Below are 57671 nucleotides of genomic sequence, written 5' to 3'. Positions count from 1 at the left end.
CGGACAGCTGGTTGGGGTAGCGGGCCTGAAACCCGCTCAGCCCCACCACTTCCAGCAGGTTGTCGACTTTGGCTTTGATCTCGGCCTTGGGCCGTTTGCGGACCTTGAGGCCGTAGGCCACGTTGTCGCGGACGGTCAGGTGCTTGAACGCCGCGTAGTGCTGGAACACGAACCCGATGCCGCGGCGCTGCGGCGGCACCCGGGTCACGTCACGCCCGTAGATCGTGACGGTTCCGGTGTCGGGCTGGTCGAGGCCGGCGATGGTGCGCAGCAGGGTCGATTTGCCCGAACCGCTGGGACCCAGCAGGGCCGTCAGCGAGCCGGTGGGCACGACGAAGTCCACATGGTCGAGGGCGACGAAATCGCCATAACGCTTGTTGGCGTCACGCACGATGATGGCGAGGTCGTCGCGGTTGGTACCGGCGTCAGTCACGATCATTCCCCTCGTCAGGCCTGTTTGGCCGCTCGTGCGCGGCGGGCGTCAAGCACCACCTGGAAAACCAACACCAGCACGGCAACTCCCATCAACAGCGTGGACAGTGCGTAGGCGCCGTACTCCGCGCCGCGGTTGTAGCGGTCGGAGACAAGCAATGTCAGTGTCTGCGACTTCCCCGGCAGGTTCGACGACACCATGAGCACGGCACCGTATTCCCCCAGGGTACGTGCGATGGTCAACACGATTCCGTATGTCAGACCCCACCGGATGGACGGCAGGGTGATCCGCCAGAAGGTCTGCCACCAGCCCGAACCCAGGGTGGCCGCCGCCTCCTCCTGGTCGGTACCCAGCTCGTGCAGCACCGGCTCCACTTCGCGCACGACGAACGGCAGCGTGACGAAGATGCTGGCGAGCACGATTCCGGGCAGGCCGAAGATGATCTTGAATCCGAGATCCTGCTCCACGAACCCGAGCGCACCGGCCGACCCCCACAGCACGATCAACGCGACGCCCACGATGACGGGCGAGACCGCGAACGGCAGATCGATGACGGCCTGCAGTACGCCCTTGCCGCGAAACCTGTTGCGCGCGAGCACCAATGCCGTGGGGATTCCGAAGACTACGTTGAGGGGCACCACGATGGCCACCACCAGCAGCGTCAGGTTCAGCGCCGATATCGCGGCGGGGGTGCTCACCCAGGCGTAGAACTGGCCGAGTCCGGGCTGAAAAGTCCGCCACAGGATCAACGCCACCGGAACGACCAGCAGCACGAAGATGTATCCGAGCGCGATGAACCGCAACCAATAGCGCACTCCCGCAGACGATGTCATGCGGACAGCTCCTCTCGCTTGGCCGCGTGCCCGCCCACGATCCGCAGGATGAGCAGCACGACAAACGAAATGGCCAACAGCACAATCGAAATTGCGGCGGCCCCGGTGCGGTCGTCGTTCTCGATCAGTGTGCGTATCCACTGCGACGACACTTCGGTCTTGCCCGGTACGGCACCGCCGATGAGTACCACGGAGCCGAACTCGCCGATCGCCCGTGAGAACGCCAGGCCCGCACCGGATAACAACGCCGGCAGCAGTGATGGCAACACCACGGAGGTGAAGATCTTCGGGCCACTGGCACCCAGCGACGCCGCCGCCTCCTCGGTTTCGCGATCCAATTCCAGCAGCACCGGCTGGACGGCGCGCACCACGAACGGCAGCGTGACGAAGGCCAACGCCACCGTCACACCCCATGACGTGTGCTGCAGGTGCAGGCCGACGGGGCTGTTGTTGCCGTACAGCGCCAGCATCACCAGGCTGGCGACGATGGTGGGCAGCGCGAACGGCAGGTCGATGATCGCGTCGACAAGCCGCTTGCCCGGAAAGGCGTCGCGCACCAGCACCCACGCGATCACCAGGCCGAAGACCAGGTTGAGCACGGTGACGCCGGCTGAGATCGTCAGGGTCACCCGGAACGACTCGAGCGCGGCATTCGAGGAGACCGCCAGCCAGAAGGCGTTCCAGCCACCGCTCGCGGATTGCCAGGCGATCGCCGCCAGCGGCAGCAGCACGATTACCGACAGCCACACCGTGGCTGCCCCGACCCGCAGGGCGGTGGTCCCGCGGCCTCGCCCGGGAAGCGGTGCCGGTGGCGTGTCACCGCTGAGCTCGGGCCGGATCGCCAGCGGGTCCGGCGTGATGGCCGTCATCCGGTGGCCTTCGTGTAGATCCTGGTGATGCTGCCGGTGTTCTTGTCGAACAGCTGCGGATCCGCGGTGGCCCAGCCGCCCAGGTCGGCGATGGTCCACAGCTTCGCCGGCACCGGGTACTGGCTTCGGAAGTCGGCGGCGACGGCGGGATCGACCGGGCGGAAACCGGCCTGCGCCCAGACCTTTTGAGCCGCGGCCGTGTATTGGAAGTTCTTGAAGGCGACGGCGGCATCCAGGTGCGGACTGGTGTTGACCACGGCCACCGGATTGTCGATCCTGAAGGTCTGCGGCGGGTTGATGTGCTCGACCGGCTTTCCCGCCCGCTCGGTGGCGATGGCCTCGTTCTCGTAGCTGATCAATACGTCACCGCTGCCCTGCACGAAGACGTCGGTGGCTTCCCGCCCCGATCCGGGACGCAGCTTGACGTGCTCGGTCACCAACTTCTTGATGAAATCCACCCCGGCGTCGCTGTGTGCGCCGCCTGCACTCTTGACGGCGTACGGCGCGAGCAGATTCCACTTGGCCGATCCGGAACTCAGCGGGCTGGGCGTGATGACCTCGACGCCCGGCCGCAACAGGTCATCCCAATCCTTGATGTGCTTCGGATTACCCTTCCGCACCACCAGCGTCACCACCGAGCCGAACGGAATTCCCTTGGTGGCGTCGGTATTCCAGTCCTTGGAAACCTTGCCGGCCTTGACCAGTCGAGCAATGTCCGGTTCGACCGAGAAGTTCACCACGTCGGCCGGTTTGCCGTCGACGACGCCGCGGGACTGGTCACCGGAGGCCCCGTAGGAGGTGACCACCTGCACACCCTTGCCCTCGTCGGAGGCATTGAACGCCGGAATTATCTTGCTCCACCCCGGTTCTGGGACCGAATAGGCGACCAGCGTGATGCTGGTGCGCGCGTCGGACAGCCCCCCGCCGCCGACGGCATCGCTGGCCCCGCCGTGGCATCCGGCGATGAGGCCAGCAATCAGGGCAAGGGTGAGGACGGGCCGCCAGTGCGATGCGGTCCTGATGTCCATTGAGGGCCTTCCGATGCGAAACGTATGGGATTTCGGTCCCGTTTCTGCGGATAGGCACCTAGAACTTCAGGAGAATTCGAAAACTCCAGACCAGACCGCGTACGGGTTTGGGAGTCAGCGACAACAGTGCACGAAGGCATAGCACCCCGGAATGCCGAATGCCACGCGCATGGCGGGAAGCCTAACAGGAATTGCGATTGCCGCCACCGCGGCGGTGGCTGAGCAAACGGGGGCACCGGCTAGTGGTGCATCAAGTGCGTCACCAACCACGTCACGACCACCAGCGCCACCAAGATGGCGAGAATCAGCGTCACATGTGACCGAGGCATGGGCGTTACTCGGGCGTCCCGTCGGCGTGGCGAGCACGGCGCATCAGCTCGATACCCCTGCCGAGCACGCCATCCAGCACGGCCGCCGCGGCGTAGGCCACCACCAGCACGACCGGCATCACCACCATGGCCTGCAGGACGAAAGGAAGTCCCGAAAGCCACAGCTCGTTGCCGTCCCACCAGTTGAGGAACGCGTTCACGGAGCTCACCCTATTCGGCCCGGCTGTCGAAGACCAATGTGTGAAAATCGGCGGTTGGGCGCGCGCCACGCCACCTCACCGAAACGTTGGACGCGAGACCGCTGAGCAGCGATGATGTCCAGATGGTTCTGCATGCCCAACCCGAAGACCAGCCGGCCGACGCCGTGCCCGAGGACGCATATCAAGCCGCCTCCGCCGCGTCGATGTCGTCGTCCATCGATTTGCGCACGGCCGGGCCCCTCGCTCCCAGCGCCGCTTTACGGAACCCTTTCCCGCCGATCGCCGACTACGCGTTCCTGTCGGACTGGGAAACCACCTGCCTGATCTCCCCGGCCGGGTCGGTGGAATGGCTGTGCGTGCCCCGGCCGGACTCCCCCAGTGTGTTCGGCGCGATCTTGGACCGCAGCGCCGGTCATTTCCGGCTCGGGCCATACGGCGTCTCGGTGCCGTCGGCCCGCCGGTACCTTCCCGGCAGCCTCATCATGGAGACCACCTGGCAGACCCACACCGGGTGGCTGATCGTGCGTGACGCGCTGGTCATGGGCCCCTGGCACGACCTGGAGCGGCGGTCGCGGACGCATCGGCGCACCCCGATGGACTGGGATGCCGAGCACATCCTGCTGCGCACCGTGCGCTGCGTCAGCGGCACCGTCGAATTGATGATGAGCTGCGAGCCCGCGTTCGACTACCACCGCGTCGGCGCCGCCTGGGAGTACTCCGCCAACGCGTACGGCGAGGCCGTCGCACGCGCCACCAGGGAACCCGACGCCCACCCGACGCTGCGGCTCACCAGCAATCTGCGGATCGGGCTGGAGGGGCGCGAGGCACGCGCGCGCACCCGGATGAAGGAGGGCGACGACGTGTTCGTCGCCCTGAGCTGGACCAAGCACCCGGCGCCGCAGACGTACCAAGAGGCCGCCGACAAGATGTGGCAGACCACCGAGTGCTGGCGGCAGTGGATCAACATCGGCAACTTCCCGGACCACCCGTGGCGGGCGTACCTGCAGCGCAGCGCTCTCACGTTGAAGGGCCTGACCTACTCGCCCACCGGCGCCTTGCTGGCCGCCAGCACCACCTCGCTGCCGGAAACGCCTCAGGGTGAACGTAATTGGGATTACCGCTACGCCTGGGTGCGCGACTCGACGTTCGCGTTGTGGGGTCTGTACACCCTGGGGCTGGACCGCGAGGCGGACGACTTCTTCGCGTTCATCGCCGACGTCTCCGGCGCCAACCACAACGAACGGCACCCGCTGCAGGTCATGTACGGCGTGGGCGGCGAGCGCAGCCTGGTCGAAGAAGAGCTGCACCACCTGTCCGGCTATGACCATGCCCGCCCGGTGCGGATCGGCAACGGCGCCTACGACCAGATCCAGCACGACATCTGGGGCTCCATCCTCGATTCCTTCTACCTGCACGCCAAGTCACGCGAGCAGGTTCCGGAGACGTTGTGGCCGGTGCTGAAGAAGCAGGTCGAAGAGGCGATCAAGCACTGGCGCGAGCCGGACCGCGGCATCTGGGAGGTGCGCGGGGAACCGCAGCACTTCACGTCGTCGAAGGTGATGTGCTGGGTGGCGCTCGACCGCGGGGCCAAGCTGGCCGAGCGGCAGGGCGAGAAGAGCTACGCCCAGCAGTGGCGGGCGATCGCCGAGGAGATCAAGGACGACATCCTGACGCACGGCGTTGACTCACGCGGGGTGTTCACCCAGCGCTACGGCAGCGACGCGCTGGACGCCTCGCTGCTGTTGGTGGTGCTGACGCGGTTCCTGCCGCCCGACGACCCGCGGGTGCGAAACACCGTCCTGGCGATCGCCGACGAACTCACCCAGGAGGGCCTGGTGCTGCGGTACCGGGTCGAGGAGACCGACGACGGGCTGTCCGGCGAGGAGGGCACCTTCACGATCTGCTCGTTCTGGCTGGTTTCGGCGCTCGTCGAGATCGGAGAGGTGCGCCGCGCCAAGCGACTGTGTGAGCGGTTGCTGTCCTACGCCAGCCCGCTGCACCTCTACGCCGAGGAGATCGAACCGCGCACCGGTCGGCAGCTGGGCAACTTCCCGCAGGCGTTCACCCACCTGGCGCTGATCAACGCCGTGGTGCACGTCATCCGCGCCGAGGAGGAAGCCGACGGCTCCGGGATGTTCCAGCCCGCGAACGCGCCGATGTAGAAGGCCGCGTCAGCCGCGGGCGCTGAGCTTGTCCATGAGCCCGTGGGTGAGGGCGACGGCGGTGGTGTTGATGTCGCCGTTCCCCGCATCTCCCGGACTGGAATTGGGAATGAAGTCGACCGTGACCTCGACCAAGTAGGGTCCCTTGACGCCGAGGGCCCGGGCCGTGGGGATAGCGTTCAATGCTGAGTGTGTGCCGGATCCCATCGAAACCGTTGCCGCGACAACCGAATCCAGGACGCGTACGCCGGAGATGGCGTCCGAACCCCATACATCGACGGGCTCCACGGTCAGCGTGGTCCCGTCGCACCTCTGCCATTGCGCGGTGAACCTGGCGAACAACGCGGTGGCATCCGCGTCCGTCCGCAACGCGACGATGCCTTCCTGGACGCTGTCGACCTTCACGGAATCACCTTTGTGCACCCACATTTCGGCGGCCGTGTGTTGTATCGGCGCAGAGCCATATGGGCCCCGCTGCATCAGGTGAACGACTCCGATGCAGTCGGCGGGCTGCCCGTTATCCCAACTGGTTCCCAATTTGTCGATGCCCCCGAACTCCGAGTAGTGCGGGTAGGCCTGGAACGGCTGGTTGAGCAGCCCTGCCAGCGCGGTACCGTCGAACAGGGCCCGTTTGATGGCTGGCACCCGCTCGACGTTTTGCGCCAGACCTGCTGTGCCAGCGGTAGTTTCGGTGCAGCCACTCGCCAGCAGCGCCGCAATCAATGCGGCCGGTGGGCGCCAGCTACTTTTCACTCGACTCCTTGCCCTTCCCGACGCCCGGCGTGACGTCAGCCCAGGGCGCTGACTCTGTCCATCAGGGCGTGCGCGACGTCGATGGCACTGGAATCGATGTCGGCCGATCCCGGGTCGGAGGACCGTCGCCCGCCGAAGAACACCACCTGAACCTCGACGAGGCAGTTCGACCGGATGCCGATCGCGCGTGCCTGCGGGGTGGGCCGCAGGGGCGGCATGTTGGGCAGGACCGACGTCGCGGTTTTGGTGGCCGCGATGGTGGAATCCGTGGTGCGGACATCGCTGATGACGTTCGTGGTGCTGATCGGGCCGCTCTGTTCCGACGTCGTCATGCCGTTGCACTGCTGCCACTGCTGGGAGAACTGCGCGAACAGCGCCTGGGCCTGTGCGGGCGACGGAAGCGTGACCACGCCCTCCTCGACCACGATCACCTGCGCCGGCTCGCCGTTGTTCCACCACGATTCCGACGCGACGTCTTTCACGTCGGCGGATTGGTAGACACCTTGCTGCAGCATCGCCGTCACGCCCAGGCAACCGGCCTGCGACATCGATCGCTTGACCTGATAAAGCTTTTCGGGCCCGCCGAATTCGGCCGGGTCCCGCGCCACGAACGTCTGATTGAGCATCCGCGACAGCGTGGGGCCGTCGAGGAGCACCTGTTTGACCGTCGCGCCGCTGAGCGGTTGCGGCTTCAGATTCGGTGCCGGCTTCGCCGTGCCCGCCACCACCCCACCGCAGCCCGTCGCCAACGCGGCGACCGCCATCAGCATCGTCGCCATCCCCCGTATCCGCATGGCTACTTCTTGCCCTTGTCCCCCACGGCGTCGGCGGACAGCGCCGCGACGAACGCCTCCTGCGGCACGTCGACGCGGCCGATGGTCTTCATCCGTTTCTTGCCTTCCTTCTGCTTTTCCAGAAGCTTGCGTTTACGGGTGATGTCACCGCCGTAGCACTTGGACAACACGTCCTTGCGGATCGCGCGAATGTTTTCGCGCGCAATGATTTTCGATCCGATGGCGGCCTGGACGGGGACCTCGAACTGCTGGCGCGGGATCAGCTCTTTGAGCTTGGCGGTCATCTTGTTGCCGTACGCAGACGCTCCATCCTTATGGACAATCGCGCTGAACGCGTCGACGGCCTCGCCTTGCAGCAGGATGTCGACCTTGACCAGTTGCGCCTCCTGCTCGCCGGCCTCCTCGTAGTCGAGGCTCGCGTAGCCGCGGGTGCGCGACTTCAGCGAGTCGAAGAAGTCGAAGATGATCTCGCCCAGCGGCATGGTGTAGCGCAGCTCGACCCGTTCGGGTGACAGGTAATCCATGCCGCCCAGCTCGCCGCGGCGCGACTGGCACAGCTCCATGATGGTGCCGATGAATTCGCTGGGCGCGATGATCGTGGTCTTGACCACCGGCTCGTAAACGGTGCGGACCTTGCCTTCCGGCCAGTCCGACGGGTTGGTCACCACGATCTCGGTGTTGTCCTCCTTGACCACGCGATAGACGACGTTGGGCGACGTCGAGATCAGGTCCAGGTTGAACTCTCGCTCCAGGCGCTCCCGGGTGATCTCCATGTGCAGCAGACCCAAGAAGCCACAACGGAATCCGAAGCCCAGTGCCACCGACGTCTCCGGCTCGTAGGTCAGCGCCGCGTCGTTGAGTTGCAGCCTGTCCAGAGCATCGCGCAGAACCGGATAATCGGAGCCGTCCACCGGATACAGGCCCGAGTAGACCATCGGCCTGGGTTCGCGGTATCCGGTCAACGCCTCGGTGGCGCCGTGCCGGGCCGCCGTCACCGTGTCACCCACCTTGGACTGGCGCACGTCCTTGACGCCGGTGATCAGGTAGCCCACCTCTCCCACGCCCAGGCCGTCGCTGGCCTTCGGCTCGGGCGAGACGATGCCGACCTCGAGCAGTTCGTGCGTGGCGCCGGTGGACATCATCGCGATGCGTTCGCGCGGCGTGATCTTGCCGTCCACCACCCGGACGTAGGTCACCACACCGCGGTAGATGTCGTAGACCGAGTCGAAGATCATGGCGCGCAGCGGCGCGTCGGCGACGCCTTGCGGGGGCGGCACCTCGCGCACCACGTGATCGAGCAGGTCGGCGACGCCGTCCCCGGTCTTGCCCGAGACGCGCAGCACGTCGCCCGGCTCGCAGCCGATGATGTGGGCGATCTCGGCGGCGTAGCGGTCCGGGTCGGCGGCGGGCAGGTCGATCTTGTTCAGCACCGGGATGATGTGCAGGTCGCGGTCCAGCGCCAGGTAGAGGTTGGCCAGGGTCTGCGCCTCGATGCCCTGCGCGGCGTCGACCAGCAGCACCGCGCCCTCGCAGGCCTCCAGGGCGCGGGACACCTCGTAGGTGAAGTCGACGTGGCCCGGGGTGTCGATCAGGTGCAGCACGTAATCGGTGTCGCCGACCCGCCACGGCAGGCGCACGTTCTGGGCCTTGATGGTGATCCCGCGCTCGCGCTCGATGTCCATCCGGTCCAGGTACTGGGCGCGCATGGACCGCTCGTCGACGACGCCGGTGAGCTGGAGCATCCGGTCGGCCAGCGTGGACTTGCCGTGGTCGATGTGAGCGATGATGCAGAAATTCCGAATCTGCGCCGGCGCAGTGAAGGTCTTGTCGGCGAAACTGCTGATGGGAATCTCCTGGTGCGTGCAAGCTTGACGGGGTGCGTCGCGGCCGTTTCCGGGCCGGTTCGCGGGTATGTCCAGCGTATCCAGATAGGGCCGCCGCGACCTACTTGGACACAGTCGCAGCCCGCCGCTCGCGTCTATGCTGCGAATATGGCGTCTCCCCGGAAATCCCAGTGGAAGACGTTCCAGCGATTCGCGGAGAATCTGGTGTTCAACGGGGCTCCGCGCCTGGTCCGGCAGGTACAGAATTCCCAGAGCGTGCTGCGCGAATTGCAGCAGGCCGTGCGGATCACCGCAAACGTCATCGCCGCGGTCGCGCCGCCCCCTGCCGAGGCGCCCGTCACCGGCCGGCCGGTGACCAGCGGCAGCCTCCCGACCGCGCATCGCGCCCGCAAGCTGGTGTACGCGCCGAGCCTGGACGGCCGGGCCGATCCCGGCGAGATCGTCTGGACATGGGTGGTCTACGAGGACGACCCGACCCGCGGCAAGGACCGCCCCGTCCTGGTGGTGGGACGGGACCGCAGCGTCCTGCTGGGGCTGATGGTGTCCAGCCAGGACCGTCACGCCACGGATCACGACTGGATCGGAATCGGTTCCGGCCCTTGGGATTACGAGGGAAGGCCAAGCTGGGTCCGACTCGACCGGGTGCTCGACGTGCCCGAAGAGGGCATTCGCCGCGAGGGTGCCATCCTGGACCGCGAGATCTTCGATGCGGTGGCCGCCCGGCTGCGGGCCGACTACTCCTGGCGCTGATGCGCCGAGCGCGCACTCCGGGCGGGAAAACGCGAAAACTTTCGCCGTGAGTGCACGTTCGGCGAGGGAAGCTGGTCCGCGTCCGGGCAATCAGCCCTGGGTGATGTAGGACTGCAGCTGCTGCTGTTCGGCCTCGAGCTCTTCCATCCGGGTCTTGACCACGTCACCGATGCTGACGATGCCGATCAGCTTCTTGCCGTCCAGCACCGGCACGTGCCGCACCCGGTTCTTGGTCATCAACACGCTGATGGCGTCGACCTCGTCAGTCTTGCTGCACGTGGCCAGCATCGACGTCATGATCTTGGACACCGGGCGGGACAGCACGCTGGCGCCGTGCGTGTGCAGCTGGCGAACGACGTCGCGCTCCGACACGATGCCGACCACACCCTCGTCGCCGACCACGACCATGGCGCCGATGTTTTGCTCGCTCAGCCCCGCAAGCAGCTCGCGAACCGTCGCGTCCGGGTTGATGGTCACCACCGCCGCGCCCTTGTTCCGCAAGACGTCCGCTATCCGCATCAAGGCCTCCAGCCGGGTTGTGATCCGCTTCACATCAGGCTACGGCGAACTCGCGCGGCGGAAAAGCCACTAAGAGAAGCTGCAAACAGATCGTGTCCAAACGGTGAAACCCGCCGATCGGGCCACTACGGCCGCCGCGGGCTTGCAAGATGGGCCCATGATCGAGGTCACCCTGCTGGGAACCGGAAGTCCGATCCCCGATCCGAACCGAGCCGGACCGTCCACGCTGGTGCGGGCCGGCGGCCAGACGTTCCTGGTCGACTGCGGGCGTGGCGTGCTGCAGCGCGCGGCCGCGGTCGGCGTGGGCGCGGCCGGGTTGACTGCCCTGTTGCTGACCCACCTGCACAGCGACCACATCGGCGACCTCGGCGACGTCCTCATCACTCGGTGGATCAGCACCTTCGCCCCCGATCCCGCGCCGCTGCCGATCATCGGACCGCCCGGCACCGCCGAGGCGGTCGCGGCGACGCTGAACGCGTTCCGGCACGACATCGGCTACCGGATCGCCCATCACAGCGACATCAATGAGCCGCCGGCGGTGGACGTCCACGAATACACCGAGGGCGCCGCCTGGGACCGCGACGGGATAACCATCCGGGTGGCGCCCACCGATCACCGGCCGGTCGCCCCGACCATCGGCTTTCGGATCGATTACCGGGGCGCCTCGGTGGTACTCGCCGGCGACACCGTCCCGTGCGCCGGCCTGGACGAGCTGGCGGCGGGCGCCGGCGCGCTGGTGCATACCGTCATCCGCAAGGACATCGTCGCCAACATTCCCCAGCAGCGGCTGCAGGACATCTGTGACTACCACTCGTCGGTTGAGGAAGCGGCGACCACCGCGGCCCGCGCGGGGGTGGGCACCCTGGTCATGACGCACTACGTGCCGGCGCTGGTGCCCGGCCAGGAAGAACAGTGGCGGGCCCTGGCGGCCGCGCAGTTCGGTGGGCGCATCGAACTCGGTGACGACCTGCACCGGGTTCAGGTCGACCCGCCTTCGTGACGCCGCGGCTCACCGGGTCGCCCAAGTTCGTTGCGCCGCAAGGATAGTGCGACCCCTGCCACCATCAGCCACGTCAGCGCCAGTACCCGCGCGATCGGCAGGATGACGCCAAGCGCCGGCCAGACCAGCACCGCCGTCGTCGCTTCGGCGAGACCGGCCGTCGCCACACCGATCCGGGCGATCGGCCGGGGCAGCAATCTGTCGCCGGGCACCGCGAGGGCGCCGACCAGCAGGCCCAACGCCACGATGTGCCCAGGGCCGCCGGTGAGAAACACCAGCAGGTAGAGCGCCCTGACCACCGCGGCATTCGCCGCGACGTCGCGTATCGACAACGCCCAACCCAGCAGTCCGGCCAGGCCGAGCGCACCGGCGGCCAGGGCGCCGCCGGTCAGCGCGACCGCGGCCGACCCGGCGCCGGCCCCGAGCCGGCGCAACCGGGCGGCCGCGACCGCCGCGTAGAGCGCCAGCGGCACCGACGACGCGAACGTCGCAACCGCGATGATGCGCACGGCGGTCGGCTGGGCCCGGACGTAGCTGACGACCGCGCTCGGCGGGCCGTAGGGCAACGGCATGACACCGCCCACGGCGACCCCGATGGTGATCCCGCCGATGAGCAGCCCGATGCAGACCAGGGATAGCGCCGCCAGGGGCGACCCCCCACGCCTGGGTCGGTTCGCGTCGCGCCGGGCCGCGCCGTCGGCTGAATCGCTCATCGGAGCAACGGTATCGCCGCATCGGCTCACCGAGGACGGCTTTTGCGCCCCGGCTAGGCGAGCCGGGTCACCTCCACGATCACGTCGAGGTCGGTGGCGCCCTCCCCGGAGTAGATGCCCTTCAACGGCGAGACGTCGGCATAATCGCGGCCCGCGCCCACGCCCACGTACTGCTCGGTGATCTCGGTGTCGTTGGTGGGGTCATAGCTCCACCACGCTCCCGTCCACGCCTCAATCCAGGCGTGGCTTCGCCCGTCCACGGTGTCCCCCACGACCGCTTCACGTTTGGGATGCAGGTAGCCCGAGACGTAATGCGCCGGAATACCCATGCTGCGCAACAACATCAGTGATAGGTGGACGAAGTCCTGGCAGACGCCCTTGCCCTCTTTCAGCGCGTCCAGCCCCGAGGAGGCCACGCTGGTGGTCCCGGGAAGGTACTCGATTTCGTTGCGCACCCAATTGGCAGCGGCGACAACGGCTTCAGCCGGATCGTGGGTTTTGCTGATCTTTTTGCCCACCGACGCCACCCGCTTGCTGGCCGGGGTGTGGTCGGTGGGACGCAGCAGGTCGTCGTAGCGATCGATCACGGCCTCGGACTGCAGGTCGCTCCAGCCCACCTCCGCCGAGAGTGGCTCAGCGCGTTCGGTTTCGACGACGGAAGACGACATGACCGTGAGATCGGTGTGGGGAGCGTGCAAGTCGAACGCGGTGACCGCGGTGCCCCAGTAGTCGATGTAGCGGTAGGACCGCGTCGCCGGGATGGTCTCGACGCGGTTGAGGATGACGTTCTGCCGGGTGTTCGACCGCGGGGTCAGCCGGGCCTCGTTGTAGGAGGCGGTCACCGGCGACTGGTAGGCGTATCCCGTGGTGTGCACCACCCGCAGCCGCCACATCAGCCGTCCCCTTTCCTGCTGACCATTTGGGGTTGCCGGCCGGCGTCCGACCACGCCACCCACGGCGTCACGTGGAAGTACTGCGCCGCCAACGCTTCGCCGACGTCACGACAGGTCCGTTGCAGACCCGCCAAACGGCTTTCCAGCGTCTCCAGCAACACGCCCGGCTCCACGAACTCCAATTCGCTGCGGGCCTGTCCGAGCAGCCGCTGCGCCTCGGCGGTGGCCCCGATCCGGCTCTGCCGGTTGCGGACCAGTTCGTCGAGGTTGTGCTCGGCCAGCCGTAGCGAGTAGAACACCGAGCGTGGAAACAGCCGGTCCAGCAACATGAACTCGACCACCCGGCCCGCGTCCAGCACACCGCGGTAGATGCGCAAATAGGTGTCGTGTGCACCCGCCGAACGCAACAGCGTCACCCACGCGGGCGACGAAGCGCTGTCCCCGACCCGGGACAGCAACAGCCGCACCGTCATGTCCACACGTTCGATCGCCCGGCCCAGGACCATGAACCGGTAGCCGTCGTCGCGGGACAGCGTCGAATCGGCCAACCCGGCGAACATTGCCGCCCGTCGTTCGATGAATGACAAGAAGTCATGTGGCCCAAGCCGTTTGGCGGCACTTTCGCGTTCGGGCAGGGCGTGGTAGGTGGTGTTGAGGCATTCCCAGATTTCGCTGGATGTCACCTCGCGCGCCGACTTGGCATTTTCTCGCGCTGCGGTTATCGCGTCGACGATCGAGCAGCCGCCTTGAGTGTTGATGTTGTAGGCCACCAAGTCGGTCAACGACCAGACATCCAGCTCGTGATCTGGCGGGTCGATGCCGAGCACCCGCAGCAGCAGGCGCGAAGCCTGGTCGGGGTCGACGCTGGAGTCCTCGAGCAGTTGGTGCAGTGCGACGTCCAGGATCCGTGAGGTGTCGTCCGCGCGCTCGACGTAGCGGCCGATCCAGTAGAGCGCCTCGGCATTACGTGCCAGCATCAGCGCACCGCCTTTTGTTGTTGCTGTTGCTTGGGTTTCTCTCGCTGCGGCTGGTCGGTGGGCTGCGGCTGCTGAGAGGTCAGGGACGTCAGCCGCGGCGAGTCTTCGAGCGGGTCCGGCATGGACGCGGGCAATGACCGCACCACCTCCGCCGCGCCGAGCTCATGGTCGCTCCCGGACGCCCTGGACGCCAACACCCAGGTGTCCTTGGAGCCACCGCCCTGGCTGGAGTTGACCACCCGCGACCCCTCGACCAGGGCCACCCTGGTCAGCCCGCCGGGCAGCACCCACACGTCGTCACCGTCGTTGACCGCGAACGGCCGCAGATCCACGTACCGCGGCGCCAGCGTGTTGCCGATCTGCGTCGGCACGGTGGAGAGCTCCATCATCGGCTGCGCGATCCAGCTGCGGGGATCTTCACGGATCTTCTTGGCGATGGCGGCGAGCTCCTTCGCGGAGGCCTCCGGACCGAACACGATGCCGTAGCCGCCGGAACCCTCCACCGGCTTGATGACCAGCTCGTCGATGCGGTCCAGCGCCTCTTCACGCTCGTCGTCGAGCCAGCAGCGCAGCGTCTCCACGTTGGCCAGCAACGGTTTCTCGCCCAGGTAGTACTCGATCATGGTCGGGACGTAGGTGTAGACGAGTTTGTCGTCGCCGACGCCGTTGCCGATGGCGCTGGAGATGGAGACGTTGCCGGCGCGGGCCGCGTTGACCAGACCCGCGACGCCCAGCATCGAGTCGGCGCGGAACTGCAGCGGGTCCAGGAAAGCGTCGTCGATGCGCCGATAGATGACGTCGACCTGACGCTCGCCCTCGGTGGTGCGCATGTACACCTGGTTGTCGCGGCAGAACAGGTCGCGCCCCTCGACCAGCTCGACGCCCATCTGGCGGGCCAGCAGTGAGTGCTCGAAATAGGCCGAGTTGTAGACGCCCGGGGTCAGCACCACCACCGTCGGGTCGGCCTCGTTGGTGGCCGCGGAGTTGCGCAACGCCCGCAGCAGGTGCGGGGCGTAGTCGTCGACCGCACGCACCCGATGGGTGGCGAACAGGTTCGGGAAGACGCGGGCCATGGTGCGGCGGTTCTCCATGACATAGGACACACCCGACGGCGAGCGCAGGTTGTCCTCGAGGACCCGCCAGACGCCCTTCTCATCGCGGATCAGATCGATGCCGGCGACGTGGATCCGCACGCCGTTGGGCGGGACGATGCCCATCGCCTGGCGGTGGAAATGCTCGCAGGAGGTGATCAGGCGGCGCGGAATGACGCCGTCGTTCAGAATTTCCTGGTCACCGTAGACGTCATCGAGATACATCTCGAGCGCCTTGACCCGCTGGGTGATGCCGCGCTCCAGCCGGGTCCACTCGGCGGCCGAGATGACCCGCGGCACCAGGTCCAGCGGGAATGGCCGTTCCTGGCCCGATAGCGAGAAGGTGATCCCCTGGTCGAGGAAGGCGCGGGATAGCGCTTCGGCGCGAGCTTTCAGCTCCGAGGCGTCCGATGGCGCAAGCTCGGCGTAAATACCTTTGTAGGGTCCGCGGACGGCGCCCTGGGCATCGAACATCTCGTCGAACGCCATGTCGTAGGCGTCCGACGACATGTTGTAGCCGCCGAAAATGCGCTCAGAACGCGCAGCGCGAAAACCCCGCTTGCTGTGGTCAAGCTGGTTCGTAAGACTCACTGTTCAGATGCTGCCTCAAGTCGACGTTCTGGCAGCCCACGTGTTCCCGTTTTGGGAGAAAACGTAACTCACTGATAACCTGGGCAATCGCTGTGGTGGTATCCGGCGACCCACAAAACGTCTAATCGAAGAAGGAACTCCAGCGTGGCCAACATCAAGTCGCAGCAGAAGCGCAACAAGACGAACGAGCGCGCTCGCCTGCGCAACAAGTCGGTGAAGTCATCGCTGCGTACCGCTGTCCGCGCCTTCCGCGAGGCCGCCCACGCCGGCGACAAGGAGAAGGCCGCCGAGTTGCTGGTGTCGACCAACCGCAAGCTGGACAAGGCGGCCAGCAAGGGCGTGATCCACAAGAACCAGGCCGCCAACAAGAAGTCGGCGCTGGCGCAAGCCCTCAACAAGATTTAAGGGCCCTACCGGGACCCGACGCCGCCGGCCCCTAGTGGCCGCGCTGGGCGGCTAGTTCGGCGACCTGCCTGACCGCGGATTCCAGGGCGTAGTCGGCGTCCACCACTGCCCCCTTGACGTTCGCGTTGAGCGCGGCGACCACCTTCATCGCCGTCGCCACCGAGTCACGCGACCAGCGCCGGGCCTGCTTCTGCGCCTTCTGCACCCGCCAGGGCGGCATCCCGAGCTGCGACGCCAGCCGGTAGGGGTCGCCCGAGAGCGGGCCGACCCGGCCGATCGTGTGGATCGCCTCGGCCAGCGCATCCGCCAGCACCACCAACGGCTCCCCCCGCATCATCGCCCACCGCAGCGCCTCGGCGGCGCCCTCGATGTCGCCGGCCACCGCCTTGTCCGCGATGTCGAAGCCCTTCACCTCGGCCTTGCCGCTGTGGTATCGGCGCACCGCGGCGGCGTCGACCGCCCCGCCGGTGTCAGCGACCAACTGCGAGCAGGCGGAGGCCAGCTCCCGCAGATCGGAACCGACCGAATCCAGCATCGCGGTCACCGTCTCCTCGTCGGCCTTGACCCGCAAGCCGCGAAACTCCTTGCGGACGAAGTCGATGCGTTCGCTGAGTTTGGTGATCCGCGCGCACGTATGCACCTCGGCACCGAGCGACTGCAGCTCGGTGGCCAGCGCCTTGGCCCGGCCACCGCCCGAGTGCACCACCACGAGCACCACACCCGTCGGCATGTCGTTCGCGGCCGAAACGATCACCGCGGCAGCGTCTTTGCCCGCTTCGGCCGCGGCCTCCAGCACGACGATGCGCTCGTCGGCGAACAGTGACGGACTCAGCAGCTCGGCGAGCTCATACGTGCTGACATCGCCTGCGCGCATCCGGTTGACCGGAACGTCGTCGGTGCCGGCCCGTTTCCGCGCCAACCGCAGCACGTCGGCCACCGCCCGCTCGACCAGCAGTTCCTCGTCTCCCAGGACCAGGTGCAACGGCGAAACCTCGCTCACCCCACGATGGTGTCACGCCCCACCGACTACGACGCTCGGGGATCCGGCCGGACGACGACCCGCCTCAGCCCAGTGCGGACAGCGCCCAGGCCAGCCCGGTCAGCGCCGCCACTCCGGTCCCGAGGCGGAATGGCCGCCACCGCCACAGCACCACCGCGAGCACCGAGACACCGCCGACGATCAGCGTGCCGGGCAGGCCCTCCGGGACCGGCAGGGTCGCGCCGGGCAGGTTGGCCGCCCAGCGGGCGACCCCGTTGACCCACCACAACTCGGGACCGGTGAACCGGATCAGCAGCCGCGCGGCGGCCGGCCACACCGCGCAGAGCGCCGCCGCGGCGGTGCCGAGCACCGTGATCGGCGCGATCACGGCGGCCACGACGAGGTTCGCGAGCGCGGCAACCATGCTGAATCGGCCCGAGATCGCAGCGACCAGTGGCGCGGTCACCACCTGCGCGGCCCAGGCGACGGCGAGCGCGTCGGCCAGCGGCTTGGGCCATCCCTTCGCCACCAGGCGCCGCGACCACACCGGCGCGACGACGATCAGCGCGGCGGTGGCGACCACCGACAGCGCGAATCCCACGTCGACGGCCAGCGCGGGCGCGACGGCCAGCAGCACCAGCACGGTGGCGGCCAGGGCCGGAATGGCTTGGCGCCGACGCGAAGACAGCATTCCCACCAGTGCGATGGCACCCATCACCGCCGCCCGCACCACACTCGCCGTCGGCTGCACGACGATGACGAAGGCCACCAGCGCCAGCGCGGCGAGGGCGACGGCCGCGCGGGGACCGATCAACCGGGCCGAGAACAGCACGGCGGCGCACACGATCGTCACGTTGGCGCCCGACACGGCCATCAGGTGCGTCATCCCGGCCGCGCGAAAGTCGCGGCTGGTGGCGCTCGGCACCGCGGAGGTGTCACCGAGCACCAGCGCGGGCAACATCGCCGCCTGCTCGCCGGGCAGCGTGTCGCGGACCGCGGCCGCGAACCGGCGGCGCACCCCGTGCGCGGCGCGCTGCACGGCGCTCGCGGTGCCCATGGTCGGCCGGCCCGAGGCGTTGAGCACCGCGACCGTCAGGTCGCGACGGGCCGGCCGGGTGATGCGCGCGGTGAACTGCACCGGCTGGCCCACCATCACGGCGCCGAAGTCCGAGGCGCGCGCGAAAACGACGACCCGGCCCGATGTCCGGGCCTCGCGCAGACGTTGCAGGGAGGCCTTGAAGATCAACCGGCCGGCGCCCAACGCCATCGGGCTCTCGGTGGGCGTGACGGTGACCGGGGTGCTGCTGCCGAAGGCCGCGGTGATCGGGTGGTGAACGACAGCGTCGGCGCGCAGCCCGATGGCGAAGCCGTATCCCGCGCCCACCACGCCGATCGCGGCCAGCCCGGCGCCGAGCGCCCGCAGCCGCGCCGTTCGGCCGGACCGGTGCGCGGCGCACCATGCCAGCACACCGGACGCGGCGACGAGCGCGAGGCAGCACCAGGCGAGCAGCCGGCCGACCGGCCACCAGATCCCGGCGGCGGTCACCGCCCAACAGGTCAGCGCCGCCGGCACCAGGCGCACATCGACATGCCCGGAAGGCGATTCGCCCGGTCCGGAAGGAACCACCGGGGTCAGACACGGACCAGGGCGCGCAGCTTCTCCAACCGCGCCGGTCCGATGCCCTCGACGTCGGCGAGCTGGTCGACGCTGGTGAATTTGCCGTTGGATTGCCGCCACGCCACGATCGCGGCGGCGGTGACCGGCCCGACGCCGGGCAGCGCGTCGAGTTCCTGAACGGTCGCGGTGTTCAGGTCGAGCACCTGGCCCGGCTTCGGCTTGATCGATCCCGGCGTCGGTGTCGGGGCCTTGGAGGTCGGCGTCGTCCCGGTGGCCACCGAGCTGCCCAGCGCCGCCGGCTGCCCGGGAGCGGGAGCGAGACCGACCACGATCTGTTCGCCGTCACCGAGCGGCCGGGCCATGTTCAGTCCGATGGTGTCCGCGCCGTTCACCGCGCCGCCGGCGGCCTGCAGCGCATCCGCAACGCGCGCGCCCGGCGCAAGGGTCACCAGGCCCGGGGTGTGCACCAACCCGACCACGCTGACCACCACCGGGCGGTCGGGGCCCGGCGGTGATGCGGCGCCCGGACTTGCCGACGATCTGGGGCCGGCCGTCGACACCTTCTCCACCGGTGGCAGCTTGGCCGACATCACCGGCGCCGGCCGGTCGCGCAGCAGCGTGAAGACCGTGACCAGCACCGCCAGCGCGGCCACGATCGCCAGCCCGATGGCGCCGGCGCGTCCGGGGTCGGCGCGCACCCTGGCCACCCAGCCCCGGTCAGGCGACGCGTCGGGAAGCCACCGCGGCAGCAGCGAATTCTGGTCGTCGTCCGGGGCGTCGTCCGTCGACGCCGACCCGGCGTCCTCGGGACCGTTGTGCGCATCGGTCTCCGGTTCAGCGTTGAGCCGTCGCTGCAGGCGCTCCGCAGGAAGTTCTATTCGCATGGGCCGACGGTAGGTCCGCGGACCGCCACAACGGCCCCGCTCAACGGCGCCGGGGGGCCGATCTGTGGATTAACCCGAGGCTGTGCACGGGGCCCGCGAGGGATGGGTCAAGATGGGAGTCGAGCGAACGACCGGCATCGCCAGAAAACAGCTCTGGGCGCTGCGTCGTCACGGTCATCGGAGAAACGACAGGAGGCAGCCATGCAACTGGCGCTCACGCCCGAGGAAGCCGCGTTCCGCGACGAACTCCGCACCATCTACACGACCAAGATTCCCGAGGAGCTGCGCGAGCGGGTGCGCCGCGGCTCGGCAGAAGTGAATCACGACGACATCGTCGCGAGCCACAAGATCCTGCACGAGCACGGCCTGGCGGTGCCGAACTGGCCGGTCGAGTGGGGCGGCAAGGACTGGACGCCGACCCAACATCAGATCTGGGCCGACGAAATGCAGCTGGCGTGCGTCCCTGAGCCGCTGAACTTCAACACCAAGATGGTGGGCCCGGTGATCGCCGAATTCGGTTCGGAGGAGGTCAAACAACGCTTCCTGCCCCCGACGGCCAGCCTTGACATCTGGTGGTGCCAGGGATTCTCCGAGCCCGAGGCGGGATCGGATTTGGCGTCGCTGCGCACCACCGCGGTCCGCGACGGCGACAGTTACGTCGTCAACGGCCAGAAGACCTGGACCACGCTCGGGCAGTACGCGGACTGGATCTTCTGCCTGGTCCGCACCGACCCGCAGGCGCCCAAGCGGCAGGCCGGCATCTCGTTCCTGCTGTTCGAGATGAACACCCCGGGCGTCACCCTGCGGCCCATCAAGACGATCGACGGCGGCCACGAGATCAACGAGGTCTTCTTCGAAGACGTCCGGGTGCCCGCCAATCAGCTTGTCGGAGAAGAGAATAAGGGCTGGACGTACGCAAAGTTCCTGCTGGGCAACGAGCGCACGGGCATCGCCGGCGTGGGGCGAACGAAGGTGCGCCTCGCCGAGGTGAAGAAGCACGCGGCGGCCACCGGTCTGCTTGACGACCCGCTGTTCGCGGCGCGGCTGGCCGAGGCCGAAAACGAGCTGCTGGCACTGGAACTCACGCAGTCGCGAGTGGTCACCGACTCCGCGGACGGGCAGCCCAACCCGGCGTCGTCGGTGCTCAAGCTGCGCGGCAGCCAACTGCAGCAGGCGGCCACCGAATTGCTCGTCGAGGTGGCCGGTCCGGATGCACTGCCGGCCAACGGCGAAGACATCGCGTCGCCGTCCTGGGCCCAACACAGTGCGCCGCACTACCTCAATTACCGCAAGACGTCGATCTACGGCGGCAGCAGCGAGGTGCAGCGCAACATCATCGCGTCGACGATTCTGGGATTGTGAGGCAGCCATGGACTTTCAACTGAGCGACGAGCAAGCCCTGCTCCGCGACACCACCCGCGATTTGTTGTCGCGCACCTATGACCCGGAAAGCCGCAACAAGATCATCGGCTCCGATCTCGGCTGGAGCCGGGAGGTGTGGAATCAGCTCGCCGACACCGGAATTCTCGGTCTGGGTTTCGAGCCGGAGGAGTCCGGCCAGATCGAGATCATGGTGGTGCTCAACGAGGTCGGGCGCCGGCTGGCCCCCGAACCGGTGCTGCACGCCGCGCTGGGGCCCGGTGCGCTGATCGCCGAGCTGGGCAGCGACGAACAGAAGCAATTACTCGACGAGGTCGCGGGCGGCCAGCGCCTACTGGCGTTCGCCCACCTCGAGCCGGGCCAGCGCAAGCCGTCCGCCGAAGTGAGCACCAAAGCTGAGCAGCAAGGTGATTCGTGGACGCTGAGCGGCCGGAAGAACCCGGTGCTCGCCGGGGACTGCGCAGACACCTTGGTGGTCAGCGCCGCGCTGCCGAACGGCGGCACCGGCCTGTTCCTGGTCGATGCGGCCGCGGTGACCAGGAACCCCTACCGGACGTTCGATGGACAACGCGGCGCCCAGATCGCCCTGGACTCCGCCGCCGCGGAACCCCTCGGTGAGGCGGTCGACGCCTCTGGCGCCATCCGCGACGCCGTCGTGCGCATCCAGTCGGCGCTGTGCGCCGAGGCGCTGGGGGCGATGGAGGAATCGCTGCGGCTGACCACCGATTACCTCAAGACGCGCAAGCAGTTCGGCGTCACACTCAACAAGTTTCAGGCGCTCACTCAGCGCGCCGCCGATATGTACGTGTCGCTGGAACTGGCCCGCAGCATGACGTTGTACGCGGCCATGTCGATCGCCGACGGCAACATCGACCCGGTGATCGCCTCGCGCGCCAAGCTGCAGATCGGCCGCTCGGGCCGGCACATCGCGCAGGAGTCGGTCCAGATGCACGGCGGCATCGGCGTGACGGCGGAATATCCGGTCAGCCACTACGCCGCCCGGCTCACCGCGATCGAAAACACCCTGGGCACCTCGGGTGAGCACCTGCACAACCTGATCGACCACCTCGGCGACTACGACCTGGCCAGGCTATAGCCGATGGCCGGCCTGTCTGACAGGGTCGTCGAGTTCCTGTCGGCCGGCACCCGTACCGGGATGCTGGGATACGTGGCTGCCGATGGCCGGCCGCTGGTGGCCCCGGTGTGGTTTGTGGTCGACAACGGTGAGCTGGTGTTCAACACCGGACGCGACACCGCGAAAGGCCGTGCGCTGGCTCGGGATTCACGTGTCGTGATCTGTGTCGACGATCCGACCCCGCCCTACTCGTTTGTACAGGTGCAGGGCATTGCGACGACGCAGGACGGTGCAGAGGACCTGCTCGAGATCGCTACCCGGATCGGCGGGCGCTACATGGGAGCAGATCGCGCCGACGAGTTCGGCCGGCGTAATGCCGTCTCTGGTGAGCTGGTAGTGCGAGTTCGGCCGACGAAGGTGAACTCGGCCTTCGACATCGCCGACTGAACCCGCAGAATATCAACTCGATCCGGTCGCCGCGACAGGTCCCGGGTTCGACTCCGGCGCCGCAACAGATTCCGCCTCGTCGGACTGCGAGCCCGACTCCGATTCCGCGTCGGGCAGCTGACCCGCGAGATACTCGGCGAGGCCGCCGATCGTCGGATAGTCGAACACCGCGGTCGCGTTGATCGTGAACGCGCCGCCGAATTGACTATGCAACCGGTTGCGCAGTTCGACGGCCATCAGGGAATCCGTGCCCAGGTCCAAGAATCGACTGGTCGCGGCGGGTGGTTGCGCGAGCCGCAGGAATCCCTGCACCTCGCGCTGCAGGAATTCGGTGATGAAACTGGCGCGCTGCGCCACCGGTATCTCCTGCAGTTGGCGGAGCAACTCGCTATCGCCGGTCGCCTCGCCGACGGCGCTCGGCAAGACGAGATCGAGAATCGGTGGCCGAGAGGCGCCCAGCAGCTTCGCGGCACGTTGCCAGTTGGCCTTGATGATGGTTGCCTGTCCGGTTCCGTTGGCGACAACCTCAGCGAGTGCGTTGAGGGCGGCCGTCGGTTCCAGCGGGATCAGCCCTTGCGCACCGATATTCGCGCGCGCGGCCTCCGAGGATGCCATACCCCCCTGGCCCCAGGGACCGAAGTTGACCCCGGTTGCCGTCAAGCCACGCGCCGCTCGTTGCGCAACCAGCCCGTCGAGCAACGCATTGGCCGTCGAGTAGTTGGCCTGGCCGGGGGAACCCAGCAGGCTGGACACCGAGGAGGACACGATGAAGAAGTCGAGATCGTCGTCCTTAGTCAACCGGTCCAAATGGCACGCACCAAACGCCTTGGGAGCCAATGTCGTCCGGAAGCGCTCCGGGCTTTGCTGTGACAGCAGCGCGTCGTCGAGCACGCCCGCCAGATGCGCCACTCCCGCGAGCGGAGGCAACCCCGCGCGGATCCGCGCCAGCAGCTTGTCGACTTGCGCCTCGTCACCGACATCGGCCGCGAAGGTGTGGATGCGGCACCGGTAGCGCTCGATGATGTCGTCGATTGACCGTTGCGCGTCCGCGTCGGGCGCACGCCGGCTGGTCAGCACGATGTCGCCCGCCCCGAGCTGGGCCAGATAGGCCGCCATGTGCAGGCCGATTGCACCGAGTCCGCCGGTGATGAGATAGCTCCGATCGCCACGCGGCTGCAGTGGGCTCGGCATCTGCAGCACGATCTTGCCGATATGACGTGCTTGCTGCATGCGGCGAAACGCCGTCTTCGCCTCGGACAGCGGGTAGATCTCGGCGGGTAGCGGCGTCCACTCGCCCGTGGCCAACCCGTCCGAAACCTCGGTGAGCAGCCGACGAATGTGCTCGGGTTGTTGCACGCAGGCCCAGTCCAGCGCGACGATCTCGTAGGCGATATCGGGACGGGCCGCCGTCATCTGCTCGCGCGTCCAGATGTCTCGCTTGGCGATCTCGACGAATCGGCCGTTTTCGGCGGTAGCCCGTACGGTCGCCTCGATGAACCCCTCATTGGTCAGGCTGTTGAGCACCACGTCGACGCCGGCACCGCCGGTGTCGGCGAGGATCTGGTCGGCGAACTCCGTTGTGCGCGAGTCGTAGACATACTCCACACCCAGCTTGCGCAGCGTGTCACGTTTGTAGGTGCTGGCCGTGGCGAAGACGATCGCACCGTGTTGTTGGGCCAGCTGGATGGCGGCCAAACCGACACCACCGCTCGCCGCATGGATGAGCACCCGGTCACCGGGCTTCAGCTCCGCCCAGTCGAACGCGAGCCGGGCCGTCAGCGCCGCGGCGGGAATGGTGGCCGCCGCAACGGCGCTCACCCCGTCGGGTATCGGCGCCAGCAACTGGACCGGCACATTGAACCGGCTGGCGAACGCACCCTGCATGAAGCCATAAACGCGTTCCCCGACCTCGAGCCCGGTGACACCATCACCCAACTGTGTGACGGTGCCGGCGAAGTCGCCGCCGAGCGGGCCGGGATCGCCCGGGTAGAGGCCGAGCACATTGAGCACCTCCCGGAAGTTCAAACCACCGGCCTCAACCCGGACCTGCACGCAGCCCTCGGCAGGTGGCGGCGCTTCCTTCTCGATCAGACGCAGGTTGTCGATCGCGCCTCGTTCGGTGGGCGCCAGCACGTAATCGGTCCCACGCGGTACCGCGAGATGACCGCTGCGCGCCCACGGCAGTAACCGGGACGCCAACAACTTTCCTTGCCGCAGTGCGAGTTCGGGTTCGTCGAGCGTCGCCCTGAGAAGGCCGGCCAGCGAGTGCACGGCCTGTTGCGAGCCGTCGCAATCGACGAGCCTGCAACGCAGGGCCGGTTCCTCGTTGATGATGGTGCGCCCGAGGCCCCACAGCGCCGCCTGCACCGGATCGACGGCCTCGCCGGATTCGGTCGCCACGGCCCGTTCGGTGACGATCCACAGCCCGTCGGAGAGTTTGGCGGACTCATCGGTCTGCAAGGTGTGCACCGCGCTGAGCAGATGGGCGATCTCGGTTTCCAGTCGCCGCGCGGAATCAGCGCTCGATTCTTCTGCACTCGGCCCGGAGGCGCGCCATACGATGCCGGCGAACGGCACGTCGCGCTCTCGAGCCTGTGCCAACAGCTGCCCCAACGACTCCGGATCCGTATTCCGGTCAAAGGAGACGCAGCCGGGCAAATCGGCCGCCAGTTCGTCCCACCCGGCAACCAGCCAGGTGCCGTTCGCGTTTCCGGCGCCCTCGGCGTCACCGCTCGACGGTTGCGGCGGCACCTCGTGCCAGCCGAGGGTGTACAGCAGCCGGGTGGCGTCGCCGCCGAGTCCACGCAACAGCGCCTCCCGGGGTGCGCGCTTGACCGTGAACTCGCGGATCCCACCGAGGTGGCGACCATCCCGATCGACGAAATCGATGTCGAAGACCTGGGTTTCGCTGTCGAGGGCGCTGGCACGCCATTTCCCGCGGCAATAGAACCGTCGTGGCATCTTCTCCCGGAGTGAGACCTGCCCGTACCGCAACGGAAGCAAGAGATCGTTGATCCCCTGTTCGGCCGCGAGCAGGGCCGGGAACGCCGGGAAGACGACGCCGGTGCACAGATCGAGCAGCACTGGATGCATCGGCTCGGTTCCGAGGTGCTCGGCGAGTTCCTCGCCGACGGTGACATCGCCGATCGCCTCACCCTCGCCGAACCACAGCGATTTGAGCGACGTCGACCAGGTAGTCCCCCATTCCAGCTCGCTTTCGGCGAAGCTCTCGAACAGCAGCTGGGGACGACTGCGGTCCAGCCGCTCGATCGCCGCGTCGATGGAGTCCGCCGGATCAGTGGCAGGCTCGTCTTCGACACCGGCGACGATGGTGCCGTCGGCGTTCAACGACCACTCGGCATCAGGGACGCCGTAGGGACGGCTGTCCACCCGGAAGCTCCAGCCCTCGCCCTCCTCCAGCGGATGCAGGCTCAGCTGCACTTCGCGAGAAGCCTTCTCGGGCAGGATGATCGGCTCATAGAAGTAGACGTTTTGCACGCGCCCCGGCGGCCCGACGGCGGCCAGGGCCATCGCCGCGTACGTTGCCCCCGGAACGACGACGGTGCCGTAGATGACGTGATCGGCGAGCCACGGCTGCGACTTGACCGACAACCGGCTGGTGTAGACGCAGTCGCCGGAGGCGAGCTCTTTTGCACTGCCCAGAAGCCCGGATGCCGCAGCGCCCTGACCATCGATGCCGACGATGCCGGAGGCCTTGGGCCAGAAACGCCGGTGCTGGAACGGATAGGTGGGAAGTTCGAGCCTGCGGCGAGGCCGACGCTGCGACGCAGCGAAGTCGGGCCGATGACCGCTGACGTACGCCGCGGCCAGCGCCTCGGCGATCTGCCGCCGATCGCTGACGCCCTTGCGCAGGGAGACGATCGCGCGCGGCGCGGTGAGATGTTCCGGCCAGACCTGCACCGCGGCCCCGGTCAGCACCGGTTGCGGACCGATCTCCATCAACACCGAGCACCCCAGCGCCGCCGCGGTCCGTACGCTTTCGGCGAATTGCACCGGCTGGCGGGAATGCCGGCGCCAATATTGGGCGTCCAGTGGGGTTTCGGTGGTGAGCACGGCGCCAGTGCGGTTGCAGACCAGCGGCAGCGTCGGCACAGCGAAATCCAAACGCGCTGCGAACGATTCGAATTCGCCGAGCACCGGCTCCAGCAGTTCCGAGTGGAAGGCGTGGCTGGTTTCCAGCCAGCTGCAGCGGATCCCGTCACCGCCGCCGCGGGCGACGATCTGTTCCAGATCCGCGCCGGGACCCGACAGCACCGTGTTGGGGCCGTTGTAGGCGGCGACCGACACCCGGGGGAAGTCGCCGGCGATCTCCTCGACGTATTTGGCGTCGGCGAACACCGCCACCATTCGCCCGCCGTCGGGCAGGCTGCCGAACAGCCGGCCCCGCTCGGCCATCAGCCGTGCCCCGTCCTCGAGGCTGAAGACCCCGGCCACACAAGCCGCCGCGTACTGGCCCACGCTGTGTCCCAGCACCACATCGGGCTCGACGCCACGCGACTGCCACAGCCGGGCCAGGCCCATCTCGACGGCGAACAGCGCTGGCTGCGCAAAAGAGGTGTGTCGCAGCGTTTTTCCGGCTTCGCCTCCGGTTTCCCGGTCGGTCGCGAAGAGCACCTCCAACAATGGACGCGCCAGCATCGCGCTGACCGCGTCCGCGCAGCGTGTCACTGTATCCGCGAAAACCGGTTCGGCCTCGAACAATTCGCGCGCCATGCCGGGGTACTGGCTGCCCTGCCCGGTGAACAACCATGCCGTCGTCGGCGGGTCCGTGCACTCGCCGCGCACCACTCCCGGCCGCATCCGGTTCTCTGCCAAGTCGGCCAGCGCCTCGCGTGCGCTCTGAACCGAGTCCACGACCACCGCGGCCCGATGTTCGAAATGCGAACGCCCCGCCCCGGCCGTGAAGCACACATCGGCGATGTCGGCCTTCGGGTGGGTGTTCAACCATTCCTCGTAGCGCCGCGCCAGTTCCACCAGGGCCTGCGGTGACCGCGCGGACAGCGGCAACACGTCGGCCGGCTCACCATGAGCGTTCGTCTCCGATGCCTCCGCGAGGTCGCCTGTGGAGTATTCGTCGCCGGTCATCGACGACGGAGGCGGCTCCTCGATCAGCACGTGTGCATTCGTTCCGGTGAACCCGAAGGAACTTATGCCGGCACGTCGCGTTCTGCCGTTGGCCTGCCACGGGATCGCTTTGTCCACGACACGCACCGGCAACGAGTCCCACGGGATATGTGGCGATGGCGTCTCGAAGTGCAGGCTCTGCGGCAACACTTCGTGCTGCAGCGACAACACGACTTTGATCAGACCGGCGATGCCCGACGCCGACTCGAGGTGGCCGATGTTGGTCTTCACCGAACCGATCAGCAACGGCCGGTCCACGTCACGAGTGGCCCCATAGGCGGCCCCGGCGGCCTGCACCTCGATCGGATCACCCAGCGCGGTGCCCGTCCCGTGCGCCTCGAGGTAGTCGACATCCCCGCCGGCGAGACCGGCACGAGTCAGCGCCGCGGCGATAAGTCGTTGCTGCGCACCACCGTTGGGCACCGTCAAGCCACTGGAAGCGCCGTCTTGATTGATCGCGCTGCCCGGAATGACCGCGCAAACCCGGTCGCCGTCACGCACCGCATCGCTCATCCTTTTCAGCACCAGGATCCCGCAGCCTTCGCTGCGCACATAGCCGTCCGCGGAGGCGTCGAAGGTCTTGCATCGCCCGACGGGGGACAACATCCTGGCGCGCGACGCGGCGATGGTGGACACCGGACTCAGCAGAACGTTCACGCCACCGGCCAACGCCAGATCGCAGTCACCGGAGTGCAATGCCTGGCAGGCCTGATGGACGGCCACCAACGACGAACTGCACGCGGTGTCGACCGCCACCGCCGGCCCTTCCAGCCCGAGCGCGAAGGCAACCCGGCCCGAAATCGCATTGAGCGCATTGCCCGTGATGAAGTGGGGCTCGATCTTCTCGACCGAGTCGGCGGACAGTAGATGCGAATACTCGTTGGAGCCGACCCCCACGAAGATTCCGCTTCGGCTGCCGCGCAGATCCCCCGGCGAATACCCGGCACGTTCCAGGCCCTCCCACGCAGTTTCCAGCATCAGCCGTTGCTGCGGATCGATCCAGACAGCCTCGCGCGGGGAGATACCGAAGAACTCCGGATCGAAACCGTCTATTCCGTCGAGGAATCCACCGAAGCGGCTGTAGACCTTGCCCGGGGTGTCCGGATCCGGATCGTAGAACTCGTCGATGTCGTATCGGTCATCCGGGACTTCCCGGATCGCATCGACGCCACCGGACAACACTTCCCAGAAAGCTTCGGGATCGGGTGCGCCGGGGAAGCGGCACGCCACTGCGACGATCGCGATCGGCTCATCCGTGCGCGTCGTCACTACCGAGGCCGGCTGCGGCCGCGCATCGGCGGACGCCTGCTGGCTGAGCCCGAGCACGTCGCCCAGCAGGTAATCCGCCACGTCGGACAGGCGTGGGTAGTCCATCGCCAGGGTCGCCGGCAACTCCTTGCCCACCCCTTGCTCCATGCGGCGCCGCAGCTCGACAGCCATCAGCGAATCCATGCCGAGATCGAAGAATCCGGCGTCCCCGCGGATCTCCGCGGCATCGACTCGGGTCACCTCCGCCACCGCGTCACGCAGATAATCCGTGACGAGTTTCTTGCGCTGCTGCACCGGAGCTGTAGTGAGCTGCTCAACCAGTTGCGTCCTACCGGAGGCCGTTGGTGCGGGGGCGAAATCGGGAACCTCAGCCGCCAGCTCCGCCAGCAATGACCGCTTGCCGGCTTGCTGGTACAGCGGCAGGAAACGGGCCCAGTCGATCCGGGCCACGACCCCTTGTGCAACGTCCTGCGCAGCAGAAGCCGCGATGACATCGGCCATGCCCGCCAGCGCATCGGCAGGTGACAATGTCCGGACCCCGCGTTCAGCCAGTCGAGCCCGGGCCTCCTCGTCGGCCATACCCGCCGACCAGGGACCGAAGTTGACGCTGATCCCAGCCACGCCCTGCTCGCGCAGCCGCCAGGCCAACCCGTCGAGGAAGGCGTTAGCCGCGCCGTAGGCAGTCTGGCCGAGCCCGCCCCATACCGAAGCGATCGAAGAAGTGCTGAGGAAGAAGTCCAGCTGCAGCTCAGCGGCCGCCTCGCTCAAATGCCAAGCCCCCCAGACCTTCCCGGCGAACACCCGATCCACCTCGGCGTCGTCCAGGGCGCGCAAGGGAGTGGTACCGATCTCACCGGCCGCATGGACGATGCCTGCCACCGGCGGCAGTTCGGCCCGCACCGTGCCTAACAGGCGCGCGACGTCGTGGGCGTCGGCCACATCGGCGGCGACAACCCGAACCTCGCATCCGTGCTGTTGGCGCAGGGCATCGATGCGCTGTTGGGCGGTCTCGCTGGGCGAGCGTCGGCCGGTCAGCACCAGATGCCGGGCGCCATGTGCTGCCAGGTATCCGGCGATTTCCAGTCCAATCGAGCCAAGCCCACCGGTCACCAAATACGTTGCATCACCACGCAATGTCAGCGGTGCTGCGGCGGGCTGCCCGATTCGCCGGACCAGTCGGGGAACATAGACGTCATGACCGCGCAGCGCGATCTGGTCTTCTCTGACCGCCGAGTCGCGCGATGTCGTCGCCGCCTTGATCAACCGCGACCATTCGTCGGCACTGCCGTCAGCGAGATCCGCCAGCCCGCCCCACAATTGCGGATGCTCCAGCGAGGCGGCGCGACCGAATCCCCATAGGCAACTCTGATCCGGGAATACGGTGTCGGCGTCGGCGACACGCTGAGCGCCACGGGTGACCATCCAAATGGGTTGGCGCAGTTCGGCGGCGGCCGCGGCACGAAAGAGTCGCCGCGTTCCGGCCAGTACCCGGTGTTGCATCCGCAGCAGCGACCGCATCGACGGTGCGGTGCCGGAATCGAGGGCCGCGGCATGCACGATGCGCAACTGCGCATCTTCTGCCGCCGCAGCGCGTAACACGATCTCGAGCCGTTCCTCGTCCGCGTCGGTCGCGGGCAATGCCAGAATCCGAGACTGCTGCCCGCGCACGGTCAGCGCGTCGACCAAAGGCTGGACGACATCGTCGTCGCCGACGACAAGCCAGATGGATCCCTCGCCGGCTTCCGCGTCGGAAAGCGACGCCGTGGACTTCTCCCAGCGAATTTCGTAACGATCATCCGAGATGGACTGGCCCTTACGCTGTTGATTATGTTGCGCAGCAAGCTTTGTCAGCACATCGAGGGTGTTTTGATCACCGCTCGCACCATCGAGTAGCGCGGCGAGCTCCGCGATCCGGTCTTCCTCGAGAAGGCGGACGGCGTCGGTACGCGAGACGGTGGTCTGGCGGGCAGTGGGCCGGACCCGCTTGTCCCGGAACCAGTACTGGCGATGCTGGAACGGGTAGGTGGGCAGGTCGAGCTTTCGCGCTGGTTCCTGCCGCACAGCAGCGAATTTCGGCAAGTGGCCCAGGACGTAGGCGTCGGCAAGCGCTTCGGTGATCTGGCGATGGTCGGCGGTGTTTCGACGCATGGACGCAATCGCCCGCGGTGCAGTGGCCGGGTCAGGCCATGCCCGCAGGGCTGCGGCGGTGAGAACCGGCTGCGGGCCGACCTCTAACAACACCTTGCAATTCAGGTCGGCAAGAGTCCGTACGCTCTTGGCGAATTCAACCGGCTGGCGCGCGTGGCGACGCCAATAGGAGCCATCTAATTTCACGCTTCGGCCGAGGGCGGCGCCGGTACGGTTGCACACCAGAATCCGTTGTGGCGAGCTGAAATCGAACCGGTTCACGTACGACTCGAACTCGTCGAGGATCGGATCCAGCAGAGACGAGTGGAACGCATGGCTGGTGTCCAGCCAGTCACACCGGACACCGTCGGCCGTCAACCTGGCTACCGCCTGCTCGAGATCCTGCGCGGGCCCCGACAATACGGTGTTAGCGCCGTTGTAGGCGGCGATCGCCAGGCTCGGGAACTCGTCAGTCAGGGCTTCGACGCGCTCCACGGCGGTGAACACCGCGACCATCCGACCGCCCGCAGGCAAACTGCCGAAAAGACGGCCGCGCTCGGCCATCAGCAGCGCGCCGTCCTCGAGGCTGAACACGCCCGCGACGCAGGCCGCCGAATACTGGCCGACGCTGTGGCCCAGCACCACGTCGGGTTCGAAGCCCCAGGACTGCCAGAGGCGGGCCAGGCCCATCTCCACCGCGAACAACGCGGGCTGGGCAAAGGCGGTCTGCCGCAATGCCTCGTCGCTGCCTGGGCTGTCCACATCGAAAATTGCTTCCAGCAACGGCTTTTCGAGAACGTCGGCAACAACTGCAGCGCAGCGGGTCAGCGTCTCTGCGAACACCGGCTCGGTGTCGAACAGCTCCCTGGCCATGCCGGCGTACTGGCTGCCTTGACCGGTGAACAACCACGCCGTCTTCGGTGTGTCATCGGATACACCGCGAATCAAACCGGGTGCCGGACGGTCGTCGGCGAGTGCGCCGAGCAACTCACTGGCAGATTCTCTCGAATTCACCACCAACGCTGCCCGGTGCTCCAAGTGTGCTCGCCCGACTCCGGTGGTAAAGCGCAAATCGGCAAGGGTGGCTTCGGGGTTCGCGCTCAACCAACTTCGGTATCGATCGGCGATCTGCACCAGCGCGGCGGGTGTCCGCGCCGACAGCGGAAGGATGCTGAACCGGCGGTCTTCGGCCCGGTCGGCGGAAATCGGGCTTGCAGCAACCTGAACCACTTCCTCGGGCGCCTCCTCGAGGATGACGTGTGCGTTGGTCCCGGCGAACCCGAACGAACTGACTCCTGCAATACGCGGCCGACCGTTCCGTTCCCAGGCAGTCGCTTCTTCGACGACCTGCACCGGAAGGCGGTCCCACGGAATGTGCGGAGAGGGATTGCGAAAGTGTAGGTGCTGCGGCAGTAATCCGTTTTCGAGCGACAGAATGACCTTGATGACGCCCGCGATCCCTGCGGCCGCTTCCAGGTGCCCGATGTTGGTCTTCACCGAGCCGATCAACAGCGGCCGGCTCGCCTCGCGCCCGGCGCCGAGCACCGCGCCCGCGGCCTGGGCCTCGATCGGATCACCCAGCGACGTCCCGGTCCCATGTGCCTCCAGGTATCCGACGTCCCCCGGGGCGATGCCGGCGCGTTGCAGCGCCTCGGCGATAACGCGTTGCTGGGCAATGCCGTTCGGCACGGTCAAACCGCCCGATGCGCCGTCCTGGTTGATCGCGCTGCCCCGGATCACGGCCCGAATCCGGTCACCGTCACGGATCGCGTCGTCAAGCCGCTTCACGACGATGACGCCACAACCTTCGCCACGCACGTAGCCATCCGCGGCGGCGTCGAAAGTTTTGCACCGGCCGTCGGGCGCGAGCATGTGCGCGTGGGAGAAAGTGATCATGGTCGCGGGGGTGAGCAGAACATTCGCGCCGCCGGCCAGCGCAAGGTCGCATTCCCCCAAGCGCAGCGCTTGGCATGCCTGATGGATCGCCACCAATGACGAGCTGCAGGCCGTGTCGACGGCGACCGCCGGACCCTGCAGTCCCAACCGATAGCTGATCCGGCCCGCTGCCGCGGCAGACGACGTCCCGATCGCCATATAGGCCTCGATCTCGGCGTAAGTCAGCTCGTCGGAAGCCATTCCAAGGTAGTCATGGGTGGACATCCCGACGAACACACCAGTGTTGGTGTTCGCCAACGCCGTTGGCGCGGTGCCCGAATGCTCCACCGCCCGCCACGCCGTCTCCAGCAAGATCCGATGCTGCGGGTCCATCAACCTGACCTCCCGCGCAGACACACCGAAGAACGGCGCGTCGAAACCCGTTACGTCATCGACGAACCCCGCCCGACGGGTCACAACCTTCCCGGGCGCATCGGGATCCGGGTCGAAGAATTCATCGGCGTCCCAACGGTCTTGGGGCACCTCCGATATCGCATCCCGGCCATCCCGCAGCAGCTGCCAGAATTCGTCAGTGTCCGAGGCGCCGGGAAAACGCGCCGCGTATCCGACGATCGCAAAACCGGATGCGGGCTCGATGAGACCTTCGGCGGTCGACATGTGGTTGTCCTCTCTGCTTCGGCTCGCGAGGATTCCGTCGCCGGGCACGTTTCAGCGCCACGGCTGTGGTGTCCGTACCAGATCTTGGGCCGCTCACTGCACACCCCGGAGCAGACAGCGCGCGGAAGTTTGCTGGTGCACTGCCTCCAGCAACCGTCGTCAGCTCAAATCACTTCACCACCAAACCAGCCCGTGTTCGGAGAGCACCCCGATCCGCCGTGCCGCAGATATCTTCAAGCGCCGCACTCAAATTCGCGCTACCCGCAAATCATCGACTGCAGGAAGGCTTCCGGTATAGGCGACGACAATACACCCGGCAGAATCGGCGGGCGGACCCTGCCGCCGCAGCAACGACGGACACCTCCTCGATCTGTATGCACATCGATCGCTCCATCGCACGCGATCGACACTCCCACAGTCACGCGGGATCTCATGTCCCACAACGTGGTCCACCTGCCCAGATGCATCAGGGCGTGCGATGACTTGCCTGCTCTCAAAGGGCCTTGATCCGACATTGCAACGCACGGCCCATCTCGACACTCCTAGCAAGATCAAGTGCTTCCGCCGGCTCAGCCATCGCTGACAGGCCGACAAAGGCGTGCGGCGGCGAAACAAATCAGGTCCGTCAAATAATGTACGCATGCCGGTCCGATTGTGCACGCGTATAACAATCAAACGAGTATGGCGCTTCTCCGCGGCGTGTTGCACAAGTATCGTCAGGTGATCGCGCGAGTATCGTCAACTGTCGGCGCCGGCCTGCGTCCGGCGCGGGGCCGTTCCATCCTCACCACCGCCTGCCGTGTCGGTGAGTTGTCGCACGCGCGTCCGCGCACCTCGCTTCGGTCACTCCGAAGAGAGTTATCTTGGTGCCGCGACCGGCGGGGCGGAACCGCGGCCGTCGAGACCGAGGAGACTGGATTGCGCATCGGGAAGATCACGATCGGCTCGCTCAGCGATTGGACCCCGGCCCCTGGGTCGGTCATCTCCTGGCACCCGACGGCCGCGGCCGCCGAGAAGGCGCTACAGGCGCCGGCCAGTTCGGTACCGGTCAGTTACATGCAGGGCCAGCATCTTCGTAATTTCCACGAGCGAACGTCCGCGGGGCTCGACTTTTCCCGGCAAATCATCGCGACCTGTGACGTACCCGGCCAATGCGATATTTCCGCCATGAACCATGCCGTCAACGCATACCTGCGCCGGCATGACACGTTCCGCAGTTGGTTCGACCACACCGGCGACGGAGAGTTCATCAGACACACCATCAGCGACCCCGCTGATATTGAATTCGCCCCGATAGATCACGGCGAAATGACAGGTGACGAAATGCGCGCTCATGTGGTGGCGATACCGAATCCGCTGGAGTGGGGCTGCTTCACCTTCGGGATTGTCCAGAGCGATGACTACTTTACTTTCTTTGCCGCTATGGATCATGTCCACGGGGACGCGACGCTGATCGGCACAACGATGCTCGAGGCCAACGGAATGTATGCGGCGGCGAGCGCAGGCGATGAACCCCTCGAGCTTCCCGATGCCGGCAGCTTTGACGATTTCTGCGCGGGCGAGCGCCGGTACACGTCGACGTTGACCGTGGATTCGCCCGAGGTACGCACGTGGATTGACTTCGCCGAGAACAACAATGGCAGTTTTCCTGAATTTCCGCTGCCATTGGGCAACCCGTCGGGGGCGAGTGCCAGCGACATGGTCTCCGAACTCCTGATGGACGCTGAACAGACGGAGCGATTCGAATCAGCCTGCACCGCGGTCGGCGCCCGTTTCATCGGTGGCCTGTTCGCGTGCATCGCCCTGGTCGAGCACGAATTCACCGGAGCTCCAACGTATTACGGCCTGACTCCCAGGGATACACGCAGGACTACGGATAATTTCATGACGCAGGGCTGGTTTACCGGCTTGGTCCCGATCGCCGTGCCGATAGCCGCAGCAACTTTCGCCGAGGCCGCGTGGGCAGCGCAGACTTCTTTCGATTCAGGTCAGCACCTGGCGAAGGTGCCGTATTACCGCGTATTGGAATTAGCACCGTGGCTGAAGTGGCCGCAGCCGAACTTTCCGGTGTCGAATTTTTTCCACGGCGGCGCCGCTCCCCTCAATGCGGTGCTTGCGGCAGCGGACCTCGGCTATGCGAACAACATAGGAATCTACTCGGACGGCCGGTATTCGTATCAGCTGACCATCTACCTATTTCGGTACGGGGAAGGCACGGCAATGGCGATGATGTTCCCCGATGATCCGATCGCTCAGAAATCGGTTGCCCGCTATTTGGAAGCGATGCGGTCCGTGTGCGGGCGGGTCGCCGACACCGGGCATTGGGGACGCGTTGGGTAGCGTGGAGTAGTTCGATGACTCGCGGGAAATTGCGCGGTTTGACCACAGCGTCGGCGGGTGCCACCGCAGAACGCCAACAACTGCGCCGGCCGGGATGAGGCCGATATGCGACGAATAGCCGATTTTGTGGTGCGATGGCCCTGGGTCGTTATAGGGGCCTGGGCCGCTTTAGCGATCGCCCTGCCACTGACATTCCCATCCCTCAACGAGATGGCCCAAAAGCATCCGCTCGCTATCTTGCCTAGCAACGCGCCGTCCAGTATCACCGCCCGAAAGATGACCGAGGCGTTTCACGAGTCGGGCTCGGACGACCTCCTGCTGGTGGCCCTGACCGATGAGAAGGGCCTCGGACCCGCCGACGAAGTCGCTTACCGCAAATTGGTGACCGCGCTGCGCCAGGACACGCGAGATGTCGTGATGTTGCAGGATTTCGTCAGCGCGCCGCCCCTGCGTTCCGTCGTGACCAGTAAGGACCACAAGGCTTGGGTGTTGCCTGTCGGCGTTGCGGGCGAGCTGGGCACCCCGCAGTCTTACGCTGCCTTCAACCGGATCAGCGACATCGTCAAACGAACGCTGGAGACCAATCCGACCGGAACGCCCCTGACGGTGAACCTCACCGGCCCGGCGGCGACCGTCGCCGACCTCACCGTCGCGGGCGATCGGGATCGGCTCCCGATCGAGCTGGCGATCGCCATTCTGGTGCTCATCGTCCTGCTATTGGTTTACCGCAGCGCGGTCACGATGCTGCTGCCGTTGCTCACTATCGGGTTGTCCCTGATGATCGCGGAGGCGGCGGTGGCGGGCTACTCGCAATTCACCGGCTCGGGGGTCTCGAACCAGTCCATCGTGTTCCTGAGCGCGATCATGGCCGGCGCCGGAACCGATTACGCCGTCTTTCTCATCAGTCGCTATCACGACTATCTGCGGTCGGGAGACGACTTCGATCAGGCGATGAAGAAGGCTCTGATCTCGATCGGGAAGGTGATCACTGCGTCCGCCAGCACCGTGGGAATCACCTTTCTCCTCATCAGCTTCGCCCGGATGGGCGTGTTCAAAACGGTCGGGATCTCCTCGGCAATCGGGATCGGCGTCGCATTCCTGGCCGCGGTGACGCTGTTGCCGGCAATCATGGTGCTCGCCGGCCCGCGCGGTTGGATCAAGCCCCGGCGTGAACTGACCGCGCGGTTCTGGCGGCGTTCCGGGATACGCATTGTGCGCCGGCCGAGGGCACATCTGGTTGCCAGCGTGCTTGTGCTGATCATCCTGGCCAGCTGCGCGGGCTTGGTGCGCTACAACTACGACGACCGCAAGGCCCTGCGGGCGTCTGCTCCGAGCTCCATCGGATACGCCGCGCTGGATCGCCATTTCCCGGTGAACCAGTCCATTCCGGAATACATCCTGGTCCAGTCGCCGCATGACCTTCGCACGCCGCAGGCCCTTGCGGACTTGGAACAGATGGCGGATCGCGTCAGCCAACTGCCGAATGTCGGCGCCGTCAGCGGCATCACCCGCCCCACCGGGAATGTGCCGGAACAATTCAGAGCCACCTATCAGGCAGGCGCCATCGGCAGCCTGCTGGCCGGCGGGTCCAGGATGATCAACGACCAGACCAATGACCTGAACCGCCTGACCGAAGGGGCCGGCACGCTGGCCGACAACCTCGGCGATGTCCGCGGCCAGGTCAACCAGCTCGCTGCGAGCGTGCGCGAACTGGAGACTGCCTTCTCATCGACGAAGAGCCAGTACAGCGGCAACGCGCTGGTCGAAGAGGTCGACATCGCAGCCCGACTCGTCGACCACGTCAACTCGCTCAGCAACACGATGGGTTGGAACTTTTCGGCCGCCAAGAACATGTTCGCGTGGATAGGCCCGGTCTTGACGGCGCTGCAAGGCAACCCGGTCTGCGATGCCGACTCGTCGTGTAGCGCCACCCGCGGGACATTCGAGCAGCTGGTGGGGGCGCGCGATCAAGCAGACCTCGACGCCATTAATGACTTGTCCCACCAACTGCAGGAGTATCCGGACAAGCGGGCCCTGAAAGCGTCGACGGACCGCCTACGCAGCGCATTCGCGAAGCTCAGCGAGGTGCTGCATTCCATGGGGATGGACCGACCCGGCGGCCTGCAGACCAACCTCAACACCCTGCAAAGTGGCGCAGACCAACTCGCCGGTGGGAGCCGACAGGTGGCCGACGCGGTGGCTCAACTCATCGACAAGGTCAAGCAGCTGGGTGCGGGGCTCAGCGAGTCAGCCGCGTTTTTGCTGTCGCTGAAACATGACGCGGCGCGTCCGGCAATGGCGGGGTTCAATATTCCGTCCCAGCTTCTGCACCTGCCGGAGTTCCAGCAGGCGGCCAAGGTGTTCATTTCACAAGACGGCCGCTCGGTGCGGTACTTGGTCCAAACCAAACTCAATCCCTTCAGCACCGAAGCCATGGATCAGGTCAATGCCATCACCGCGACCGCCCGGGGAGCCCAACCCAATACCGCGTTGGCGGACGCCACCGTATCGATGGCGGGGTACACCGCAGGCCTTAAGGACACACGGGACTATTACCAACACGACATCCGGTTCATCATCGCGGTCACCCTGCTCGTCGTGCTGCTGACGTTGATCGCGCTGCTACGCGCGATCGTCGCGCCGCTGTACCTGGTTGCCACCGTGGTTATTTCGTATCTATCGGCGGTAGGCATCGGCGTTCTGGTGTTTCAATTCCTACTCGGTCAGCACTTGCATTGGAGCGTGCCGCCACTGGCATTCGTGGTGCTGGTCGCGGTGGGAGCCGACTACAACATGCTGCTCGTCTCGCGAATGCGTGATGAGTCTCCGCACAGCATGCGTTACGGCATCATCCGCACCCTGAGTTCGACAGGCGGCGTGATCACTGCGGCGGGTCTGATCTTCGCCGCATCGATGTGCGGCCTCCTGTTCTCCAGCATCGGCACCGTGATCCAAGGCGGTTTCGTGATCGGCGTGGGAATTCTGCTGGATACCTTTTTGGTGCGCACCATCACGGTTCCCGCCATCGCTGCGCTGGCGGGACGGGCGAACTGGTGGCCGTCACGACTGAGCGTAGGGCGGTCCTTGCGGCGGCCGCCGTCGCGAACGGCGGTGGGACGCGCCGAACCAGAGCTCAGTTAGCACGCACCCATGATGTATGTGAGACTAGAGAAGCCGAAGGGTCAGGAGTAGGGATGAAGAAACTACTCGCAGGAGTTACGGCGCTGTTAACTGTAGGTGGCGCAGGGTATTTCGGCATCGATACCGCAAATGCCGACACGCCCATCGGCGGCCCGCCGACCCCTGGGGCGCCGGGCGACCAGACCGCGTACGCCCTTGGCGGGGCTCATGTGCTGGGCATCCCCTACGACCAGTACATCCGCATGGAGGGCGCGGAGTGGTTCCCGGGCCAGCAGCGCCAAATCGTTCGCTACCCCGCCGGTCAGGTGCAGGGACATGTGTTGGAGCGACTCTTCCCGGGCATCGGCAAGATCGATGAATCCTTCCCGGGCCTGGGGATCGACGGCCCCAGCGTCGGCGAGTCTGTCGACGAGGGCATCAACAACCTCGACGCGGCGATCCGCGCCACCGGTCGCCCCGGCACGGCGATCGGCTTGTCCGAGGGCGGGTTCGTAGTCGACGGCGAGCAGGCCCGACTGGCCAATGATCCGACCGCTCCCCCGCCCGACACGCTGAACTTCGCAACATTCGGCGACCCGATCGGGCAGCACGCCTTCGGCCAGAGTTTCCTGAGCGCCATGTTCCCGGTCGGCAGCGTTGTTCCAGCGCTCGACTACCGCATGCCACCGCCGTACGAGAGCCAGTACGACACCGACAAGTTCGTGGCGGCGTACGACTCGATTGCGGACTTCCCTGACCGGCCGGATAACTTGTTCGCTCTCGCCAACACGCTGCTGGGCCTCGCCACGGGTCACACCGCGGTGGCCTTCACGAACCCGAGCATGGTGCCGCCGCAGAACATCAGAACGACGGTCAACTCCCGGGGCGCCAAAATCACCACGATCATGGTCCCCGAAAAGCACCTTCCGCTGGTCATGCCGCTGGCCTACATCGGAATTCCGGAGGACACGCTGAACAAGCTCGACGCGATCCTGACTCCCCGCGTGAACGCGGGCTATTCGCGAAACGACGACCCGGCGACCGCTCCCGTTCAGGTGGACCCCGTGCACGGCTTCGACCCAGCGGCCGTCACGGCGCCGGCCAACCAGGCGACATTCGGCGGCGGCGCTGACCCGTTCTCGCAGATTCTCAGCGGTGCCATGTCCGTGTTGTCGCACAGCGCAGGCGAAGCCGACCACTGAACCCGAGCCCGCAAATCGACTATCAGTACGGACGTGATGTGACGCCTATGTCCCAGTCTTCCATTCTCTCGATGTTGCACGGCCGTGCCAGCTTGCGGCCCAACGACATCGCGTTTACGTTCACCAATTACGACGACGACTGGGCAGGTGTTCCCGAGAGTCTGACGTGGTCGCAGTTGTCGCGCCGAACACTGAACTTGGCACGCGAACTTCACCTGCACGGGTCCGTCGGAGACAGGGCGGTGATCCTGGCTCCCCAGAGCCTCGACTACATCGTGGCCTTCTTGGGATCCATGCAGGCTGGTCTCATCGCGGTGCCGCTTCCATTGCCGCATCGAGGCTCGAGTCATGAACGGGTGAGCGGGGTCCTCGCCGACACGTCGCCCTCGGTTGTTCTCACAACGTCCGCCGTCGCGGAAGACATCACCGAATACGTCGATAAAGCACGCCTGGACGCGGCCCCCAAGATCGTCGAAATCGATTCGCTGAACCTGAACGTCGATGACGGAACAAGCGTTCGGACGGCCGATTTGCCCAGCACGGCGTATTTGCAGTACAGCTCGGGCTCAACACGGCAGCCAACGGGCGTCATGATCTCGCACCGCAACCTCCGGGTGAATTTCGAGCAGTTGATGCGCGGCTTCTTCGCGGATTCCCAGGTCAAGGCCCCATCAGATCTCACGATCGTCTCGTGGTTGCCCTTTTACCACGACATGGGTCTGGTGCTGGGGGTCTGCGCCCCGATCCTGGGCGGCTATCGCGGCGAGTTGAGCAGTCCGATCTCGTTTCTGGAGAGGCCGGCCAGATGGGTGCGATCGTTGGCCGGCAGTCCTCATGCGTGGTCGGCGGCGCCGAATTTCGCCTTTGACTTGGCCGCCCGCAAAACCACCGACAACGACCTGGCCGGGCTTGACCTCTCCGGCGTGCTGGGCATCATCAGCGGCGCCGAACGGGTCGAACCGGCCACGTTGCAGCGCTTCGTCGATAGGTTTGCGCACTTCAACTTCCACGACCATATGGTGCGTCCGTCATATGGTTTGGCAGAGGCAACCGTCTTCGCGGCGGCCGGCACCTGGAACGATGCATCGGGCGCGCTTCATTTCGATGTCGGGGAGCTCTCCGCCGGCCGCGCTCAGCAATGTGCGGCCGGGACGGGCACCGCGCTGGTCAAATACAAAGTGCCGCACTCACCGACGCTGCGGATCGTCGACTGCGAGACAAACCGAGAATGCCCGCAGGGCTCGATCGGCGAGATCTGGCTGCATGGCGATAACGTGGCCGACGGCTACTGGCGCAAACCTCCGGAGGAGCAGCGCTGCTTCGGCGCAACGCTCATCGACCCGTCGCCGGGCACGCCGGAAGGGCCCTGGCTGAGAACCGGAGACCAAGGCTTCAGCTTCGACGGCGAGCTGTTCATTGTCGGCCGCATCAAGGATCTGCTGATCATCCAGGGGCGTAATCACTACCCCGAGGACATCGAGGCGACGATCCAGGAGATCACCCGCGGCCGGGTCGCGGCGATATCGGTTCCGCTGAACAGTACCGAGAAGTTGGTCACGATCATCGAGGTCAAAAAGCGAGGCGACTCCGACGAAGAGGCGATGCACCGGTTCACCCGCGTCAAAAGTGATGTCACCTCCGCGATAGCCAATGCGCACGGCTTGAACGTCGGGGACCTCGTCCTGGTGGCCCCCGGATCCATCCCCACCACGACGAGCGGCAAGATCCGCCGCGCCGCCTGTATCGAGCAGTACCGACAGAAGCAGTTCGTCCGGCTGGACGCCTAAACCGGCCAGTGGCGGGCATGCAGTCGTATCAATGTTGATCACTGTCCTGGTGATGGCCGTTGCCGTCAGTGTCGAACCATTCCGCATCGGTATGACGGTGCTCATGCTGAACAGGCCCAGACCGGTGCTGCAATTGCTCGCATTCTTATCTGGCGGTTTCGCGATGGGAATGACGGTGGGCCTGGTGGTTCTGTTCCTGCTTCGGCGCGGACTGATGGGGTCCAGCTACTTCACAGTGCCGAGGATTCAGATCCTGATCGGGTTGCTGGCGCTGGTGGTCGCGGTGGCCGTGGCCGTGGACATCCCCGGACGAATAGGCCCGCGGCCGGCAAGGTTGGCGATGCCGGGCCAACGATTTCTGAGGGGGCATTCGCTGCCGGTCGCGGGAATCGCCGGTCTCAGCATCGCATTGCCGTCGGTCGACTACCTTGCCGCGCTGGCGGTCATACTGGCCTCCGGCGCGGCGGCCATGACGCAGGTCGCTGCGCTGTTGCTGTTCAACATCGTGGCGTTCGCGCTCGTCGAGCTTCCGCTGCTGGCCTATCTACTGGCGCCCGAGACGACCGCCTCGTCGATGAAGGCGTTGCACAACTGGATTCGATCGCGCCGCCGCCGCGAAGTAGCGCTGTTGCTTGCCGCGGCCGGTTGTCTGTTCCTCGCAGCCGGAACCGCCGGGCTTTGACTCCCGGCTCGCGTGCGCGTGGGCCGGGTCGAACATAATGAGTCGATCGCACGGCAAAGGAGCCCGCATGAAAACGACCAGTCCATCCCGTCCGCTGCGGGTGATCCAGTGGACGACCGGCAACATCGGTCGTCGTTCGCTGCACGCCATCATCGGACGGCCCGACCTCGAACTGGCCGGGGTGTATGCGCACGGCGCGGACAAGGTGGGCGTCGACGCCGCCGACCTGGCGGGCTGGCCCGAGCCGACCGGGGTGCAGGCGACGAACGACATCGACGCTCTGTTGGCCCTGGGCGCCGACGCGTGTTGCTATAACCCGTTGTGGCCCAACGTCGATGAGTTGGTGCGGCTGCTGGAGTCGGGAGTCAACGTGTGCACCAGCGCGGCGTGGATCACCGGGGGCAAGCAGACACCGCAGGACCGCAAGCGCATCGAGGACGCCTGCCAGAAGGGCAATTCGACGATCTTCGGCAGTGGCGCCCACCCGGGCATGACGAACATGGTGGGCATGGTGCTGTCGGCCTCGTGCGAGCGCGTCGACGAGATCCGAATCACCGAGTCCGTCGACTGCTCGACCTACGAGTCGGCGGAAACCCAGACGGCCATGGGGTTTTCGCAAGATCCCGATACCCCCGGGCTGGCCGAAAACGTCCGGCGGGAAAGCGAGGTCTTCGCCGAATCGGCCGCGATGATGGCCGACGCGTTGGGGGCGAAGCTGGACAAGATGACCTTCGACGTCACGTTCACCGCGGCCACCGGCGATTCCGATCTGGGCTTCATGAAGATTCCCGCCGGAACGGTCGGCAGCGTCTACGGGTACCACCGCGGCTGGGTCGGCGATCGCAACGTTGTCAGCGTCGGGTTCAACTGGACCATGGGCAGTCACGTCGTTCCACCCAAACCACTCGAGCACGGCCACGTCATCCAGGTGTTCGGGCTGCCCAACATGCGCACCGTGTTGCACTGCCTGCCGCCCAAGGATTGGACCGAGCCCGGGTTCATGGGACTGGGGATGATTTACACCGCGATGCCGGTTACCAATGCCGTTCCGGCGGTGGTGGCCGCGGAGCCCGGGATCGTGACGCTCGCGGATTTGCCGCCCGTCACCGGTCGGCTTGCCTATTAGCGGATATGCCGTCCGCCACAACTGGCGGCCCCGCGAGGAACGCTTGCGTGCACTAAGGTTAGTATCCCTAACTGAGCAAATGTTCCGTTGACATTGGTGTCGTCGGCGATGGTTGGTGAGCTTTGCGGAAGGCGGTCAGGTGGTGGCTAATCCGGACTCGGGTCCCCGCCCCGGCATTGTGACCCGCGTGCTGAAACAAGGGTGGATTCCGCTGCTGCTGGTGGTCGTCTTGGCGACCTCGGCGTTGATCGTGTCGCGGCTGCACAAGATCTTCGGCTCAGAAGACCTCAACGCAAACGCCGGCAAGGGGATCGAAATCGTGCAGTTCAACCCGAAGGTCGTCGTCTACGAAATCTCCGGCAACCCCGGTACGACCGCGAACATCAACTACTGGGACGAAAACGCCAACACGCACCAGGTCAACAACGCCCCACTGCCCTGGACGACCACGATCTCGACCACGCTGCCCTCGGTGAGCGCCAACATCATGGCCCAGAGCGACGGCAGCACGATCAGCTGCAAGATCACCGTGGACGGCATCGTCCGCGACAACCAGAACTCCAACGGCCATAACGCCCAGACCTTCTGCCTGGTGAAGTCCGCATGAGCGACACGAGCAACAAGACCGCGCAAGACCTGAGCACCGTCGACACCGGCCCGATCAAAGCGGGCCGCCTGTCCAAGGCCGAGCGGGGCCACCGCCCCTACCTTCCCCATGCGATCCGCATCTTCGCGATACCGATCATTTTGGGCTGGGTGGCCATCACCGTGTTGGTCAACGTCGTCGTTCCCACGCTGGAAAAAGTCGGCGAGGCGCACTCGGCGCCGATGACACCGCTGGACGCACCGTCGATGAAAGCGATGATGCGCCTGGGCCACAACTTCCACGAGTTCGACTCCAACAGCACCGTCATGATCGTGCTGGAGGGCCAGCACCCGCTCGGCCCGGACGCACACCAGTACTACGACAAGCTGATTCGGCAACTCCGCCAGGACCCCAAGCACATTCAGCACATCCAGGACTTCTGGGGCGACCGGCTCACCGCCGCGGGCGCTCAGAGCGCCGACGGCAAGGCCGCCTATGTTCAGGTGAACCTCGCCGGCAACCAGGGCACGACGCTGGCCAACGAATCCGTGGACGCCGTTCGCAAGGTGATCGAGGAGAACAAGGCGCCACCCGGCGTGAAGGCCTACGTCACCGGTCCCGCAGCGCTGTCCGACGACATGCACATCATCGGTAACGCCAGCCTGGCCAAGATCACGCTGTTCACCCTGGGTGCCATCGCGATCATGTTGCTGCTGGTCTACCGGTCCATCGTCACCACGCTCGTGCAGCTGTTCATGACGTTTGTCGCGCTGGCCTGTTCGCGCGGAGTCGTCGCGGTTCTCGCCTACCACAACGCCTTTGGGCTCACCACCTTCGCCGCCAACATCCTGACCATGCTGGCGATCGCCGCGGGTACGGACTACGGCATCTTCCTCGTCGGCCGCTATCAGGAGGCGTTGGCTGCCGGTGAGGATCGAGAAACCGCGTACTACACCACGTTCAAGGGCGTCGCCCCCGTCGTCTTGGGATCGGGCCTGACGATCGCGGGCGCGACCTATTGCCTGAGCTTTTCGCGGCTGCCGTGGTTCAACACCATGGGCGCGCCCGTGGCGATCGGCATGCTGGTCGTGGTGCTGGCCGGAATCACGCTGGGCCCCGCGGTCGTGTTCATCGGCAGCCGCTTCCACCTCTTCGAAAAGCAGGCCAGGCGTGGCCGGCTGTGGCGCCGCGTGGGCACGGCCGTAGTGCGTTGGCCCGCACCGGTCTTGGCCGTCAGCGCGGCGGTCGTACTGGTCGGCATGATCGCCCTGCCGAGCTTCCACACGAGCTACAACGACCGCCATTACCTGCCGTTGTCAGCTCCGTCCAATCAAGGGCAAGAGGCCGCGAATCGGCATTTCTCCGAAGCACGGATGAACCCCGACCTGCTGATGGTCGAGTCCGACCACGACATGCGCAACCCCGCGGACATGCTGGTGTTGGACCGGGTGGCCAAGAACGAGATGCGCACGCTCGGCATCGCCATGGTCCAGGACATCACGCGGCCACTGGGCATTCCGATTCAGCACAGCTCGATTCCGTTCCAGAACAGCGTCCAGAGCCAGACGACGATGCAGAACATGGGCTTCCTCAAGGAGCGCATGAACGACATCCTCAAGATGGCCGATGACCTGCAAACCCAGATCGACACCACGCAGCGCCAATACGAGGTGTCACTGGACCTGGCCAACGCCGCCGACGACAGCGCGAAGACGACGGCCGTGACGTCGCAGATCACCGACACGCTGCGCGACCACATCGCGGATTTCGACGACACCTTCCGCCCGATACGCAGCGTCTTCTATTGGGAGAAGCACTGCTACGACATCCCCGTGTGCGTCGGGCTGCGGTCCCTCTTCGACACATTCGACGGGTTCGACCAACTGGCCGAGCAGTTCCACTATCTGACCACCGACATCGCGCACACCGCCAAAGCCTCACGCGACCTGACTGCGCTGTTTCCCACGCTGATCACCACGCTGAAGACCACCAGGGGCATCACGCTGACGCTCTACCAGACGTTCAAGGCGATGATCAATCAGATGGAGGCGATGAGCAACACCGCCATCGTGATGGGGCAAAGCTTTGACAACTCCAAGAACGACGACTTCTTCTATCTCCCGCCGGAGGCCTTTGACAACCCCGACTTCCAGACGGGTCTTCGCATGTTCCTGTCGCCGGACGGTAAGTCGGCGCGGTTCTTCATCACCCACCAGGGTGATCCGATGTCACCGGAGGGCATCGCGCGCGTCGACGCCGAACGCACCGCCGCGCAGGAGGGGTTGAAGCAGTCCTCGCTGTCCGATGCCCGGGTGTATCTCGGCGGGACCGCCGCGACCTTCAAGGACATGGCCGACGGCGAGAAGTACGACCTGATGATCGCGGTGGTGTCGGCCCTGACACTGATCTTCATGATCATGCTGCTGCTGACCCGAAGCGTGGTGGCCGCGCTGGTGATCGTCGGCACGGCGGCCAGCTCGATCGCGGCGTCTTTCGGTCTGTCCGTGTTGATTTGGCAGGATCTGTTCGGCATCAGGATCCACTGGATCGTGATGGCGCTGTCAGTCATCATCCTGTTGGCCGTCGGGTCCGACTACAACCTGCTACTGGTGTCCCGGTTCCGCGAAGAGATCCACGGCGGCCTCAAGACGGGAATCATCCGGTCGATGGCCGGCACCGGTGGTGTGGTGACGGCCGCGGGTCTGGTGTTCGCCTTCACCATGGCGTCCATGCTGGGCAGCGATCTGCGCGTGCTCGGTCAGTTCGGGTCGACCGTGTGCATCGGTCTGCTCCTCGACACGCTGATCGTGCGCACGTTGCTGATGCCTTCGATCGCCACCCTGCTCGGGCGGTGGTTCTGGTGGCCGCAAGTGGTGCACCCGCGCGGTGACAACGCGCGACGGCCGGTAAGCGCGACCTAATTCGCTGCGAGCGCCACGCTCACCGCGACCGCGCCCGCGCCGACGTGCAGCGCGAGCACCGGCCCCAGCTCGGTGATGATCGCCGGCTCGCACGCCGGCAGCCGCTCGCCCAGCGCCGACGCCACCGCACGGGCACCGTCCGGGTTGTTGACGTGGTGTACCGCCAGGGCTGCGGCATCGTCGCCGACGACCTGACACACCCGGTCGATCATCGCCTCGGTCGCATGGCTGACCGTGCGGACCCGTTGCGCCAGAACGAGTTTGCCGTCATCGATGCGTAGCAGCGGCTTGAGTGCCAGCGCGGTGCCCAGCCACGCTTTCGCTCCGCCGATTCGTCCGCTGCGGCGCAGGTTGTCCAGTCGGTGCACCACGATGAAGGCGTGTCCGCGGTCCACGGCGGCGCGCGCAGCCTCCGCGACGGCGTCGACGTCTTTACCGTCGGCCGCGGCCCGCGCGGCGGCCAACGCGACGAAGCCGGTGCCCATCGCGGCCGACTTGGAGTCGACGACGCGCACGCCCGGGTCGAGGTCGGCGGCGGTGCGTTCGGCGGCCCGGCAGGTGCCCGACAGCGCCGACGAAATATGCACGGCCACAACACCGTCGGCGCCGCTGTCGGTCAGCGCCTGCTGGTACGCGTCGGCCAGTTCGGCCGGAGTGGCCGCGGCGGTGGTGGCCGAGAGTTTGTAGATGTCGCCGGGAACGTCGTCGACACCGTCGCGCAGATCGTTGCCGTCGAGCAGGATGTGCAGCGGAACGACGCGTATCCCCCACTTTTCCAGCAGGTCGGCGGGCAGACGTGCCGACGAGTCGGTCACCACCACGACGGTCATGGCGCTACCCGCGGTGCTTTTCGTTGGACACCCCGGCCTCGGCGAGCGCCTTGAGCATCAACTCCGCGACCGCCTGGTGAGCCTCGAAATTCCAGTGAATGCCGTCGGGGTTCCCGCGGCCACTCATAATCTGTTCGGCGACAGCGGCTTTGAGGTCGACCAGGGGCACCTGGTGGTTCTGCGCCCATTCGGTGATCGCGGCCACCGTCCCGGCGCGCCCGTGGTGTGCCCGGCCGTACGTGTCGGCGATGTGCACCGATGGCAGCGAGGCCACGATCGGGATGCCGGGACGGTTGAAATCGATTGCACCACGCGTTTGTTCGAGGTAGTCCGCGCTCAGGTGCGGAGGCAGGGCCGATCGGGCCACCGGCGAGAGCCTGGGCTGAAGCCAGCCATAGCCGTCGCGGACCCAGCGCCGCAGCCAGGGCGGCCGCACATAGCGGATCAACTCGCGCAGCGCGGTGGGCAGCACCGACGGCAGTGAATCCATGCCACCCGTGGCGAAGATGACCGCACCGGCCCTGGGCAGCGCCGCCCAGGCCCGCGGGTCCTGGGTCGCCGCCCACCAGATGTCGCGGCACGTCCACCCGATGCGGCCGATCAGCTCGACATCCCAGCCCAATTGCCCCGCAACGATATTCGGCCAGATACGGGGATCGTCGGCGGGCAGCCCTCCGGTCGGGCCGTAGTAGGCCAACGAGTCGGCGAAGATCAGCAGGGTGGGCTTGGACGGCCGTTCAGAGGACATCGTTGGACACCTGCGCCGAAGCGTTCCATACATCCAGACGCCAACGGATGCTGTCGAATTCGTCGGCGGGATCGTCGTTGTGGCCGGACAGTTGCACCCAGCTGGCATTGCCCATGCCGCCAAGAATCGGCCAGTTGGCGACCGGAAGCTTCAGCAGCGCGGCCGACAGCGCGGCGATCAGGCCACCATGGGCCACCAGCACCACCGGACGATCCGGGCCGTCGGGATCACCCCATTCCGGCTCCGCGGACACCAGTTCGGCGACCAGCGGCACGCTGCGGGCCGCGACGTCGACCCTGCTCTCGCCGCCGTGCGGCGCCCAGGTGGCGTCCTCGCGCCAGGCCAGCCGTGCGCCCGGGGCCTGCGCGTCGACCTCGGTGTGGGTCAGGCCCTGCCAGTCGCCCAGATGGGTTTCCCGCAGCCGCCGGTCCACCCGGATCGGCAGACCGGTCACCTCCCCCAGCCTGACCGCCGTGTCGTAGGCACGATGCAGATCCGACGACACGATCAGCAGCGGCTGCAGCTTGCCCAGCACCTCGGCGGCGGCGATCGCCTGCGCCCGCCCGAGTTCGCTCAGTTCGGAATCCAACTGGCCCTGCATCCGGCTACCGGCATTGAACTCGGTTTGCCCGTGCCGCAACATGATCAGACGACGAATGCTCATTGTGCGCCCGAGCCTTCAGAGTTGCCGGGACGCTCATCCAGCGCTACCGGCACCATCGGGCAGTCACTCCACAGCCGGTCCAGGGCGTAAAAGTCGCGGTCTTCCTGGTGCTGAATGTGAACGACGATGTCGCGATAGTCCAGCAGCGTCCACCGGCCTTCGCGCGTGCCCTCGCGCCGCGCCGGCTTGTAGCCGGCCTTGCGCATCTTCTCCTCGACCTCGTCGACGATGGCGTTGACCTGTCGCTCGTTGGACGCCGAGGCGATCACGAAGCAGTCCGTGATGGCGAGCTGGGCCGAGACGTCGATGACGACGACGTCGTCGGCCAGCTTCGCGGCGGCCGCGCCGGCGGCCACCGTCGCCATGTCGATGGCCTCCTGCGTGGCGCTCACGGGTGTTCCCCTGTGCTCAGACGTGTTTCGTTGACGATCACCGGCGGCCCCTCGTCGCGGTAGAGCCGGCGCTTGGAGACGTACTGCACGACGCCGTCGGGCATCAGGTACCACAGCGGCCTGCGCTGCGCCGCGCGTTGACGGCAATCCGTCGAGGAGATGGCCAGCGCCGGGATCTCGACGAGCGTCAGCGCGTCCTCGGGGAGCTCGCCGAGCACGCCGGTGATGTGTTCGCGGCGCAGCTCGTAGCCGGGCCGGCTGACCCCGATGAACCGCGCCAGGTCGAACACCGTCTCCCAGCCCTGCCACGACAGAATGGAGGCCAGCGCGTCGGCCCCGGTGATGAAGTACAGCTCGGAGTCCGGGTTGAGGGCGCGCAGGTCGCTCAACGTGTCCCTGGTGTAGGTGGGGCCGCCCCGGTCGATGTCGACCCGGCTGACCGAGAAGCGGGGATTGGACGCCGTGGCGATCACCGTCATCAAGTACCGGTCCTCGGCGGCGGAAACGTGCCGCTCCTTCTGCCAGGGCTGCCCGCTGGGCACGAACACCACCTGGTCGAGGTCGAACAGGTCGGCGACCTCACTGGCGGCAACCAGGTGGCCGTAATGGATGGGGTCGAACGTCCCACCCATCACTCCTAACCTGCGAAGCTGCTTTTGCACGATGTGCCAGCTTACTTGAGCCGGTGTTACGGCCCGATTTCCCACGCGTCGGCCACACATGCCACACCAGCCGCTGCGTCGGGCGGCACGTGTTGTGCCCACCTCACAGCGACAAATGGCCGACACATGGCTGTCGACGATGCCGGGACGCCGGCCGGCCCGCGGTAGGTCGCTGCGAGGCGGGGACAAAGAACACCCCGCCGCCGGAGAAGCGTATGGCCGGTGTGAAACGACGCCGCGCCCCTACACCGGCAGCAGCTGGTCGATCACCGCGGCAAGCTGCTTGGCGGACCGGCACTCGCGCATCGGGATGACCTCTTGATAGCGCGGCACCGCCGAGTCGCCGCTGCCCCACAGATGCTTCGGCTCGGGATTCAGCCAGTGTGCGTGCCGGCTGGCGGTCACCATGTGGGTCAGCAGCTCGATCTCCGGATTGCGGTAGTTGGTGCGACCATCCCCCAGGACCAGCAGCGAGGTACGGGGTGACAGCACATTGGGGAACGCCTGCACGAACGACGCGAACGCGTTGCCGTAGTCCGAATGGCCGTCACGGCTGTACACGCCGGACTCCCGGGTGATCCGCTGGATGGCCACGGCCAGGTCCGCCTCCGGGCCGAACATGTGGGTCACCTCGTCGGTGGTGTCGATGAAGGCGAACACGCGCACCCGCGAGAACTGTTGGCGCAGAGCGTGTACCAGCAGCAGGGTGAAATGGCTGAACCCGGCGACCGAGCCGGACACATCGCACAGCACCACCAGTTCCGGCCGCGCCGGGCGCGGCTTGGCCAGTACCACGTCGATCGGCACACCGCCGGTGGACATCGACTTGCGCAGCGTCTTGCGCAGATCGATCGACCCCGCGCGGGCGCGCCGCCGCCGCGCCGCGAGGCGGGTCGCCAGCGTGCGGGCCAGTGGAGCCACCACCCGGCGCATCTGGCGCAGCTGCTCACCGGAGGCGCGCAGGAATTCGACGTTCTCGGAAAGCTGTGGAATGCCGTACATCTGGACGTGATCGCGGCCCAGCTGCTCCGCGGTGCGCCGTTTGGTCTCGGAGTCGACCAGCTTGCGTATTTGGGAGATACGCTGCGTGGCAAGCGCTTTGGCAATCTCTTCCTGGCTGGGGGTGGGTTCCTCACCGTACGATGCGAGCAGCCCGGCCAGCAGCTTGCCCTCGAGCTCGTCCAGTGCCATCGCCTTGAGCGCCTGATACGACGAGAACGACGGGCCGCGGCTGGAGCTGTACTTGCCGTAGGCCTCGACGATCTGGGCGATCATCGCCACCAGGCGCTCGTCCATCTCGGCGAGATCGGGGTGGTCGGTCAGCAGGTCCGCCAGCATCTGGCGCATCGCCTCGACGTCGTCGGCCGGCAGGGCGTCGTCGTCCGGCGAGTCGTCGGCCTCGTCGTCGGTGACCACCGCGCGAGCGCCCAGCGCCGCGGGGAACCACAGGTCGAACATGGCGTCGTAGGTCTCGCGGTGATCCGAGCGGCGCAGCACGGCGCACGCGAGGCCCTCGCGCAGCACCTTCCGGTCACCCAGGCCGAGGGTCGCCATCACCCGCCCGGCGTCCACCGTCTCCGACGGACCTACCGAAATTCCAGCCCCGCGAAGCGCTTCCACGAACCCCACCAGGTGGCCCGGCAGCCCGTGCGGGGCGAGCGGCCGGGAGGGGCGGATACGGCGGGTGGCCATCGCTGCAGTCCTAATTCAGCCGCAGCTCGCCGGTCGCGCGCTGCTGGTCGGACTGGTGTTTGAGCACCACGCCGAGCGTGGCCGCGACGACCGCGTCGTCGATGGTGTCCAGGCCCAGCGCGAGCAGCGTGCGGCCCCAGTCGATCGTCTCGGCGATGGACGGCACCTTCTTGAGCTGCATGCCGCGCAGCACGCCGATGATGCGAACGAGCTCCTCGGCCAGGTGCGCGGGCAGCTCGGGGACCCGGGACAGCAGGATGCGGCGTTCCAGGTCGGGACTGGGAAAGTCGATGTGCAAAAACAGGCACCGACGCTTGAGCGCCTCGGAGAGTTCGCGGGTGGCATTGGAGGTCAGCACCACCAGCGGCGTCCGCTCGGCGGTGATCGTGCCCAGCTCGGGAACGGTCACGGCGAAGTCCGACAGCACCTCGAGCAGCAGACCCTCGATCTCGATGTCGGCCTTGTCGGTCTCGTCGATCAGCAGCACCGTGGGCTCGGTGCGCCGGATGGCGGTCAGTAACGGACGCTGCAGTAGGAACTCCTCGCTGAACACGTCGTCCTTGGTCTGGTCCCAGTCCCCCGAACCGGCCTGGATGCGCAGGATCTGCTTGGCGTGGTTCCACTCGTACAGCGCGCGCGCCTCGTCGACGCCCTCGTAGCACTGCAGGCGCACCAGGCCGGAGCCGGTGGCCTGGGCGATGGCGCGGGCCAGCTCGGTCTTGCCCACGCCGGCCGGGCCTTCCACCAACAACGGCTTGCCGAGCCGGTCAGCCAGGAACACGGCCGTCGCGGTGGCGGTGTCGGGCAGGTAGCCGGTCTCGGCCAACCGCCGCGAGACGTCGTCGATGTCGTCGAACAACGGCTTGGACCGGGCGGGCACACTCACAATCGGTTCTCCTAAAACACTTGCTCCACGCGGGGTATCAGGCCGGACGAGTTTGTCCGTCACCCCACGCGATCCATTTGGTCGAGGTCAATTCGGGCAGCCCCATCGGGCCGCGGGCATGCAGCTTCTGGGTGGAGATGCCGATTTCGGCGCCGAAGCCGAACTGCTCACCGTCGGTGAACGCCGTGGACGCGTTCACCATCACCGCGGCCGCATCGACACCGTCCGTAAACTTTTGCGCCGCAGCCATATTGGTGGTGACGATGGCCTCGGTGTGTCCGGTGCCGTACTCGTTGATGTGCGCGATCGCGGCGTCGATACCGTCGACCACCGCCACCGCGATGTCCATCGACAGGTACTCGCGACGCAGGTCGTCCTCGTGCGCGTCCTTGGAGAATCCACCGTGCACCGTCACGCCGGCGTCTTGCAGGGCGGTCACCAGCCGGGGCAGCGCCTCCTCGGCGATCCCGACGTCGACCAGCAGTGTCTCGGCGGCGTTGCAGACACTGGGCCGACGGGTCTTGGAATTCAGCAGGATTCGCTCCGCCACATCCAGATCGGCGCCCTCGTGCACGTAGACATGACAGTTGCCGACGCCGGTCTCGATGGTGGGCACCTGCGCGTCGCGGACCACCGCATCGATCAGGCTCGCCCCGCCGCGCGGAATCACCACGTCGACCAGGCCGCGGGCCTGGATCAGATGCGTCACCGTGGCGCGGTCATCGGCCGAAAGCAGTTGCACCGTATCGGCGGGTAGGTCCTCGCTGACCAGCGACGCCCGCAGCACCTGCACCAGCGCCTGGTTGGACCGCGCCGCTGACGAACTTCCGCGCAGCAGCACGGCATTGCCGGACTTCAGCGCCAGACCGAAGGCGTCGACGGTCACGTTGGGCCGACCCTCGTAGATCATGCCGACGACGCCCAGCGGAACCCGCTGCTGGCGCAGCTGCAGCCCGTTGGGCAGCGTGTAACCGCGCAACACCTCACCGACCGGATCGGGCAGCCCGGCGACCTGGCGCAGGCCGGCGGCGATGCCCTCGACGCGCTTGTGGTCCAGGGCCAACCGGTCCAGCATCGCGGACGGCGTGCCGGCCACCCGGGCGGCATCGAGGTCCTCGACGTTGGCCGACATGATCAAATCGGAGTGGGCGGCCACCGCGTCGGCCGCGGAACGCAGCGCCTGATCCTTGGCAACCGTCGGCAGCAATGCCAGGACACGTGACGCGACCCGGGCGCGGCGTGCGGCGTTGTGCACCTCCTGGCGCAAGTCAGGAAGCGATGGTGCTTGCAGACTCATTGAACCAGGGTATCCGGCGGCAAAACCCCGGGTGAGGCGACCCGATTCGCGGTTACCCCACCCGCTCACCGCACCGGGCGCTGCGCACCTTGCTCCGTCGCTCTTCGATGATGTTGCCGAAGTTCTGCAGCAACAGCGGCGCACGCGTCACCAGGTGCTCGATGTGTTCGCGGTCGATCTCCAGCGCGGTGACCTCTTCCAGCGCATACGCGCTGGCCAGGTTTGGTTGCCGGGTCAGCGCCGTAAGCCCCAGGAACGACCCCTCGACCAGTGTGCTGATCGGCACCAGAGACCCGTCGTCAGCCGTCGCGGTCAGCTGCACGCGCCCGGAGACCAGGAACGTCATGGCCGCGGGCACCTGGCCGGCGTACTCCACCACCTCGTCGGCGCCGTAGCGGACGATCCGCGCCGCCGACCGCAGCGATCGCTGCTCCTCGGCGCCGATCCGCAACGCCGGCGCCACGACCGTGTGCAACGCGTGCTCGACCCGTTCGACGGTGGAGAAGGCGTCGTCGGCGTCGTCGAGGTGCAGTTCCTCCCGGCGGGCCGCATACCAGGCCCAGCGCAGGAACGTGGCCTTGGCGGCGCCGGCGTCCGCGGGTGAGTCCAACCCGATCGTCGTGCGGTATTCGCCCGCGCCCACCGGGACCGTGCGCGGCACGCTGCCGGCCTTGAGCTGCGGCAATTCCTGCGCGATCCGCGACAGCAGCGCACACACCCGATCCGGCGGGTCGACGCTGGAGAACATCGTCGTCACCGCCAGCTTGTGCGCGCCGGGCGGCCGGCTGAGATTCGTGAACGCGTTGCTGGCGAGCATCGAGTTCGGCATCACCCGAATGCCGCTGCCGGTGTCGATGTGCACGGCGCGCCAGTTCACCTCGACCACGCGCCCGCGGGCCGTGCCGGTGTCCAGCCATTCATCGATGCGGAAGGGCTGCTCGAACAACATGAACAGGCCGGACACGATCTGGCCGACGGAGTTCTGCAGCATCAGACCGATGACGACCGATGTGACGCCCAGCGCGGTGAAGATGCCGCCGATGCGCACACCCCAGATGTAGGACGACATCACCGCCAGGCCGACGCCGATCACCGCCAGCCGGGCACAGTCCAGAAAGATGGTGGGCAGCCTTTTGCGCCAACTCTTTTCGGGTGCGCCTTCGAACATCGTCGCGTTGAGACCGGACAGCACGAGCACCAGCACAAGCAAACCGAACGCCGTGGTCAAAACGCGCACCGGAACATCGCCGGCCGAAACCTGCGAGGCCTGGACCAACAACAGCAACAGCGCACCGAGCGGCAGCAGGTAATTGCGCAGCAGGCCGACCTGCCGGGCCAGCGGGCTGTTCCGGCGCAGCAGCGCGTCGTGTAGCTCGGTGAGCGCGATCAGCCCGAGCGGCAGTCCGATTGCGATGCCGATCGCCCAGTAGAACCATGTCGAGTTGAAGAGGTTCATCAGCGTTCCAGCAACCGGTAGATGTTCTGATCGGTGCCGCCGACGGAGATGCTGCCGGCGGGCGTGAACTGCCGAACATCCCGCATCGCCTCATACACCTGCGAACTGACGTACACGCCGGGCTGCGGTGAGCCACTGTGCATTTGATACGCCAGACTGACCGCGCCGCCCCACATGTCATAAACCAGGCTGGAGCGGCCGACCAGCCCGCTCACCACGTTGCCCGTGTTCACCCCGACCCGCAGACCCAGCTGATGCGCGGCCTGGCGGTTGAAGCGATCGATGATACGACCGATCTCGAGGGCAAAGTCGACGGCACGGTGAATGCTGTCCAGGCGGGGGGTGACCACCCCACAACTGGCCAGATAGCCGTTGTGGAAGGTGCGAATCCGTTCGACGCCAAGGGCTTCGGCGGCCGAATCGAATTGCCGAAAAAGATCGTCTACGGTGGCGACCAACTCGTCTTCCGGCACGTCGTTGGAAAACTCGTCCAGGCCGACGATGTCGGCATAGATGATGGCGACGTCCTGATGTTTTTGGGCGATGGTCTCCTCGCCCTCGCGATAGCGTTGCAACACCGATTCGGGCATCAACGCCAGCATCAGGCGGTCGTTTTCCCGGCGCTGCTCGTTGAGCAGCTCCTCCTTGATCGCCAGGTTCCGGCTCATCTCGTTGAACGCCGCTGTGAGATCACCGATTTCGTCGCGACGTTGGACCGGGATGTTGATCTCGTAGTCGCCGGAGCTGATCTTGCGGGTGCCTTCTTCGAGGCGCCGGACCGGTCGCACAGCAGCCTGAGCGACGAACATCGATGCTACGCAGATAGCGAAGATCATTGCGGCGACCGCGATCACCAGCGTCTTGCTGAACCTGCCGAGCCGGGCGAACGCATCGGAGTTGTCGCGCGTCGCGAGGATCGACCAGTGCAGGTCGGAGTTGGGGATGCTCAGCGGTGAATAGGCTTCCAGTTCCTTGTTGCCCATGTAATCGGTGGCGCTGACCACCCCCGTCTCACCGCGTTTTGCGGCGCGAAGACCGGCGGTGTCAACCGGCTGCACCAGGGTGGTAGTGCCCAGCCGGATCGCCCGGTCCACCACGTCGGGCGGCGTGCCGGCGTCGATCGCCGAGCGCCGGTATTCCTTCGTGTCCTCGATGAAATCCCTTGAGTCGGAACGCATAAGGTCGTCGGGGCCAGCCAGATACGTCTCGGTCGCGGGCCCCATCCCGGCGGCCTCCCAGTGCTTGTCGGCGGTCATGATCTTGTTGATCTTCGCGACCGGCACCGGCAGCGCCATCACACCCTCGAACTTGCCGTTCATGCCGATCGGTGACACCACCCACGCCGTGGGTGTGTCGAGTGCCGGCTGGTACTGCTGGAAGTCGGTGATCCAGACGAAGTCGAGATCGTTGGACGCCAAGGCTTTCTGATACGCCTCCCGCAGCTTCGACTCGCGATACGGGCCGGTCAGAATGTTGGTGCCGAGATCGGGGCCCTTCAGCACGCTATAGACGACATTGCCCTGCATGTCCAACAACAGCGCGTCGCGATAGTCGAAGCGCGTGACGATGCCGCGCATGTAGAAGTCGAAGCGCGCGTTGGCCGCCGACCATGCGCTGCC

The 57671-nt window shown here is 66.4% G+C and carries 41 protein-coding genes and 1 pseudogene (1 of these 42 running past the window's edge); 15 read left to right on the top strand and 27 right to left on the bottom strand.

Annotation, left to right across the window (positions count from 1 at the left end):
* The 5 genes from A5708_RS20690 to A5708_RS20670 form a co-directional block, all read right to left on the bottom strand.
* Nucleotides 1–439, bottom strand: partial view of a sulfate/molybdate ABC transporter ATP-binding protein gene (locus A5708_RS20690; protein ID WP_155766102.1) — the beginning only. It extends 656 nt beyond the left edge of the window; 439 of the gene's 1095 nt are visible here — the first part of the coding sequence; it begins with the start codon at nucleotides 437–439; its stop codon lies off the left edge, out of view.
* Between the two features lie 8 nt (nucleotides 440–447).
* Nucleotides 448–1266 (bottom strand): sulfate ABC transporter permease subunit CysW, encoded by an 819-nt coding sequence (cysW, locus tag A5708_RS20685; RefSeq protein ID WP_065030409.1) that lies wholly within the window; start codon nucleotides 1264–1266, stop codon nucleotides 448–450.
* Nucleotides 1263–2135: a sulfate ABC transporter permease subunit CysT gene (cysT, locus tag A5708_RS20680; RefSeq protein ID WP_065030408.1), complete on the bottom strand. Its 873-nt coding sequence runs from the start codon at nucleotides 2133–2135 to the stop codon at nucleotides 1263–1265. Before cysT ends, cysW begins: the two co-directional genes overlap by 4 nt.
* Nucleotides 2132–3163, bottom strand: a complete 1032-nt coding sequence (locus A5708_RS20675; protein WP_065030407.1) for a sulfate ABC transporter substrate-binding protein — start codon at nucleotides 3161–3163, stop codon at nucleotides 2132–2134. Before A5708_RS20675 ends, cysT begins: the two co-directional genes overlap by 4 nt.
* 334 nt (nucleotides 3164–3497) lie before the next feature.
* The gene (locus A5708_RS20670) at nucleotides 3498–3692 is read right to left on the bottom strand and encodes a hypothetical protein (protein WP_065030406.1); all 195 of its coding nucleotides are present in this window, start codon (nucleotides 3690–3692) and stop codon (nucleotides 3498–3500) included.
* Between the two features lie 122 nt (nucleotides 3693–3814).
* Between A5708_RS20670 and A5708_RS20665 the strand changes: the two genes are divergently transcribed.
* Nucleotides 3815–5854, top strand: a complete 2040-nt coding sequence (locus A5708_RS20665; RefSeq protein ID WP_065030422.1) for a glycoside hydrolase family 15 protein — start codon at nucleotides 3815–3817, stop codon at nucleotides 5852–5854.
* Between the two features lie 9 nt (nucleotides 5855–5863).
* Here A5708_RS20665 and A5708_RS20660 read toward each other — a convergent pair whose 3' ends face one another.
* The 3 genes and pseudogenes from A5708_RS20660 to lepA form a co-directional block, all read right to left on the bottom strand.
* Nucleotides 5864–6499 (bottom strand): sensor domain-containing protein, encoded by a 636-nt coding sequence (locus tag A5708_RS20660; RefSeq protein ID WP_231117967.1) that lies wholly within the window; start codon nucleotides 6497–6499, stop codon nucleotides 5864–5866.
* Nucleotides 6500–6642: 143 nt separating this feature from the next.
* Nucleotides 6643–7401 carry a sensor domain-containing protein gene (locus tag A5708_RS20655; protein WP_065030404.1) on the bottom strand — a complete coding sequence of 253 codons (759 nt, stop codon included), beginning with the start codon at nucleotides 7399–7401 and terminating at the stop codon, nucleotides 6643–6645.
* Nucleotides 7402–7403: 2 nt separating this feature from the next.
* Nucleotides 7404–9411: pseudogene (gene lepA / locus A5708_RS20650) on the bottom strand (translation elongation factor 4).
* Here lepA and A5708_RS20645 point away from each other — a divergent pair.
* Nucleotides 9393–9995 (top strand): type II toxin-antitoxin system PemK/MazF family toxin, encoded by a 603-nt coding sequence (locus tag A5708_RS20645; protein WP_065030402.1) that lies wholly within the window; start codon nucleotides 9393–9395, stop codon nucleotides 9993–9995. The pseudogene lepA and the gene A5708_RS20645 sit on opposite strands and share 19 nt — an antisense overlap.
* A 90-nt stretch (nucleotides 9996–10085) precedes the next feature.
* On the opposite strand, the gene A5708_RS20640 is transcribed toward A5708_RS20645, so the two are convergent.
* On the bottom strand, nucleotides 10086–10514 hold the full coding sequence (locus A5708_RS20640) for a CBS domain-containing protein (RefSeq protein ID WP_065030421.1): 429 nt from the start codon (nucleotides 10512–10514) through the stop codon (nucleotides 10086–10088).
* A 157-nt stretch (nucleotides 10515–10671) separates the two neighbouring features.
* On the opposite strand from A5708_RS20640, the gene A5708_RS20635 reads away from it, so the two are divergent.
* The gene (locus tag A5708_RS20635; protein WP_065030401.1) at nucleotides 10672–11514 is read left to right on the top strand and encodes a ribonuclease Z; all 843 of its coding nucleotides are present in this window, start codon (nucleotides 10672–10674) and stop codon (nucleotides 11512–11514) included.
* Here A5708_RS20635 and A5708_RS20630 read toward each other — a convergent pair.
* The 4 genes from A5708_RS20630 to A5708_RS20615 form a co-directional block, all read right to left on the bottom strand.
* Nucleotides 11493–12098 (bottom strand): hypothetical protein, encoded by a 606-nt coding sequence (locus tag A5708_RS20630; protein ID WP_419538347.1) that lies wholly within the window; start codon nucleotides 12096–12098, stop codon nucleotides 11493–11495. The two genes, A5708_RS20635 and A5708_RS20630, sit on opposite strands and share 22 nt — an antisense overlap.
* Before the next feature lie 182 nt (nucleotides 12099–12280).
* A complete protein-coding gene (locus tag A5708_RS20625; RefSeq protein ID WP_065030399.1) occupies nucleotides 12281–13120 on the bottom strand; it encodes a transglutaminase family protein in 840 nt (279 codons plus the stop codon).
* Complete coding sequence (locus A5708_RS20620; RefSeq protein WP_065030398.1) at nucleotides 13120–14097, bottom strand: alpha-E domain-containing protein; 978 nt, start codon at nucleotides 14095–14097, stop codon at nucleotides 13120–13122. The genes A5708_RS20625 and A5708_RS20620 overlap by 1 nt, the downstream gene beginning before the upstream one ends.
* A complete protein-coding gene (locus A5708_RS20615; RefSeq protein ID WP_065030397.1) occupies nucleotides 14097–15779 on the bottom strand; it encodes a circularly permuted type 2 ATP-grasp protein in 1683 nt (560 codons plus the stop codon). The genes A5708_RS20620 and A5708_RS20615 overlap by 1 nt, the downstream gene beginning before the upstream one ends.
* A gap of 144 nt (nucleotides 15780–15923) precedes the next feature.
* Here A5708_RS20615 and rpsT point away from each other — a divergent pair, with 144 nt between their 5' ends.
* A complete protein-coding gene (gene rpsT / locus A5708_RS20610) occupies nucleotides 15924–16184 on the top strand; it encodes a 30S ribosomal protein S20 (RefSeq protein WP_007769864.1) in 261 nt (86 codons plus the stop codon).
* Nucleotides 16185–16215: 31 nt separating this feature from the next.
* On the opposite strand, the gene holA is transcribed toward rpsT, so the two are convergent.
* From holA to A5708_RS20595, 3 genes are all read right to left on the bottom strand, one after another.
* Complete coding sequence (gene holA, locus A5708_RS20605; protein WP_065030396.1) at nucleotides 16216–17184, bottom strand: DNA polymerase III subunit delta; 969 nt, start codon at nucleotides 17182–17184, stop codon at nucleotides 16216–16218.
* Between the two features lie 64 nt (nucleotides 17185–17248).
* Nucleotides 17249–18745, bottom strand: a complete 1497-nt coding sequence (locus A5708_RS20600; protein ID WP_065030395.1) for a ComEC/Rec2 family competence protein — start codon at nucleotides 18743–18745, stop codon at nucleotides 17249–17251.
* 50 nt (nucleotides 18746–18795) lie between these two features.
* Nucleotides 18796–19665 carry a ComEA family DNA-binding protein gene (locus A5708_RS20595; protein WP_065030394.1) on the bottom strand — a complete coding sequence of 290 codons (870 nt, stop codon included), beginning with the start codon at nucleotides 19663–19665 and terminating at the stop codon, nucleotides 18796–18798.
* A gap of 201 nt (nucleotides 19666–19866) precedes the next feature.
* Here A5708_RS20595 and A5708_RS20590 point away from each other — a divergent pair, with 201 nt between their 5' ends.
* The 3 genes from A5708_RS20590 to A5708_RS20580 are packed head-to-tail and all read left to right on the top strand — an operon-like array spanning nucleotide 19867 to nucleotide 22567.
* Nucleotides 19867–21027 (top strand): acyl-CoA dehydrogenase family protein, encoded by a 1161-nt coding sequence (locus A5708_RS20590; protein ID WP_065030393.1) that lies wholly within the window; start codon nucleotides 19867–19869, stop codon nucleotides 21025–21027.
* Between the two features lie 7 nt (nucleotides 21028–21034).
* A complete protein-coding gene (locus A5708_RS20585) occupies nucleotides 21035–22141 on the top strand; it encodes an acyl-CoA dehydrogenase family protein (protein WP_065030392.1) in 1107 nt (368 codons plus the stop codon).
* A gap of 3 nt (nucleotides 22142–22144) precedes the next feature.
* The gene (locus A5708_RS20580) at nucleotides 22145–22567 is read left to right on the top strand and encodes a PPOX class F420-dependent oxidoreductase (protein WP_065030391.1); all 423 of its coding nucleotides are present in this window, start codon (nucleotides 22145–22147) and stop codon (nucleotides 22565–22567) included.
* A 12-nt stretch (nucleotides 22568–22579) separates the two neighbouring features.
* Here the strand turns inward: A5708_RS20580 and A5708_RS20575 are convergent, their stop codons facing one another.
* Nucleotides 22580–33661 (bottom strand): type I polyketide synthase, encoded by an 11082-nt coding sequence (locus A5708_RS20575; RefSeq protein ID WP_065030390.1) that lies wholly within the window; start codon nucleotides 33659–33661, stop codon nucleotides 22580–22582.
* A 918-nt stretch (nucleotides 33662–34579) separates the two neighbouring features.
* On the opposite strand from A5708_RS20575, the gene A5708_RS20570 reads away from it, so the two are divergent.
* From A5708_RS20570 to A5708_RS20535, 8 genes are all read left to right on the top strand, one after another.
* Nucleotides 34580–36001 carry a condensation domain-containing protein gene (locus A5708_RS20570; RefSeq protein ID WP_065030420.1) on the top strand — a complete coding sequence of 474 codons (1422 nt, stop codon included), beginning with the start codon at nucleotides 34580–34582 and terminating at the stop codon, nucleotides 35999–36001.
* A gap of 105 nt (nucleotides 36002–36106) precedes the next feature.
* Nucleotides 36107–39142 (top strand): RND family transporter, encoded by a 3036-nt coding sequence (locus A5708_RS20565; protein WP_065030419.1) that lies wholly within the window; start codon nucleotides 36107–36109, stop codon nucleotides 39140–39142.
* Nucleotides 39143–39195: 53 nt separating this feature from the next.
* Entirely contained in the window at nucleotides 39196–40323 is a 1128-nt protein-coding gene (pe, locus tag A5708_RS20560) for an acyltransferase PE (protein ID WP_065030389.1), read from the top strand.
* Nucleotides 40324–40370: 47 nt separating this feature from the next.
* Nucleotides 40371–42110, top strand: a complete 1740-nt coding sequence (locus A5708_RS20555; protein ID WP_081293032.1) for an AMP-binding protein — start codon at nucleotides 40371–40373, stop codon at nucleotides 42108–42110.
* 31 nt (nucleotides 42111–42141) lie between these two features.
* Entirely contained in the window at nucleotides 42142–42792 is a 651-nt protein-coding gene (locus A5708_RS20550; protein WP_065030388.1) for a GAP family protein, read from the top strand.
* A gap of 67 nt (nucleotides 42793–42859) precedes the next feature.
* Complete coding sequence (locus tag A5708_RS20545; protein ID WP_065030387.1) at nucleotides 42860–43918, top strand: dihydrodipicolinate reductase; 1059 nt, start codon at nucleotides 42860–42862, stop codon at nucleotides 43916–43918.
* Between the two features lie 139 nt (nucleotides 43919–44057).
* Nucleotides 44058–44525, top strand: a complete 468-nt coding sequence (locus A5708_RS20540; RefSeq protein ID WP_196772698.1) for an MmpS family transport accessory protein — start codon at nucleotides 44058–44060, stop codon at nucleotides 44523–44525.
* Nucleotides 44522–47425 carry an RND family transporter gene (locus A5708_RS20535; RefSeq protein ID WP_065030386.1) on the top strand — a complete coding sequence of 968 codons (2904 nt, stop codon included), beginning with the start codon at nucleotides 44522–44524 and terminating at the stop codon, nucleotides 47423–47425. Before A5708_RS20540 ends, A5708_RS20535 begins: the two co-directional genes overlap by 4 nt.
* Here A5708_RS20535 and A5708_RS20530 read toward each other — a convergent pair.
* From A5708_RS20530 to A5708_RS20485, 10 genes are all read right to left on the bottom strand, one after another.
* Nucleotides 47422–48255 (bottom strand): DegV family protein, encoded by an 834-nt coding sequence (locus A5708_RS20530; protein WP_065030385.1) that lies wholly within the window; start codon nucleotides 48253–48255, stop codon nucleotides 47422–47424. The genes A5708_RS20535 and A5708_RS20530 overlap by 4 nt on opposite strands.
* A 4-nt stretch (nucleotides 48256–48259) precedes the next feature.
* Nucleotides 48260–49003, bottom strand: coding sequence for a diglucosylglycerate octanoyltransferase (octT, locus tag A5708_RS20525; RefSeq protein WP_065030384.1), 744 nt, complete (start codon nucleotides 49001–49003; stop codon nucleotides 48260–48262).
* Nucleotides 48993–49667 carry a glucosyl-3-phosphoglycerate phosphatase gene (gpgP, locus tag A5708_RS20520; RefSeq protein ID WP_065030383.1) on the bottom strand — a complete coding sequence of 225 codons (675 nt, stop codon included), beginning with the start codon at nucleotides 49665–49667 and terminating at the stop codon, nucleotides 48993–48995. Before gpgP ends, octT begins: the two co-directional genes overlap by 11 nt.
* Nucleotides 49664–50059 (bottom strand): ribosome silencing factor, encoded by a 396-nt coding sequence (gene rsfS, locus A5708_RS20515; RefSeq protein WP_065030382.1) that lies wholly within the window; start codon nucleotides 50057–50059, stop codon nucleotides 49664–49666. Before rsfS ends, gpgP begins: the two co-directional genes overlap by 4 nt.
* Nucleotides 50056–50721 (bottom strand): nicotinate-nucleotide adenylyltransferase, encoded by a 666-nt coding sequence (gene nadD / locus A5708_RS20510; RefSeq protein WP_081293031.1) that lies wholly within the window; start codon nucleotides 50719–50721, stop codon nucleotides 50056–50058. The genes rsfS and nadD overlap by 4 nt, the downstream gene beginning before the upstream one ends.
* 243 nt (nucleotides 50722–50964) lie before the next feature.
* Nucleotides 50965–52413: a vWA domain-containing protein gene (locus A5708_RS20505; protein WP_065030380.1), complete on the bottom strand. Its 1449-nt coding sequence runs from the start codon at nucleotides 52411–52413 to the stop codon at nucleotides 50965–50967.
* Nucleotides 52414–52423: 10 nt separating this feature from the next.
* Nucleotides 52424–53299: an AAA family ATPase gene (locus A5708_RS20500; RefSeq protein ID WP_007769847.1), complete on the bottom strand. Its 876-nt coding sequence runs from the start codon at nucleotides 53297–53299 to the stop codon at nucleotides 52424–52426.
* A 37-nt stretch (nucleotides 53300–53336) separates the two neighbouring features.
* Complete coding sequence (locus tag A5708_RS20495; protein ID WP_065030379.1) at nucleotides 53337–54596, bottom strand: glutamate-5-semialdehyde dehydrogenase; 1260 nt, start codon at nucleotides 54594–54596, stop codon at nucleotides 53337–53339.
* Between the two features lie 52 nt (nucleotides 54597–54648).
* Nucleotides 54649–56052: a mechanosensitive ion channel domain-containing protein gene (locus tag A5708_RS20490; RefSeq protein ID WP_065030378.1), complete on the bottom strand. Its 1404-nt coding sequence runs from the start codon at nucleotides 56050–56052 to the stop codon at nucleotides 54649–54651.
* Nucleotides 56052–57671, bottom strand: a 1620-nt coding sequence (locus A5708_RS20485; protein WP_065030377.1) for an adenylate/guanylate cyclase domain-containing protein, incomplete at its 5' end; no start/stop codon positions are given. The genes A5708_RS20490 and A5708_RS20485, both read right to left, overlap by 1 nt.

The organism is Mycobacterium colombiense (genome assembly GCF_001672755.1).
Taxonomy (GTDB): Bacteria; Actinomycetota; Actinomycetes; order Mycobacteriales; family Mycobacteriaceae; genus Mycobacterium; species Mycobacterium colombiense_C.
The sequence above is the reverse complement of the archived record's forward strand: the minus strand, read 5'-3'. Positions and strand labels throughout refer to the sequence as shown.

Excerpts from the sequence above, each read along its gene's own strand:
- A5708_RS20550 (WP_065030388.1), top strand. The coding sequence starts at position 42,142 with ATGTTGATCACTGTCCTGGTGATGGCCGTTGCCGTCAGTGTCGAACCA.
- A5708_RS20495 (WP_065030379.1), bottom strand. The coding sequence starts at position 54,596 with ATGAGTCTGCAAGCACCATCGCTTCCTGACTTGCGCCAGGAGGTGCAC.
- A5708_RS20535 (WP_065030386.1), top strand. The coding sequence starts at position 44,522 with ATGAGCGACACGAGCAACAAGACCGCGCAAGACCTGAGCACCGTCGAC.
- cysT (WP_065030408.1), bottom strand. The coding sequence starts at position 2,135 with ATGACGGCCATCACGCCGGACCCGCTGGCGATCCGGCCCGAGCTCAGC.
- cysW (WP_065030409.1), bottom strand. The coding sequence starts at position 1,266 with ATGACATCGTCTGCGGGAGTGCGCTATTGGTTGCGGTTCATCGCGCTC.
- A5708_RS20545 (WP_065030387.1), top strand. The coding sequence starts at position 42,860 with ATGAAAACGACCAGTCCATCCCGTCCGCTGCGGGTGATCCAGTGGACG.
- A5708_RS20505 (WP_065030380.1), bottom strand. The coding sequence starts at position 52,413 with ATGGCCACCCGCCGTATCCGCCCCTCCCGGCCGCTCGCCCCGCACGGG.
- A5708_RS20625 (WP_065030399.1), bottom strand. The coding sequence starts at position 13,120 with ATGTGGCGGCTGCGGGTGGTGCACACCACGGGATACGCCTACCAGTCG.
- A5708_RS20655 (WP_065030404.1), bottom strand. The coding sequence starts at position 7,401 with ATGCGGATACGGGGGATGGCGACGATGCTGATGGCGGTCGCCGCGTTG.
- octT (WP_065030384.1), bottom strand. The coding sequence starts at position 49,003 with ATGTCCTCTGAACGGCCGTCCAAGCCCACCCTGCTGATCTTCGCCGAC.
- A5708_RS20665 (WP_065030422.1), top strand. The coding sequence starts at position 3,815 with ATGGTTCTGCATGCCCAACCCGAAGACCAGCCGGCCGACGCCGTGCCC.
- A5708_RS20640 (WP_065030421.1), bottom strand. The coding sequence starts at position 10,514 with ATGCGGATAGCGGACGTCTTGCGGAACAAGGGCGCGGCGGTGGTGACC.
- A5708_RS20530 (WP_065030385.1), bottom strand. The coding sequence starts at position 48,255 with ATGACCGTCGTGGTGGTGACCGACTCGTCGGCACGTCTGCCCGCCGAC.
- pe (WP_065030389.1), top strand. The coding sequence starts at position 39,196 with ATGAAGAAACTACTCGCAGGAGTTACGGCGCTGTTAACTGTAGGTGGC.
- A5708_RS20595 (WP_065030394.1), bottom strand. The coding sequence starts at position 19,665 with ATGCGAATAGAACTTCCTGCGGAGCGCCTGCAGCGACGGCTCAACGCT.
- A5708_RS20575 (WP_065030390.1), bottom strand. The coding sequence starts at position 33,661 with ATGTCGACCGCCGAAGGTCTCATCGAGCCCGCATCCGGTTTTGCGATC.
- A5708_RS20620 (WP_065030398.1), bottom strand. The coding sequence starts at position 14,097 with ATGCTGGCACGTAATGCCGAGGCGCTCTACTGGATCGGCCGCTACGTC.
- A5708_RS20645 (WP_065030402.1), top strand. The coding sequence starts at position 9,393 with ATGGCGTCTCCCCGGAAATCCCAGTGGAAGACGTTCCAGCGATTCGCG.
- gpgP (WP_065030383.1), bottom strand. The coding sequence starts at position 49,667 with ATGAGCATTCGTCGTCTGATCATGTTGCGGCACGGGCAAACCGAGTTC.
- A5708_RS20580 (WP_065030391.1), top strand. The coding sequence starts at position 22,145 with ATGGCCGGCCTGTCTGACAGGGTCGTCGAGTTCCTGTCGGCCGGCACC.
- A5708_RS20590 (WP_065030393.1), top strand. The coding sequence starts at position 19,867 with ATGCAACTGGCGCTCACGCCCGAGGAAGCCGCGTTCCGCGACGAACTC.
- A5708_RS20585 (WP_065030392.1), top strand. The coding sequence starts at position 21,035 with ATGGACTTTCAACTGAGCGACGAGCAAGCCCTGCTCCGCGACACCACC.
- A5708_RS20635 (WP_065030401.1), top strand. The coding sequence starts at position 10,672 with ATGATCGAGGTCACCCTGCTGGGAACCGGAAGTCCGATCCCCGATCCG.
- A5708_RS20675 (WP_065030407.1), bottom strand. The coding sequence starts at position 3,163 with ATGGACATCAGGACCGCATCGCACTGGCGGCCCGTCCTCACCCTTGCC.
- A5708_RS20555 (WP_081293032.1), top strand. The coding sequence starts at position 40,371 with ATGTCCCAGTCTTCCATTCTCTCGATGTTGCACGGCCGTGCCAGCTTG.
- A5708_RS20490 (WP_065030378.1), bottom strand. The coding sequence starts at position 56,052 with ATGAACCTCTTCAACTCGACATGGTTCTACTGGGCGATCGGCATCGCA.
- A5708_RS20565 (WP_065030419.1), top strand. The coding sequence starts at position 36,107 with ATGCGACGAATAGCCGATTTTGTGGTGCGATGGCCCTGGGTCGTTATA.